This window comes from Amycolatopsis sp. NPDC051716 (assembly GCF_040681595.1).
Lineage (GTDB): Bacteria > Actinomycetota > Actinomycetes > Mycobacteriales > Pseudonocardiaceae > Amycolatopsis.
In genome coordinates this window covers 1-55,089 of the sequence record NZ_JBFAZA010000001.1, presented here as the reverse complement: position 1 = coordinate 55,089, position 55,089 = coordinate 1, and the positions used below count along the sequence as shown (strand labels likewise).

54 protein-coding genes, 3 tRNA genes and 1 pseudogene (1 of these 58 only partly in view) are annotated in these 55,089 nt (G+C 70.1%); 34 read left to right on the top strand and 24 right to left on the bottom strand.

The genetic code is table 11. The features are described from left to right. On the bottom strand, nt 1-544 hold the 5' portion of the coding sequence (locus AB0M30_RS00290) for a neutral zinc metallopeptidase (RefSeq protein WP_360166192.1). Its footprint begins 386 nt before the window's first position; 544 of the gene's 930 nt are visible here — the first part of the coding sequence; its start codon is at nt 542-544; the stop codon falls past the left edge of the window. 511 nt (nt 545-1,055) lie between these two features. Between AB0M30_RS00290 and AB0M30_RS00285 the strand changes: the two genes are divergently transcribed. Continuing rightward, nucleotides 1,056-1,529, top strand: coding sequence for a MarR family transcriptional regulator (locus AB0M30_RS00285; protein WP_364577991.1), 474 nt, complete (start codon nt 1,056-1,058; stop codon nt 1,527-1,529). Nucleotides 1,530-1,562: 33 nt separating this feature from the next. Here AB0M30_RS00285 and AB0M30_RS00280 read toward each other — a convergent pair. Next, nucleotides 1,563-1,649: transfer RNA gene (locus tag AB0M30_RS00280), tRNA-Ser, on the bottom strand. 64 nt (nt 1,650-1,713) lie between these two features. Between AB0M30_RS00280 and AB0M30_RS00275 the strand changes: the two genes are divergently transcribed. Beyond that, entirely contained in the window at nt 1,714-2,184 is a 471-nt protein-coding gene (locus AB0M30_RS00275; protein ID WP_364577989.1) for a hypothetical protein, read from the top strand. Here the strand turns inward: AB0M30_RS00275 and AB0M30_RS00270 are convergent. Further along, entirely contained in the window at nt 2,165-3,004 is an 840-nt protein-coding gene (locus AB0M30_RS00270; RefSeq protein WP_364577987.1) for a patatin-like phospholipase family protein, read from the bottom strand. The two genes, AB0M30_RS00275 and AB0M30_RS00270, sit on opposite strands and share 20 nt — an antisense overlap. Here AB0M30_RS00270 and AB0M30_RS00265 point away from each other — a divergent pair. Further along, nucleotides 2,918-3,283 (top strand): annotated as a pseudogene (locus tag AB0M30_RS00265) (VOC family protein); the annotation flags it as partial. The gene AB0M30_RS00270 and the pseudogene AB0M30_RS00265 sit on opposite strands and share 87 nt — an antisense overlap. 23 nt (nt 3,284-3,306) lie before the next feature. After that, the gene (locus AB0M30_RS00260) at nt 3,307-3,432 is read left to right on the top strand and encodes a hypothetical protein (RefSeq protein WP_364577984.1); all 126 of its coding nucleotides are present in this window, start codon (nt 3,307-3,309) and stop codon (nt 3,430-3,432) included. 1 nt (nt 3,433) lies between these two features. On the opposite strand, the gene AB0M30_RS00255 is transcribed toward AB0M30_RS00260, so the two are convergent. Then, the gene (locus tag AB0M30_RS00255; RefSeq protein ID WP_364577982.1) at nt 3,434-3,715 is read right to left on the bottom strand and encodes a DUF2277 domain-containing protein; all 282 of its coding nucleotides are present in this window, start codon (nt 3,713-3,715) and stop codon (nt 3,434-3,436) included. A 101-nt stretch (nt 3,716-3,816) separates the two neighbouring features. Here AB0M30_RS00255 and AB0M30_RS00250 point away from each other — a divergent pair, with 101 nt between their 5' ends. Continuing rightward, nucleotides 3,817-4,758, top strand: a complete 942-nt coding sequence (locus tag AB0M30_RS00250) for an Ldh family oxidoreductase (protein ID WP_364577980.1) — start codon at nt 3,817-3,819, stop codon at nt 4,756-4,758. Here AB0M30_RS00250 and AB0M30_RS00245 read toward each other — a convergent pair. After that, the gene (locus AB0M30_RS00245) at nt 4,755-4,979 is read right to left on the bottom strand and encodes an RNA-binding S4 domain-containing protein (RefSeq protein ID WP_308671636.1); all 225 of its coding nucleotides are present in this window, start codon (nt 4,977-4,979) and stop codon (nt 4,755-4,757) included. The two genes, AB0M30_RS00250 and AB0M30_RS00245, sit on opposite strands and share 4 nt — an antisense overlap. A gap of 18 nt (nt 4,980-4,997) precedes the next feature. Continuing rightward, on the bottom strand, nt 4,998-5,795 hold the full coding sequence (locus tag AB0M30_RS00240) for a serine protease (protein WP_364577978.1): 798 nt from the start codon (nt 5,793-5,795) through the stop codon (nt 4,998-5,000). 153 nt (nt 5,796-5,948) lie between these two features. Here AB0M30_RS00240 and AB0M30_RS00235 point away from each other — a divergent pair, with 153 nt between their 5' ends. Continuing rightward, on the top strand, nt 5,949-6,761 hold the full coding sequence (locus tag AB0M30_RS00235; RefSeq protein ID WP_364577977.1) for an SDR family NAD(P)-dependent oxidoreductase: 813 nt from the start codon (nt 5,949-5,951) through the stop codon (nt 6,759-6,761). 96 nt (nt 6,762-6,857) lie between these two features. Next, nucleotides 6,858-7,493 (top strand): hypothetical protein, encoded by a 636-nt coding sequence (locus tag AB0M30_RS00230; RefSeq protein WP_364577974.1) that lies wholly within the window; start codon nt 6,858-6,860, stop codon nt 7,491-7,493. 2 nt (nt 7,494-7,495) lie between these two features. Here AB0M30_RS00230 and AB0M30_RS00225 read toward each other — a convergent pair whose 3' ends face one another. Together AB0M30_RS00225 and AB0M30_RS00220 are read right to left on the bottom strand one after the other, a co-directional pair. Further along, nucleotides 7,496-8,155 (bottom strand): response regulator, encoded by a 660-nt coding sequence (locus AB0M30_RS00225; RefSeq protein ID WP_364577973.1) that lies wholly within the window; start codon nt 8,153-8,155, stop codon nt 7,496-7,498. Next, the gene (locus AB0M30_RS00220; protein WP_364578722.1) at nt 8,152-9,735 is read right to left on the bottom strand and encodes a sensor histidine kinase; all 1,584 of its coding nucleotides are present in this window, start codon (nt 9,733-9,735) and stop codon (nt 8,152-8,154) included. Before AB0M30_RS00220 ends, AB0M30_RS00225 begins: the two co-directional genes overlap by 4 nt. A 192-nt stretch (nt 9,736-9,927) precedes the next feature. Here AB0M30_RS00220 and AB0M30_RS00215 point away from each other — a divergent pair, with 192 nt between their 5' ends. The 5 genes from AB0M30_RS00215 to AB0M30_RS00195 all read left to right on the top strand — a co-directional run bounded on the left by AB0M30_RS00215 (nt 9,928) and on the right by AB0M30_RS00195 (nt 13,608). Further along, complete coding sequence (locus tag AB0M30_RS00215) at nt 9,928-10,734, top strand: ABC transporter ATP-binding protein (RefSeq protein ID WP_285987722.1); 807 nt, start codon at nt 9,928-9,930, stop codon at nt 10,732-10,734. Further along, complete coding sequence (locus AB0M30_RS00210) at nt 10,724-11,626, top strand: ABC transporter permease (protein WP_360166221.1); 903 nt, start codon at nt 10,724-10,726, stop codon at nt 11,624-11,626. Before AB0M30_RS00215 ends, AB0M30_RS00210 begins: the two co-directional genes overlap by 11 nt. A gap of 1 nt (nt 11,627) precedes the next feature. After that, on the top strand, nt 11,628-12,683 hold the full coding sequence (locus AB0M30_RS00205; RefSeq protein WP_364577969.1) for an ABC transporter substrate-binding protein: 1,056 nt from the start codon (nt 11,628-11,630) through the stop codon (nt 12,681-12,683). Between the two features lie 229 nt (nt 12,684-12,912). After that, nucleotides 12,913-13,113, top strand: coding sequence for a hypothetical protein (locus AB0M30_RS00200; RefSeq protein ID WP_364577966.1), 201 nt, complete (start codon nt 12,913-12,915; stop codon nt 13,111-13,113). Nucleotides 13,114-13,128: 15 nt separating this feature from the next. Further along, the gene (locus tag AB0M30_RS00195; RefSeq protein ID WP_364578721.1) at nt 13,129-13,608 is read left to right on the top strand and encodes a G1 family glutamic endopeptidase; all 480 of its coding nucleotides are present in this window, start codon (nt 13,129-13,131) and stop codon (nt 13,606-13,608) included. 16 nt (nt 13,609-13,624) lie between these two features. Here the strand turns inward: AB0M30_RS00195 and AB0M30_RS00190 are convergent, their stop codons facing one another. Together AB0M30_RS00190 and AB0M30_RS00185 are read right to left on the bottom strand one after the other, a co-directional pair. Continuing rightward, entirely contained in the window at nt 13,625-14,233 is a 609-nt protein-coding gene (locus tag AB0M30_RS00190) for a hypothetical protein (RefSeq protein ID WP_364578720.1), read from the bottom strand. A gap of 91 nt (nt 14,234-14,324) precedes the next feature. After that, a complete protein-coding gene (locus AB0M30_RS00185) occupies nt 14,325-17,234 on the bottom strand; it encodes an AAA family ATPase (RefSeq protein ID WP_364577964.1) in 2,910 nt (969 codons plus the stop codon). 508 nt (nt 17,235-17,742) lie between these two features. Between AB0M30_RS00185 and AB0M30_RS00180 the strand changes: the two genes are divergently transcribed. Further along, nucleotides 17,743-18,846, top strand: coding sequence for a S1 family peptidase (locus tag AB0M30_RS00180; protein ID WP_364577961.1), 1,104 nt, complete (start codon nt 17,743-17,745; stop codon nt 18,844-18,846). Between the two features lie 96 nt (nt 18,847-18,942). On the opposite strand, the gene AB0M30_RS00175 is transcribed toward AB0M30_RS00180, so the two are convergent. The 3 genes from AB0M30_RS00175 to AB0M30_RS00165 all read right to left on the bottom strand — a co-directional run bounded on the left by AB0M30_RS00175 (nt 18,943) and on the right by AB0M30_RS00165 (nt 21,273). Further along, nucleotides 18,943-19,347 (bottom strand): SsgA family sporulation/cell division regulator, encoded by a 405-nt coding sequence (locus AB0M30_RS00175; RefSeq protein WP_364577959.1) that lies wholly within the window; start codon nt 19,345-19,347, stop codon nt 18,943-18,945. Between the two features lie 154 nt (nt 19,348-19,501). Beyond that, nucleotides 19,502-20,779, bottom strand: a complete 1,278-nt coding sequence (locus AB0M30_RS00170) for an MFS transporter (protein WP_364577956.1) — start codon at nt 20,777-20,779, stop codon at nt 19,502-19,504. A 20-nt stretch (nt 20,780-20,799) separates the two neighbouring features. After that, nucleotides 20,800-21,273, bottom strand: coding sequence for an Lrp/AsnC family transcriptional regulator (locus AB0M30_RS00165; protein ID WP_103341683.1), 474 nt, complete (start codon nt 21,271-21,273; stop codon nt 20,800-20,802). 201 nt (nt 21,274-21,474) lie between these two features. Between AB0M30_RS00165 and AB0M30_RS00160 the strand changes: the two genes are divergently transcribed. After that, nucleotides 21,475-22,464, top strand: a complete 990-nt coding sequence (locus AB0M30_RS00160) for a beta-ketoacyl-ACP synthase III (RefSeq protein WP_364577953.1) — start codon at nt 21,475-21,477, stop codon at nt 22,462-22,464. On the opposite strand, the gene AB0M30_RS00155 is transcribed toward AB0M30_RS00160, so the two are convergent. Beyond that, nucleotides 22,452-23,945 (bottom strand): adenylate/guanylate cyclase domain-containing protein, encoded by a 1,494-nt coding sequence (locus AB0M30_RS00155; protein ID WP_364577951.1) that lies wholly within the window; start codon nt 23,943-23,945, stop codon nt 22,452-22,454. The two genes, AB0M30_RS00160 and AB0M30_RS00155, sit on opposite strands and share 13 nt — an antisense overlap. Before the next feature lie 64 nt (nt 23,946-24,009). On the opposite strand from AB0M30_RS00155, the gene AB0M30_RS00150 reads away from it, so the two are divergent. Then, entirely contained in the window at nt 24,010-24,507 is a 498-nt protein-coding gene (locus AB0M30_RS00150; protein WP_364577948.1) for an FBP domain-containing protein, read from the top strand. Here AB0M30_RS00150 and AB0M30_RS00145 read toward each other — a convergent pair. The 3 genes from AB0M30_RS00145 to AB0M30_RS00135 are packed head-to-tail and all read right to left on the bottom strand — an operon-like array spanning nt 24,504 to nt 26,042. Next, nucleotides 24,504-24,635, bottom strand: a complete 132-nt coding sequence (locus tag AB0M30_RS00145; RefSeq protein WP_364577945.1) for a hypothetical protein — start codon at nt 24,633-24,635, stop codon at nt 24,504-24,506. The two genes, AB0M30_RS00150 and AB0M30_RS00145, sit on opposite strands and share 4 nt — an antisense overlap. 54 nt (nt 24,636-24,689) lie before the next feature. Then, the gene (locus AB0M30_RS00140) at nt 24,690-25,316 is read right to left on the bottom strand and encodes a class I SAM-dependent methyltransferase (RefSeq protein WP_364577943.1); all 627 of its coding nucleotides are present in this window, start codon (nt 25,314-25,316) and stop codon (nt 24,690-24,692) included. A gap of 36 nt (nt 25,317-25,352) precedes the next feature. Next, entirely contained in the window at nt 25,353-26,042 is a 690-nt protein-coding gene (locus tag AB0M30_RS00135) for a FadR/GntR family transcriptional regulator (protein WP_364577940.1), read from the bottom strand. A 142-nt stretch (nt 26,043-26,184) separates the two neighbouring features. On the opposite strand from AB0M30_RS00135, the gene AB0M30_RS00130 reads away from it, so the two are divergent. The 4 genes from AB0M30_RS00130 to AB0M30_RS00115 all read left to right on the top strand — a co-directional run bounded on the left by AB0M30_RS00130 (nt 26,185) and on the right by AB0M30_RS00115 (nt 28,528). Beyond that, on the top strand, nt 26,185-26,655 hold the full coding sequence (locus AB0M30_RS00130) for a hypothetical protein (protein ID WP_364577938.1): 471 nt from the start codon (nt 26,185-26,187) through the stop codon (nt 26,653-26,655). 55 nt (nt 26,656-26,710) lie between these two features. Continuing rightward, a complete protein-coding gene (locus AB0M30_RS00125) occupies nt 26,711-27,334 on the top strand; it encodes a GNAT family N-acetyltransferase (protein ID WP_364578718.1) in 624 nt (207 codons plus the stop codon). Further along, nucleotides 27,331-27,693 (top strand): VOC family protein, encoded by a 363-nt coding sequence (locus AB0M30_RS00120; RefSeq protein WP_364577936.1) that lies wholly within the window; start codon nt 27,331-27,333, stop codon nt 27,691-27,693. The genes AB0M30_RS00125 and AB0M30_RS00120 overlap by 4 nt, the downstream gene beginning before the upstream one ends. 61 nt (nt 27,694-27,754) lie before the next feature. Beyond that, nucleotides 27,755-28,528, top strand: coding sequence for a sulfite exporter TauE/SafE family protein (locus AB0M30_RS00115; protein ID WP_364577934.1), 774 nt, complete (start codon nt 27,755-27,757; stop codon nt 28,526-28,528). Here the strand turns inward: AB0M30_RS00115 and hisC are convergent. Beyond that, nucleotides 28,509-29,573, bottom strand: a complete 1,065-nt coding sequence (gene hisC, locus AB0M30_RS00110; RefSeq protein ID WP_364577931.1) for a histidinol-phosphate transaminase — start codon at nt 29,571-29,573, stop codon at nt 28,509-28,511. The genes AB0M30_RS00115 and hisC overlap by 20 nt on opposite strands. 146 nt (nt 29,574-29,719) lie before the next feature. On the opposite strand from hisC, the gene AB0M30_RS00105 reads away from it, so the two are divergent. The 7 genes from AB0M30_RS00105 to AB0M30_RS00075 all read left to right on the top strand — a co-directional run bounded on the left by AB0M30_RS00105 (nt 29,720) and on the right by AB0M30_RS00075 (nt 35,483). Then, nucleotides 29,720-30,349 (top strand): dienelactone hydrolase family protein, encoded by a 630-nt coding sequence (locus AB0M30_RS00105; RefSeq protein ID WP_103341690.1) that lies wholly within the window; start codon nt 29,720-29,722, stop codon nt 30,347-30,349. Between the two features lie 85 nt (nt 30,350-30,434). Further along, the gene (locus AB0M30_RS00100) at nt 30,435-32,414 is read left to right on the top strand and encodes an acetoacetate--CoA ligase (RefSeq protein WP_364577928.1); all 1,980 of its coding nucleotides are present in this window, start codon (nt 30,435-30,437) and stop codon (nt 32,412-32,414) included. 37 nt (nt 32,415-32,451) lie between these two features. Continuing rightward, nucleotides 32,452-34,167 carry a phosphatidylglycerol lysyltransferase domain-containing protein gene (locus AB0M30_RS00095; RefSeq protein ID WP_364577926.1) on the top strand — a complete coding sequence of 572 codons (1,716 nt, stop codon included), beginning with the start codon at nt 32,452-32,454 and terminating at the stop codon, nt 34,165-34,167. A gap of 65 nt (nt 34,168-34,232) precedes the next feature. Then, nucleotides 34,233-34,322 (top strand) — tRNA-Ser (locus AB0M30_RS00090). A gap of 41 nt (nt 34,323-34,363) precedes the next feature. Next, nucleotides 34,364-34,437 (top strand) — tRNA-Arg (locus AB0M30_RS00085). A gap of 293 nt (nt 34,438-34,730) precedes the next feature. Beyond that, entirely contained in the window at nt 34,731-35,102 is a 372-nt protein-coding gene (locus AB0M30_RS00080) for a hypothetical protein (RefSeq protein ID WP_364577924.1), read from the top strand. Nucleotides 35,103-35,168: 66 nt separating this feature from the next. Continuing rightward, nucleotides 35,169-35,483, top strand: coding sequence for a CU044_2847 family protein (locus AB0M30_RS00075; RefSeq protein WP_364577921.1), 315 nt, complete (start codon nt 35,169-35,171; stop codon nt 35,481-35,483). Between the two features lie 12 nt (nt 35,484-35,495). Here AB0M30_RS00075 and AB0M30_RS00070 read toward each other — a convergent pair whose 3' ends face one another. Next, nucleotides 35,496-39,080, bottom strand: a complete 3,585-nt coding sequence (locus AB0M30_RS00070) for a trypsin-like peptidase domain-containing protein (RefSeq protein WP_364577920.1) — start codon at nt 39,078-39,080, stop codon at nt 35,496-35,498. 324 nt (nt 39,081-39,404) lie between these two features. Here AB0M30_RS00070 and AB0M30_RS00065 point away from each other — a divergent pair, with 324 nt between their 5' ends. Next, nucleotides 39,405-39,893, top strand: coding sequence for a hypothetical protein (locus AB0M30_RS00065; RefSeq protein WP_364577918.1), 489 nt, complete (start codon nt 39,405-39,407; stop codon nt 39,891-39,893). 221 nt (nt 39,894-40,114) lie between these two features. Continuing rightward, nucleotides 40,115-40,321 (top strand): hypothetical protein, encoded by a 207-nt coding sequence (locus tag AB0M30_RS00060; protein WP_364577915.1) that lies wholly within the window; start codon nt 40,115-40,117, stop codon nt 40,319-40,321. Between the two features lie 108 nt (nt 40,322-40,429). On the opposite strand, the gene AB0M30_RS00055 is transcribed toward AB0M30_RS00060, so the two are convergent. Together AB0M30_RS00055 and AB0M30_RS00050 are read right to left on the bottom strand one after the other, a co-directional pair. Next, entirely contained in the window at nt 40,430-41,107 is a 678-nt protein-coding gene (locus AB0M30_RS00055) for a hypothetical protein (RefSeq protein ID WP_364577913.1), read from the bottom strand. A gap of 6 nt (nt 41,108-41,113) precedes the next feature. Then, entirely contained in the window at nt 41,114-43,516 is a 2,403-nt protein-coding gene (locus tag AB0M30_RS00050) for an NB-ARC domain-containing protein (RefSeq protein ID WP_364577910.1), read from the bottom strand. A gap of 273 nt (nt 43,517-43,789) precedes the next feature. On the opposite strand from AB0M30_RS00050, the gene AB0M30_RS00045 reads away from it, so the two are divergent. Then, entirely contained in the window at nt 43,790-44,050 is a 261-nt protein-coding gene (locus AB0M30_RS00045) for a hypothetical protein (RefSeq protein WP_364577907.1), read from the top strand. Between the two features lie 142 nt (nt 44,051-44,192). On the opposite strand, the gene AB0M30_RS00040 is transcribed toward AB0M30_RS00045, so the two are convergent. Beyond that, nucleotides 44,193-46,832 (bottom strand): CHAT domain-containing tetratricopeptide repeat protein, encoded by a 2,640-nt coding sequence (locus AB0M30_RS00040; protein ID WP_364577905.1) that lies wholly within the window; start codon nt 46,830-46,832, stop codon nt 44,193-44,195. Nucleotides 46,833-46,926: 94 nt separating this feature from the next. Between AB0M30_RS00040 and AB0M30_RS00035 the strand changes: the two genes are divergently transcribed. From AB0M30_RS00035 to AB0M30_RS00020, 4 genes are all read left to right on the top strand, one after another. Continuing rightward, a complete protein-coding gene (locus tag AB0M30_RS00035) occupies nt 46,927-47,856 on the top strand; it encodes a S8/S53 family peptidase (RefSeq protein WP_364577902.1) in 930 nt (309 codons plus the stop codon). A gap of 90 nt (nt 47,857-47,946) precedes the next feature. Further along, nucleotides 47,947-48,237 carry a hypothetical protein gene (locus AB0M30_RS00030; RefSeq protein WP_364577900.1) on the top strand — a complete coding sequence of 97 codons (291 nt, stop codon included), beginning with the start codon at nt 47,947-47,949 and terminating at the stop codon, nt 48,235-48,237. 190 nt (nt 48,238-48,427) lie between these two features. Further along, complete coding sequence (locus AB0M30_RS00025) at nt 48,428-50,059, top strand: glycosyl hydrolase family 18 protein (protein ID WP_364577897.1); 1,632 nt, start codon at nt 48,428-48,430, stop codon at nt 50,057-50,059. After that, entirely contained in the window at nt 50,056-51,417 is a 1,362-nt protein-coding gene (locus AB0M30_RS00020; protein WP_364577895.1) for a cellulose binding domain-containing protein, read from the top strand. Before AB0M30_RS00025 ends, AB0M30_RS00020 begins: the two co-directional genes overlap by 4 nt. A 59-nt stretch (nt 51,418-51,476) precedes the next feature. Here AB0M30_RS00020 and AB0M30_RS00015 read toward each other — a convergent pair whose 3' ends face one another. Next, nucleotides 51,477-52,778 carry an aspartate aminotransferase family protein gene (locus AB0M30_RS00015; RefSeq protein ID WP_364577893.1) on the bottom strand — a complete coding sequence of 434 codons (1,302 nt, stop codon included), beginning with the start codon at nt 52,776-52,778 and terminating at the stop codon, nt 51,477-51,479. A gap of 86 nt (nt 52,779-52,864) precedes the next feature. Between AB0M30_RS00015 and AB0M30_RS00010 the strand changes: the two genes are divergently transcribed. After that, entirely contained in the window at nt 52,865-53,767 is a 903-nt protein-coding gene (locus AB0M30_RS00010; protein ID WP_364577891.1) for a LysR family transcriptional regulator, read from the top strand. 18 nt (nt 53,768-53,785) lie between these two features. Here the strand turns inward: AB0M30_RS00010 and AB0M30_RS00005 are convergent, their stop codons facing one another. Continuing rightward, nucleotides 53,786-54,793, bottom strand: a complete 1,008-nt coding sequence (locus AB0M30_RS00005) for a hypothetical protein (protein WP_364577888.1) — start codon at nt 54,791-54,793, stop codon at nt 53,786-53,788. Nucleotides 54,794-55,089: the final 296 nt, after the last annotated feature.

Genomic DNA, 55,089 nt, shown 5'->3' with positions numbered 1-55,089 from the left:
GCACGTACGACTCGGTGAAGAGCCCGCCCTGCGCGCCGAAGCGGGTCTTCAGCTCGTCGAAGAAGGAGAGGTCGATGTAGACGTCGGAGTCGGCCGGGCAGTAGAACGGGCCGGTGTCCGAGGTGGCGCTGCCGCAGCCGGTGCGCACGCCGCCGTTGAAGAACTTCGTCGGCGCCTTCTGGTAGGTCGAGCCGGAGCGCGCGAACTGCTGCGCCCAGTAGTCCTGGACGGAGTTGACGACCGCGACGATGGCGCAGTCGTGGTTCTTGTTGGCGTCCGCGCCCGTCTTGCACTCGCTGGACAGCTTGGAGTTGTCGACCTGCTGGCCGGACCCGACGCTGCCGAGCCCACCGCCCAGGCCGCTCCCGCTCGGCGCGCTGACCCCGCCGAGCTGGGACAACACGAAGTAGATGATCAGCCCGACGACGCCGAGTCCACCGCCGCCGAGCGCCACGCGGCCGCCGATCCCGCCGCCGCCTCCACCGCTTCCGCGCAGGTCCTGGACTTCGGACGTGTCCAGGCCGGCGTCGTCGTCGAATCTCACCCGGGAATCGTAACGAGCCTGGGCACGGCCGTCGCGCTGACTGCCGTGCCCAGGCTCTTTGTACCGAGGTATGTCTTTGGTCGAGCGGCTGGCCGCTTCCGGGGCCGGCGTTCAGGCGCTGTCGTCACGGGTTCCGAGACCGTGACCGGAGCCAGGCCCGACCGACGCCGTATGCGTGATGCGCATGGAAGCCCGCTCTCGGCTGTTCACAGTCGCGGCCGAACCGGTAGGTGTCCGTTCCGGTCGCGGGGACGCAGCGGGCGGTCAACCGCGAGGTTCACCCGTCACACAACCACCTGACCTCTCCTGGCGGGGGAGCCGGGCCGGCACGTCGCCGTCGCCGCGCCGCTTACCTGGCCGAACGTCCGCCGACAAGCAGAATGCGCCTTTCCCGGCCGAGTCTCAACCTTTTCGTAACCCCACCTTCGGGCGATGTTGCCACGGTATTTTCACCGGCAGACGAATCGGACTCGGACCGCGCGGTTCCTTGATCAGCGTTCTAGGCTGTCTTATGACCGAGGAGCGTGCTGTGCGGTGGTTGAACGAGGCCGAGATGGCGGCGTGGCGCTCCTACATCGTGGCGACCCTCCTGCTGCGGCAGCGGCTGCACCGCGAGCTGACCGAGTGTCACGAGGTGTCACTGGTCGATTACGAAGTGCTCGTCTGCCTGCAGATGCAGCGCGACCACCGGATGCGGATGTCGGAACTGGCTTTCCTGATGGGCTCGACGAAGAGCCGGCTTTCGCACCAGGTGGCCAAGCTGGAGGAAGCGAGCCTGGTCCGGCGGGCGCGTGACCCGGAGGACAAGCGCGGCGTGATCACGGAGCTGACCGACGAGGGCGAGGCGCTGCTGGAGAAAGCGGCGCCGACGCACGTCGAGGGCGTGCGCGAGCACCTCATCGACCTGCTGAGCCCCGAGGAGCAGGCGACGATCGCCGCCGCGTTCGAACGCGTGCAGGCGCACTTGCTGGAGCCGGAAAGCTGAACCCGGGCGCTCGGCGCGCCCGGGTGCTCAGTGCGGTAGCGGTGGGATTCGAACCCACGGAGAGGTTGCCCCCTCGCATGTTTTCAAGACATGTTCCTTCGGCCGCTCGGACACGCTACCCCTGCCCACGAGGGTAGCCGACGGTTCCGGGCAACCCCGGCCGCGCCTCCGGCGTCGTCACGCCGTGAAGACGCGATGGGATCCGGACGGCCCCGGCTGGCCGGCCGACGCCTCGGGTCCGCCGGTGACGGCGTTCTCGATGGCCTGCCTGGCGATCGTGCTGGTGTCCTTCGGCGGAGTGGTCTTCCTGGCGGCCACGCTCCGGGACCGGGCCGGTTCGGTGGTGGTTCCGGCGACCGTGGAACGGGTGGTGGCCCTGGACCGGGTCGTCGCCCGCGTCGACGGCCGGCTCATGGACGTGCGGACGCCCACGCACTACGACCGCCACACCCACCTCCGGACCGGCCCCGGCTACGTCCGGGGCACCCGCTTCGAGGTGCGCTACCGGCCCGGCAAGGCCGAGCCGGCGACCGACACCGCGCGGGAGGTCCGGCTGCCGGGCCCCTGGATCTTCGCCCTCGCGGGCGGCGGGCTGCTGCTCGGCATCGCCGGCCTGCTGGTGCCGGCTCGGCCGCTCAGGTCCAGGTCAAAGTGAGGGCCGCGCCCTGCGCGCGGCCCGCTTCGGCGGCCGGGGTGCGGGTGGCCGGGTCCAGCGGGTTCGCGCCTACCGCTGCCTTCGAGGCCTCGTCCGGCGTGATCAGGGTGACCTCGGCGCCCGCCGCGCGCAGGTCGTCCAGGACCTCCAGCAGCGGCTTCTCCATCGGCAGCGGGGCGTCCGCGCCCAGCGGCGAAACCACGGTCACGCGCTTGAAGCCGGCTGCGTAGTCGGCGTTCTCGGCCGAGCGGACGCCGCCGTCGACGTAGCGGCGGCCGTCGATGGTCACCGCCGGCCAGATGCCCGGGACCGCGCAGCTCGCCGCCACCGCGTCGACCAGCGAGACGCCGGACTCGCGGTCGAAGCGGCGGGGCTCGCCGGTCTCCGCGTCCACCCCCACGATCACGAGGCGCCGCGCCGGCCAGTCGTGCACCGGCAGCCGCGCCTCGATCACCGCGCGACGCTCCGCCTCGGACACCGTTTCGGCCGCCAGGGCCAGCCGCCCGACCGCGCGCCGCACCTCGGCCGGGTCGGTCGCGCCGGTGACCGCGCCGCCGAAGTCGGCGGCGAACTTCTCGAAGTCGATTTCGGCCGGGATCTCCGGCGTCTGCTGCGCCGGATCGGCTTGCCGCGCATACAGCTCCGCCAGCGGCCGCCCACTCGCCACCTGCGCCGCCACGACCGACCCCGCCGACGTCCCGACGAGCAGGTCCGCGCCCGTCAGGTCCTGGCCGTGTTCGGCCAAGCCCGCCAGCAACCCCGTCGTCCACGCGATTCCGGCGACCCCGCCGCCACCCAAAACCAAAGCTTGTCGGCCCATGCGGGCAGCCTAGCGACGGGGTCCGACAATTCCCGGCCGCCGGGATGCCCCTCCAGGATCGAAGGCATCCGCCACGTCAAGTTCCCCGTGAGCGACCTGGCGCGCAGCCGCGCGTGGTACGAGCGCGTGCTGGGGCTGGACGTCACCCACGAGTTCCCGGACGCCGACGGTGTCGTGCGCGGGGTCGCCGGGGCGATCGACGGCGTGCCGGTGGCGTTGCGCGTGCAGGAGGCGGCCGCCGCGGGGCTCGCCGGGTTCGACCCGGTCTGCTTCTCGATCGCCGGCCGCGCGGCCGGCGACGCGTGGATCGCTCGGCTGGACGAGCTCGGCGTCGAGCACTCGGCACCGAAATCCGGCTCTACAGCCTGGCGAAGGACGACGGCGTCGACCACACCGGCGAGCGCGGCTACGCGCAGCGCGTGCGCTGACTCAGGGCTGGCGCATGGCCTTCGCGGCGATCCGCGCCTGGACCTCGGGGCGGCGCAGCGGCGGCACGGTCGCCGGCGGCTGGCGGCGCTCGGGCAGCTGCTCCAGCAGCCGGGTGGTGATTTCGGTGATTTCGGCGACCGCCGCCTCGAACGGCTCGCGCGTGGCGTCCGACAGCGACTGCACGCCGGTGACCTTGCGGACGTACTGGCGGGCCGCGGCCTCGATCTCCTCGCCCGTCGCGGCCGGCTGGAGCCCCCGCAGGGTGGTGATGTTTCGGCACATGCCGCTCAGGGTACGGCTTTTCGCGGGCATCGATCACACGGTCGGGTAGGCCGGGCCCGGCTTCGTTGACGCCCGAACCGCCGCTGGGCAAGGTCGGGGAAGTGCCCCTCAGACCACGCCCGTTCCGCTCCGCCCGCCCCGAACCCGGCATCCTCGAAGAAGAGGCTCCGGAAACCCCGATCCCGGAACAGGCCTGGCCCCGCGTGCGGGCCGACGAACTGGTCACCCTCGTGGCGCACGTCTTCGCCGCGCACGGTCTCCCCGAAGCGCGCGCCCGCATCGCCGCCGAAGCGCTTTGCCACGGCGATCTCACCGGCTCGCCGGAGACCGGGGTCGCCGACCTGACCCGCGTGCACCTGCCGCTGCTGAAGAACGGGCTCGTCGTGCCGCACGCCGAGCCGCTGATGATCGCCGACCGCGGGGCCGCCGCTCTGATCGACTACCGCCGCGCGCTCGGCCTCTGGGCCGTCGGCGACGCGATGGACCGGGCGGTGACGCGGGCCGGCCGCTTCGGCGTCGGGCTCGTCTCGCTGCGCGGCATCGGGCCGTTCGGCCGGGCCGGGCACCACGCCGCGCGGGCGCTGCCGCACGCCATGATCGGGCTGGTGCTGGCCGCGAGCGGGGAGCCCGGCCAGCCGATGAACCCGCTGGGCATGGCGGCGCCGGGCGGCGCGTACCCCGAGTTCGTCTTCGACATGGACCGCCCCGGCTCGGAAGCGGCCGGGCTGACGCTGCTGGTCGAGGTCCTCGCCGGGGTGCTCTCCGGCGTCGCCGACCACGAGCACGACACCGGCCTGCTGGTGCTGGCCATCGCGCCGACGACCCTGCGCAGCGCCGACGGCTTCTACCGCGCGGCGAGCGCGCTGTTCGGCAGCATGCTCGGCTGGGACGGCGGCGCGCCGATCCGCTACCCCGGCTGGCGGGAGGCCCAGCACCTCGAGCAGTGCCGCGCGCTGGGCGTGCCACTGGCCGGGCCGGTGCGCCGCGAACTCGACGCGCTCGCCCGGTCGCTCGGCCTGCCGCCGCTGACCAGCGTCGGTTAGCGGACCAGGATCACCTTGCCGCGGGCGGGGCCCACCGCCACGACGTCGCCGTCGGTCAGCTGGCGGCCGCGGCGGGTCTCGACCTCGCCGTTGACCGTGACCTCTTCGGCGTCGATCAGGTCCTTGGCGTGGGAGCCGTCCTCGGCGAGGCCGGCCAGCTTGAGGAACTGGCCGAGCCGGATCGGCTCTCCGGTGATGGGTACGTCGACGGGCTCGCTCATGCCCCGCATCATGCCGCCTCAGGTGCGGGCGGTCGTCTGCCGGTAGAGCGCGAGGACGTCGGTGTCGAAGTAGCTCGAGTACGACGTGTCGGCGTCGTCGCCGCCGAACTCGAAGCCGCCGATGACGCCGATGACCGTGCCGAGCCGGGTTTCCGGGTTCTGCCCGGCGACCCACGGGCCGCCGCTGGTGCCAGTCGGGAAGCCCGCGCAGTCCACCCGCAGCTGGTAGGTGTCCTGTTTGGCGGTGGTGTTCCGGCAGACCGCGGGGACCTCGGAGTCGTCCGGGTAGCCGGTGAGCGTGATGGCCTGCTCGAACGCGGTGCCGGTGGCCAGCAGGTTCGCGCCGACCAGGCTCTCCAGGGACTTCGCGGCGCCCGCCTGGTGCGCGGTGGCGAAGCCGACGTCGAGGTCCGGGTCCGAGGACGCGGCCCAGCCGGGCGCGACGAGCTCGTCCGACACCGCCCAGTAGCCGAACGGCGCGACCCCGTCGTGGTAGCCGGGCGCGAAGGTGACGCCGGTGACGTAACCGCCGCCCTCGCCGTTGTGGATGCAGTGGGCCGCGGTCAGCAGCACGTCACCGCGCTCGCTGTGCACGACGCTGGCGGTGCAGTAGTGCTCGCCCTCGGCGAACAGCGCTCCGACCGCGGGGCTCGACACCGCGGGCAGGTCGGCCGGAGCCGCCTCGGCCGTGGCGAGCTCCGGTGTCGTCGCGCTCGCCAGCTGGGCCGGCCGGGCGGCGACGACCACGGCGAAGGTCACGCCGAGCAGCACGATCGCGGCGAGGGTGAGCAGGACGGCCGGCCGCCGCACGGTCATCGCCTCCTCGTCTCACCTGTCGTCGGTGCTGCCGAAGAGACCACCATAGGACGACGCACCGGCACAATCAGCACACCCACAGCAAGCTCACAGCCGCTACGATTCCCTACTCGGGAGTAACACCGGGGAACTCACGGACGGTCGGGAGAGCCGATGAAGCAGTTCGCGGACAAGGTCGTGGCGATCACCGGAGCCGGCTCGGGCATCGGCCGCGCGCTCGCGTGCGAGTTCGCCCGGCGCGGGGCCCGCGTCGCGCTGTCCGACGTCGTCACCGCGAACGCCGAGGAGACGGCCGGGCTCGCCGGCGGCAACGCCCGCGCGTACACATTGGACGTCGCCGACCGCGGCGCCGTGCTCGCGCACGCCGAAGAGGTCGCCGACGAATTCGGCGCGGTCAACGTCGTCGTGAACAACGCGGGCGTGGCGCTCGGCGCGACCGTCGAGGAAATGACGTTCGAGGACTACGACTGGCTGATGGGCATCAACCTCGGTGGCGTCGTGAACGGCACCAAGGCGTTCCTGCCGCACCTGATCGCGTCCGGCGACGGGCACGTCGTCAACATTTCCAGCGTGTTCGGCTTCGTCGGCGTGCCGACGCAGAGCGCCTACAACGCGGCGAAGTTCGCGGTGCGCGGATTCACCGAAGCGCTGCGCGAGGAAATGCTGATCGCCCGGCACCCGGTCGCGGTGAGCTGCGTGCACCCGGGCGGGATCAAGACCAACATCGTGCGCAACTCCCGCGGTGGCGCCGACGACCAGGAAAAGGCCGCGCAGGGCTTCGAGCGGATCGCCCGCACCACCCCGGAGAAGGCGGCGCAGACGATCCTGCGCGGGATCGAGCGGAAGTCGGCGCGGATCCTCATCGGACCGGACGCCTACGTGATCGACGCCATTCCGCGCGTGCTCGGCTCGGCTTACCAGCGGCCGTTGGCGGCGCTCGCCCGGCTCGGGCTGAAGCAGAGCTGAGCCGCGCTGTCACTCAATGGAGTTGCGTTTCTGACAGAACCGTCCGAAACGGTCCAGAATGCTGGGGGTCCGCCAGCCCCGTCCCGGAGGTCCCCGATGCTTCGCACCGCACCGCGCAGTGCGACCCGTCCGTCCAGCGACCGCACCGCGGTGGAATTGCTGGATCGCACCGGCATCGTCGCGGCGAGCCTGCCCCGGCGCCGCCGCACCGACGGCGAGGTGGCTCAGCTCGAGGAGCCGATCTACACCCGGCCGCCGGTGTGCGACCAGGACCTGCGCCCGAAGTCGGTGGTGATCCGGCGCCGCGCCCGCACGTGGCTCGGTGGCGGGGCCGCGGTGCTGCTCGTCGCGGCCGGCTGGCTGGGCGGCGGGCTCTTCACCGGCGGCCTGTTCGCGCCGGAACGTGACGTCGCTCAGCTCGACGCGCGCCCGGCGGTGGCCGCGGCACCCGCGCCGGAATCGCCGGTCGCCCAGGCTCCGCCGGCGCCGCCCGCCGTCACGCCCGCCCCGAAGACCGTCTACGTGGCGGTGCCCGCGAAGCCGGCGCCGAAGCAGGGGCAAACGCAGGCGCAGGCGCTGCCGAAACCGCAGCCGAAGAAGCCGGTGCCGGACGAGGACGCCGAGGCGCGGGTCGACCTGCCGTCGTCAGCCACCCCGCCGCCGGTGAGCAACCCGATCCAGGCGTGGGTCGAGGTCGCCGAGAGCATGGCGCGGCGCTACGGCGGCCGCTGAGTTCAGGCGTCCGACCAGAGGTATTCGTGCTCGGGGCGGCCGGTGGCGCCGTAGCGCAGCCGCATCTGGACGGTCCCGGACTCCGCCAGCGCGGTGAGGTACCGCTGCGCCGTCGCCCTCGCCATGCCCAGCTCGCCCGCGACCTCCGCGGCCGACAGCGGCCGCCCGGCGCGCCGCAGCTGCTCCGAGACCAGCCGGGACGTCGCCGTCGACTGGCCCTTCGGCGCGGTCGTGCGGTCCTGGTCGTGCAGCACGCGGTACGCGCGGTCGACGTCGTCCTGGGCCAGCGCCCGGTCTTCGGCGAGCAGGCCGCGGAAGCGCGCGTACGACGTCAGCCGCTCCGCGAGCTGGCGGGTGGTGAACGGCTTGATCAGGTAGTTCAGCGCGCCGGCCCGGATCGCCGCGGCCACCGAGGCGCTGTCGGTCGCCGCGGACAGCACGATCGTGTCCGTCTGCAGCTCCGGGAGCACCGCGAGGCCGGACTCGTCGGGCAGGTAGACGTCGAGCAGGATCAGGTCCGGCGCGAGTTCCCGGACGCGGGCGCGCGCCTCGGCGGCGGTGTGCGCGGTGCCGACCACCGCGAAGCCCTCGACCTCTTCGACGAAGCCGGCGTGCACCCCGGCGACCCGGAAGTCGTCGTCGACGATCAGCGTGCGGATCATCCGTCCTCCGTCAGCGTTCCGGGCAGTTTGGCGACGAACAGGGCGCCGGTCTCGCCTTCGCCGGGGTCGGCCAGCCAGACGTCGCCGCCGCGGGCGCGGGCGGCCTGCCGGGCGAGCGCCAGGCCGAGGCCGTGCCCAGGGGCGATCTTCGTCGAGACGCCTTCGTCGAACAACCGCCGCCGCAGGTCCGCCGGCACGCCGGGGCCACTGTCCACAACGGACACGTGCAGGGTGCCGCCCTCGGCGAGCAGCCCGATCTCCACGGTCGCCGGCCGCCGCGGGCCCATCCGCGCGGCGTGCAGGGCGTTGTCGACGAGGTTGCCGATCACGGTGTTCGCGGCGATCGGGTCGGTCACCGTCGTGGGCACCCAGGTGTCTTCGGCGAGCTTGAGGACGAGCCCCTTTTCCTGCGCCTGCTCGGTTTTCGCGACGAGCAGCGCCTGCAGGTACGGGTCGGCGACGGCGTCGCCCAGCTCGCTCGGCCGCGCCGACGACGAGTCCGTCAGCGTCTGCAGGTACTCGACGGCTTCGGTGTGGTGGCCGAGCTGGAGCAGCCCGTAGAGCGTGTGCAGCCGGTTGGCGAACTCGTGCCGCTGGGCGCGCAGGCCGTCGGACAGCGCGCGGATACCGTCGAGCTCCCGGGTGAGCGTGTCGAGGTCGGTGCGGTCGCGGAAGGTGAGCACGGTGCCGATCGGCCGGTCGTCCAGGCGCACGGCCCGCGAATTGATCACCAGCACCCGGTTCCCGGCCACCGCGAGGAGGTTGTCGACCGGGCGGCCCTCGCCGACGGCCTTGTGCAGGCGGGGGCTGAGCTCGAGCTCGGCCAGCGCCGCGCCGATCGGGAGTTCGGTGCCGAGGAGGCGCTCGGCTTCGTCGTTGCGCACCGAGATGCGGTTGTTCTCGTCCACGGCGAGCACACCTTCGCCGATCCCGTGCAGCACCGCTTCGCGTTCGTAGAGCAGCTCGGTGAGCTCGTGCGGTTCGAGGCCGTGGGTGACGCGCCGCAGCCGCCGGTTCAGCAGCGCCGACGCCCCCGCGCCGAGCAGCAGCGCGCCCCCGGCGAACAGCAGCGTGATCGCGAGCTTCTGGTTGAACTCGCTGATCGGCTGGGCCACCTCGAAGCCGACACTGACTTCGCCGACCACCCGGCTGTGGTCCGGGGTCCAGATCGGCGTCTTGCTCCGGACGGACAGGCCGAGGGTGCCGCTCGCCACGGTGTTGATGTCGTCGAACCCGGCGAGCGCCCGCTCCGCCGAGGTGCTGACCTTCTTGCCGATCTCGGTGGGGGTCGGGTGCGCGAGCCGGATACCCCGGTCGTCGGTGATCACGACGAACAGCGCGTTGGTGCGATCGCCCACGGCCAGCGCGCGTTCCTCCAGCGCACCGCCGGGGATCTTCGCGGCGGTGTCGGCCACCACGACGGGGTCGGCGGCGACGGACTTCGCGATGGCCAGGGCCCGTTCCCCGTACTGGTCGTTGAGCGTGCGCGAGAGCAGCACGCTGACCAGGGCCACGCCGATCCCGACGACGAGGAGGACCACGCCGATCTGCAGCAGCAGCACCTGCCTGCTGAACCGCATCCGCGGGAAGAGCGCCCACTTTGGCATGGCTGGGAACATACCCCCAGGTCAAGCCCGTGCGCTAAATGAGCAAAACATTCAGAACGCACAGCCGGCGCGGAGAACGTCGACAAGCTTCACGCGGGCGCCACGCGTCCTTAACGTCCCTTCCCAACGTGAGCCCCACCACGTGACGAAGGAGTCACCTCCACCATGGTTCCCCCACTGATCGAACTCACCGGAGCCACCAAGCGGTTCCCGAGCGGGTCCGGGTCCGTGCACACGGCCGTCCGCGATCTGACCATGACCGTCCAGCCCGGCGAGTTCGTCGCCGTCGTCGGCCCCACCGGCTGTGGCAAGTCGACGACGCTCTCGCTGGTCTCCGGCCTGCAGCCGCCGTCCGCCGGCCGGGTGCGGGTGAACGGCGAGGACGTGAAGTCCATTCCGGACGGGGTCGGCTACATGTTCCAGACCGACGCGGTGATGCCGTGGCGTTCGGTGCTGGAGAACGTCGCTTCCGGCCCTCGGTTCCGCGGCGTGCCGAAGGCCGAGGCCCGCGCGCAGGCCGTCGACTGGATCGCCCGGGTGGGGCTCGCCGGGTTCGAGAAGTACTACCCGCACCAGCTCTCCGGCGGCATGCGCAAGCGCGTCGCGCTGGCCCAGACGCTCGTCACCAAGCCGAAGATCCTGCTGATGGACGAGCCGTTCTCCGCGCTCGACGTCCAGACGCGGGCGCTGATGCAGGACGAGCTGCTGCGGCTGTGGTCCGGTTCGGGTGCCGCGGTGATCTTCGTGACGCACGACCTCGACGAGGCCATCGCGCTGGCGGACAAGGTCGTCGTCCTGACGTCGTCGCCCGCCACCGTGAAGGACGTCTTCGAGATCCCGCTGGAGCGGCCGCGCAAGGTCGAGGACCTGCGGCTCACCGAGGAGTTCCGCAAGCTCTACGCCGACATCTGGGAATCACTGCGCAGCGAGGTCGACAAGGCCCGTGAGAAGGGAGCGAGCAATGTCGCTTGAGACCTCGACCGGGGCGCCGTCGGGTGGGCGGGAGACGGTACTGCCGGTCCTCGAGACCGAGCAGGACATCCTGGCCCGCGCGAAGCAGGCCACGGCCAAGCGCAGGCGCAACATCTGGCTGCTGCGCCTGGCGATCGTCGTCGTCTGGCTGGGCAGCTGGGAGCTGACCGCCACGTACTGGATCGACCCGTTCTTCTACTCGAAGCCGTCGAAGATCTGGGAACGGCTCGTCGAGTGGTTCAGCGCCGGGACCGACTTCGGCTCGATCTGGTACCAGATCCTGGTGACCGTCGAGGAGGCCGCGATCGGCTTCGTCATCGGCGCCATCTTCGGCGTCGTGTTCGGCGTGGTCCTCGGCCGCAGCGCGTACCTGGCGCAGGTGCTGGCGCCGTTCATCAAGGCCGCCAACGCGTTGCCGCGCATCGTGCTCGCCGCGCTGTTCGTCATCTGGTTCGGGCTCGGGCTGTCGTCGAAGGTCGCGACCGTCGTCGTGCTGGTGTTCTTCGCGGTGTTCTTCAACGCCTTCACCGGTGCCCGCGAGGTCGACCGCAACCTGATCGACAACGCCCGCATCCTCGGTGCGACCCGCGGCCAGGTGCTGAAGTCGATCGTGCTGCCGAGTGCGACGTCGTGGATCCTGTCGTCGCTGCACGTGGCGTTCGGTTTCGCGCTGATCGGCGCGGTGGTCGGCGAGTACACCGGCGCGAAGGCCGGCATGGGCTTCCTGATCGCCAACGCGCAGGGCACGTTCGACACCGCGGGCGTGTACGCCGGGATGCTGATCATCACCGTCGTCGCGCTGCTGGCCGAGTGGGGGATCAGCACGCTGGAGGGCAGGCTGCTGCGGTGGCGCCCGCCGTCCGCCTCCGAAGCCGCGATCAAGGCGGTCTGACATGCGTCTCAAAAGGACAGTCGGCGTGGTGGCCGCGGTCGCCGTCGCCGCGGCCGGGCTCACCGCCTGCCGCGACTCGCGGGAGATCTCGCTCGGCACCGGCGGGCAGCCGCACGTCAAGATCATGGTCGGCGGCCTGTCGAAGGTGATCTACCTGCCCGGGCAGCTGGCCCAGCAGATCGGCGCCTACAAGAAGCAGGGCCTGGACGTCGAGCTCTTCGACCAGCCGTCCGGGGCGAACGCCGAGACGTCGCTGCTGGCCGGCGAGGTGCAGGCGGTCGTCGGGTTCTACGACCACACGATCGACCTGCAGGCCAAGGAACAGTGCATCGAAAGCGTCGTGCAGTTCGCGAACGTGCCGGGCGAGGCCGAGATGGTCGCGACCAAGAAGGCGGGCGACATCAAGTCGGGCGCGGACTTCAAGGGCCGCAACCTCGGTGTCACGTCGCTGGGTTCGTCGACGGACTTCCTGACCAAGGCGCTGGCCGCGCGCGGCGGCGTCAGCTCGAAGGAGTACACGCCGGTGAAGGTCGGCGCCGGGCAGACGTTCATCTCGGCGATGAACCAGGGCTCGATCGACGCCGGGATGACGACCGACCCGACGATCGCGCAGCTGACGAACACCGGCCAGGCGAAGGTGCTCTACGACATGCGCACGCCGGAAGGCACCAAGGCGGCGCTGGGCGGTCTGTACCCGGCGAGCTCGCTGTACATGGGCTGCGAAATCGTGAAGCGCTATCCGGACATCGTGCAGAAACTGGCCAATGCGTACGTCGAGACCCTGAAGTGGATTTCGTCGCACACGCCGGACCAGGTCGCCGCGATGATGCCGCCGTCGTTCGCCGGCGGGGACAAGGCGCTGTACGTGAAGTCGCTCGAGGACAGCCTGCCGATGTTCACCAAGGACGGCCGGATGGACCCGGCCGGGGCGCAGAACGTGCTCAAGGTGCTCGGTGCGTCGTCGAGCAACGTCAAGCCGAAGAAGGACAAGATCGACCTGTCGAAGACGTACACGACCCGGTTCGTGGACGCCGCGCACGCGCAGGCGCAGCAATAGCCCCGCTCACCTGACCGGGCGGTAGGTGAGCGACATGGACCCGTGAAGGCCTCTTCCCCCGCGGAGGCCTTCACGGGTCTTTTCGTTCATTCCCGCGTAAATACGGCAAATGGTGAGTATTTCCCGGAATGTGAAGACCCTTCGAAAGTAGCTACCTTCTCGCGGGCGCGAATCCAACACTGGGCACACACGGCTTTCCCCGGTCCCCCTCGGTGAACGGAGTCCCCGCATGTCCAAAACCCTTCGCGTCCTCACGGCGATCGCCGCCGCAGCCGCCGGTCTCGCCGTCTCCGGCACGGCCCACGCCGCCGTCGAGTACGGCGCCCACTTCCACGGGAACCAGTTCTCCGGCGGCAACTGGGGCGGTTACGTCAGCTTCGGCAGCTTCACGACGGCGACGGCGAGCTGGACGGAACCGTCCGTGAGCTGAACGTCCACCAACGACCTGTTCGCGCCGTGGGTCGGCATCGACGGCGACGGATCGTCCACTGTGGAGCAGACCGGCGTCGAGACCGACTGCTCCAGCGGGCGTCCGGTGTATTCGGCCTGGTACGAGATGTACCCGGCCGCGCCCGTGTACTACAGCGTTTCGGTCAGCGCGGGCGACCACATCACCGCGACGGTGACGCGCACCGCCACCAACACCTACCGGCTGGACCTGGCCGACACGACCAAGGGCTGGTCGAAGAGCACCACCAAGTCCCTGACGTCGAAGCACGCGTCGGCGGAGGCGATCATCGAGTCGCCGACCGACTCGTACCCGTCGATCTCCGGCGGCATCAAGTTCACCGGCGTCAAGTTCAACGGGACGAACCTGGCCTCGACGAGCCCGTCCGGCCTGAACGCCGACGACCGGGGCCGCTACACCTGGAGCCCGAGCGCCGTCGGCTCCGACGGCCAGAGCTTCACGATGACCCGCCACTGAGTCGGATCGAGCCGGGTCACTTGAGGTTGTTGATCGCCCACGCGACGACCATGACCGCCAGCACCAGTGAGATGACGGCCTGCAGCATCATCGTCATCTTCGCCCAGATCCGCAGGGGCATCACGTCGGTGGGGCTGAAGGCCGCCGCGTTGGTGAACGAGAAGTAGAGGTAGTCCAGGTAGGACGGTTCCCAGTCCCGGTGCGCCAGGTCCGGGTCGGCCATCTGCGGGAACTGCAGGTCGGGGAATTCGGCCCGGCCTGCGGCCCGCCGGCCCGGGCCGCCCCGGTCGAACTCCCAGTACCAGAGCGAGAAGGCGACGATGTTCGTCCAGTAGACGATCCCGCCGGTGACCAGCACGGCCCCGGCGCGGTCGCCGATCGTCGCCGTGGCGATGGCGTAGACGAGGCTCGCCGCCGACCAGGCGTTCACCACGGTGACGATGGCGACGATGAGCAGCGAGATGGTCCGCTCGATGGCGCTGAACTGCGACATCCGGCCCGGGTTGACCAGCAGCAGGGCGACGACGAGCAGCACGGAGACGCCGGGCAGCAGCCACCACGGGTGCAGCGCCATGTCATCGGGCAGGACGACCTGCAGGACGAGCGTCGCGACGACGACGCCCATCGCGGGCCAGCGGGTCTCGCCGGACGTCCGCCGCCGCCACGCGGGAAGTGCCTCTTCTGTCACGCGCTCAAGGTAGGACGGCGACGCCGCGCTAGCCAGCCGGTGCGGTCGCCACCTCGCCCGGCAGTTTCCTCGCCACGTCCGTCCGCGAACGCGCGCCGAGCTTGCGGAGCACCTTCGCCACGTGCTGTTCGACCGTCCGCGGCGAGAGGAACAGCCCGTCGGCGATCTCGCGGTTCGTCCGGCCCTCCGCGAGCATTCGCGCCACTTCCCGCTCGCGCGGCGACAGTTCACTCCCGTATCCGCGCCGTCCGCGCTGGGATGGCGCCCAGGCGCCGTGCTCGCGCAGCTGGTGACGGCAGCGTCCGGCGTCGCGGGTCGCCCCGAGCTGCTCGTACGCCTCGGCCGCCGCGGTCAGCTCGTCGACGGCCGAACGGTTGCCCGCCGCGAGGCGGCACATCGACGCGCGTTCGCGCATGGCCGTCGCGGGGTACGGCATCGGCAGGGCCGCGTAACCCGACACGGCTTCGTCGTACAGCGTCGCCGCGGCCAAGTGCTTGCCGCGTGCTTCGAGCAAGACCGCACGACCCGCCACGAGCGCGGCCGCGGCCACCGGCGCGTCCCGGCCTTCGATGCCGCGCGCGAACGCCTCGACGACGTTGTCGGCCTCGGGCCAGCGCCCGGCCCGCGCGTACGCCTGCGCCGCCACCGGGACCAGCGCGGCCGCCCAGATCCAGACGCCCTTGCGCCCGGCGGCGGCCATCGCGGTGTCGGCCGCCGCGCAGGCGCCGTCGACGTCGTCGGTCGCCAGCAGCACCGAGATCAGCACCCCCGCGGCCGACAGCACCACGGGGATCGGGCCGCGATCCGGCGCGTGCACGCTCGCCGAGGTCAGGTGCCGCTGCGCCGCGGCGAACTCCCCGCGCACCGCCGCGAGCCCGCCGAGCACCAGCGACGACTCCATGACGATCGGGCCGAGCTCCGGGTAGCTGTCCCGCAGCTGCTCGGCGGCCTCGGCCAGGCCGGTCCAGCGCCCGCGCACCCAGTCCAGCCGGACGCGGGTGCCCTGGATCAGGCCGATCGCGTACAACGCGCCGGCGTCGGTCGCCCGCCGGACGCCTTCGGTCACCAGCCGTTCGGCGCGGTCGAGGTGCCCGGCCCAGGACTGGCCGTCGGCCAGGTTGCACCACAACCGGGCCAGCTGGACGCGCTCAGCGACGGTGCCGACCGTGTCCGACAGCGCTTCGAACTCCGCCCACGCCGAGCCGTCGCCGACGTGCGAAGCGGCGGCGATGCGGTCGGCGGTCAGCGCGAGCCGCAGCTCGGGGTCGTCGAGCCGCTCGTACACCTCGCCCGCGCGAGCGCGCCAGGATTCGTGCCACGACACCGGTGTCAGCCCGTCGATCGGCTGGGCGAGCAGGGTGATCCCGCGAGCGGCGAGGTCCGGCCGGTCGGTCAGCTCGCCGACCGCGCGCTCGACCTCCAGCCGGCCGCGGCCGAGCCCGCCGATGGTCCGGACCAGCAGCATGCCGAGGCTCAGCCGGATCGAGCCGCGGACCGACGGCGGCAACGTCACCTCTTCGAGGACGCGCTGCAGCGTGCCGAGCACTTCGGGGCGAAACCCCCGCAGCGCGACCTGGCTCAGCTTGCCCGCCACGCGCCCGACGTCGGCCTGGGCCGGGCCGGGTTCGGCGAGCACCGACTGCAGGAGGTCGATCGCGCGGGACGTCTCGCCGCGCGTGATCGCCTCGTCGGCGGCGGCCTCCGCGTAGTGCCGCCACTGGTCGACGCGGCCGGCGGCGCGGGAGTGCCGGGCCAGCAGCGTGAGCGGCGGGGACGGCTGCGCGGCGAGCACGCGGATCGCCTGCGCGTGCAGCAAAGCGCGTTCGGGTCCGCTCACGGTGTCGTAGACCGCCTTGCGGGCCAGCGGGTGCCGGAAGCCGTACTTGCCGTCGCCGACCTCGCCGAGCACCCCACCGGAAAGGGCGTCGAGCAGCGCGGTGCGGAGGGTGTCGCCGGAGAGGCCGGCCAGTTCGCCGAGCACGTCGGCCTCGGCGCCGACGCCGAGCACCGCGGCCGCGCCGGCCAGCCGCACCGCCGGCCCCGGCAGCGCGGAAAGCCGGTCGGTGACGGCTTCCCGCAGCAGGACCGGGACTTCGAGGTTTTCGAGCAGGCGGTCGGAGAGGACCTCGCCGACCGGGAGCCGGTCGGCCGCTTCCTTCAGCGCCCGCAGCGTTTCCTCGACGACGAACGGGATCCCGGCCGTGCACTCGTGCAGCTTGGCCGCGAAGTCGTCGGTCACCCGGGGCAGTTCGAGGAGGCCGGCGGCCAGCTCGCGCACCGCCGCGACGTCGAGCGCGCCGAGCGCCACGCGGGCGGAATGAACCGCCGGATCGGTGCGGAAGGCCGCCCCCCGGGTCGCCGCCCCCGCCTCGGGCGCGGACCGGTGGGCGGTGACCACCGCCAGCTCGGGCGGCATCGTGCCGGCGAGGAACCGCAGGAAGTCGCGGGTGTCCTCGTCGGCCCACTGGAGATCGTCGATCAGCAGAAGCGCCGGTCCGCAGGCGGCCAGCAGCTCCCGCAGGGCGCGGAACACGCGGTGGCGCTCGGCGACCGGGTCGGCGAGGGGTTCGGGTCGCGGGGGAAGCGCTTCCGCGAGTTCCGGCAGCAACGGCCGCAGCACACCGGCGACCGGGCTGAGCGGCCCCAGCGGCCCGGCACCGACCGCGCGAAGCGCTTCCAGGACGGGCCCGTAGGGAAACGGTTCACGCAGCGGCTGGCAGGCGCCGGTGAGCACCCGGCCGCCGTCGAACTCCTTGCGGCGCCCGATCTCCGCGAGCAGCCGGGTCCGGCCCATGCCCGGCTCGCCCTCGATGAGAATGGCGGCCGGGCGCCTCCGCAGGACGGCGACGATGGCGTCGAGCTCGGTGTCGCGGCCGGTCAGCCGGGCGGGTCCGGACCGGACGGACACCGAGGTGGGGCGGGGGGTGGTCAGCCACATATGACCCTCCTCGACGCGCACACTGTTGCTCCTGGGGGTCCAGGGGGCTTGCCCCCGGCTGGGTCTGGGGCTCGGCCCCGGAGGACGCAGTGCGCGGGAGCCTAAGCAGCGCTGATCCGTCCGTAAACCTTTCACCGAATACGTGGCCGGTGCTGTCCTCACACGTCCGCCTACCGATCGTCACCGGTTTGCTGCGGGATCCGGGGGGATCGGGTCACCGTGCGTGCGAAACGCGGGCCGATCGCACGTTCGAACGTCACTTCACGCGTTCGAGTGCAGCTGGCGGCTACGGAAAGTAGTTCACGGAAACCCTACTTACGGACCTGTCCGACCGGGTGACGCCCGGCGCTTGAGTCCGGCCGGAGCAGGGGATTCGTCCTCGGTGAATGCGTATACCCATTCGCCGGGCGCCCGGATTGCACCGTAACGCCCACTGCGGGGACGCTCACTCGGGGGAGTACCACTGCGTGGCCGATGCAGAGCCGCGCGTAACCATCTAGGGAGAAGCATGAAGATCGCGAGACTTCTCGGTGCGGCTGCCACCGCGGTGATGGCGACGGGCGCGCTGGCCGCGACCGCCGTCCCCGCGTCGGGCCAGGACCTGCTGAACCCGGACATGGTGCCCGCCATGCAGCGGGACCTCGGCCTGACCCACGACCAGGCGCTCGCGCGGCTGAAGAGCGAGGACGTGGCGAACAAGGTCACCGAGTCGCTCACCGCGGCGCTCGGCGACGCGTTCGGCGGCGCCACCTACAACGCCGCCACGGGCAAGGCGCACGTCACCACGACGAACGCCGCGCTGGCCGGCAAGATCCGCGAAGCCGGTGCGGAAGCCGAAGTGGTGCGGTTCAGCGCCCGCCAGCTCAACTCCACTGTGGACAGGCTGAACGCCGCCGACAAGGCCGCGCCCGCCGCGATCACCGGCTGGGGCGTCGACGACGCCACCAACCGCGTCACCCTGGACGTGCTGCAGGGCCAGCGCGCCGCCGCGACCGCGTTCCTCGTCAAGTCCGGTGTGGACTCCGCCGCGGTGGCGATCCGCGAAACGGCGTCGGTGCCGACCACCTACGCCAACATCCGCGGTGGGGACGCCTACTACATCGGCGGGTCGTCGCGCTGCTCCGTCGGGTTCTCGACGACCACCGGTTTCCTCACCGCCGGCCACTGCGGCGCGCTCACCGGCGGCGGGTCGCTGACCGGGTCCAACGGCGCGGCGCTCGGCAGCTGGATCACCTACCGCTTCCCGGGCAGCGACTACGCGGCGGTCCGCACCAACAGCAACTGGACCCCCGTCGCGCAGATGAACAACGGGACCGCGGTGCGGGGTTCGTCGAACGCCGCGACCGGCTCGTCGGTCTGCAAGGCCGGCTCGACCACCGGCTGGACCTGCGGCACCATCGGCGCCAAGAACCAGAGCGTCCGCTACTCCGAGGGCACGGTCAACGGTATGACCGCGACCAACGTCCGCTCGGCGGCCGGTGACTCGGGCGGCGGCTTCATCGCCGGCAACTACGCGCAGGGCCTGCTGTCCGGCGGCAACACGTCCGTGACGTACTTCTTCCCGATCGCCCCGGCGCTGTCGGGCACCGGCACGACGCTGAAGACCAGCTGAGTCGTTCTCAAGACAGCGAAAGGGCGGGTTCCGGGCGCCTCCAGCGCGTCCGAAACCCGCCCTTTTTCCTCGCCGCGGGAATGGGAGGTTCAGGGGTCAGACGTTGCTGATCTCCTCGATCAGCCCGTCGACGTCGAAGTGCGCGCTCTCTTCGCCGAGCGGCACCAGTTCGGTGGACGCGTCCAGGAAGGTCCGGACGTCCTCGACTTCGAGCTCGAACGACGCATAGCCGTCCGGTGACTCGATTTCCAGGGTGAGGAAGTCTTCGTCATCGGAGAGATCCGGGCGGATCCGGACGTCGCCGAGGCCGGCCGGCTCGTCGAGCCCGGCCACGAGCAGGTCACGCGCGAAGGTCCACTCGATCCACCGGTCGCGTTCGGTCCGGAAGGCCACGGTCACCGCGAAGGGTTCGTGGGCGTGGTAGGACAGGCGCGACAGGACGGGCGTGGTGCTCTCGTTCAGCAGCACGAACTGGCTCTGGTGTACGGCGTCGGTGTGCACGGCCCCTCCTGGAGTCTCGCGGTGGTTCGCGCGGCGCGAACTGTTCGGCAAGGAGATGACCAGGGCCAACGGTCATGACGGAGAAACTCTCACGTTCACTTGATCGGTTGCATCCGTCCATTGTGGTGTAACACCGGGCACATACCCCTTGCGCTCAGGCGGACACGGCTGGTGACGGTTCGCGCAGGGCGGTGGGCAGCTTCTTCCGCAGCACGACCAGCGCGGGGACCGCGGAGGCGCAGGTCAGGGCGAGGATCGACCAGGTCAGCGCGTTGCTCGCGCTGAGCAGGGTGGCCAGCAGGCCCGGCGCCAGCGCGATGGGCAGGCCCCAGGAGAGCTGGAAGATCGAGCTGGCCCGCCCTTCGGCCCCCGGCGGAGCGGCCGCGGCGGCCGCCGCGGTGGCGGTCGGGCCGAAGAGTGCCTCGGCGATCGAGAAGCCGAGGCTGGTGAGCAGGATCAGCGCGGTCGCCACCGGCAGCGAGACGGCTTGCAGCGGGATCAGCAGCGCGAAGCAGAGGGCGAAGAGAACGGCGGCCCCGATGAGCCCGGCGGTCCGGCTCCGCCCGGCGAGCAGCCCGACGATCGGCCGCTGCCCGGCGACGACGACCACGGTCCCCACGGTGATGGCGGTCCCGGCGATCCACTGTGGACCATGCAGCAGATCGCGCACGACGATCGGCAGCACGGAGAACTTGCTCGCGCTGGCGAGGGTGAAGGCCATGTGGGTGACGCAGAACCCGGTGAAGGCCCGATCGCCCAGCACCGCCCGCCAGCTCCCAGGCCGTACTTCCGCCGCGAGCTCACCGCCGCCGGCTCCCGCGCCGGCAGAGCGGCCTGCCGCGGCTGGTCGTGAGTGGTAAGGCGGGTTAGCACCCGCGTTACCACTCACGACCCGCGGGAGCAGGCGGATCAGCACTGCCGCCACTCCGAAGCTCGCCGCGTTCACGTACGCGAGCAGGTGGAACGCCCACGGGCTCGTGATCGTCGGCAGCACCGCCATCGCCGCCGCGCCGATGCCCGCCCCCGCGAACCGGCCGACGGTCTGCGTGGCCAGCACGCGGTCGGTTTCACCGCCGGTGGTGAGCCGGGTCACCATCGGCGCGTTGCACGTCCAGAACAACCGGTCGCCGAAGCCCGCCACCGCCGACACCACGACCACCTGCCAGCTCGTGTGCGCCAGCGGGTAGGCCGCGAACGCGGCGAGCCGCACCAGGTTGCCCGCGATGAGCAGCGCCCGCGGGCCGAAGCGGTCCATCGCCGCCCCGGTGGCCGGCCCGGTCACCAGGGCCAGCAGGGCACCGGTGGTCAGCGACGCGCCCGCGTCGACCAGGCCCATGCCCTGCCCGTGCACGAGGAACAACAGGGCGAACGGGACCCACAGCCCGCTGCCGAGCGCGTCGATCAGCGTCGCGGCCAGAAAGATCCGAAGCATGCCTCCCCCAGCGGGACAGCTTACGGGTCGAGCGGGAGGCTGAGGCCCACCTTCACGCGATCCATCGTCACGCTCGTCGTGAAGTGCCGGACGTTCGGGTTGTCGAAGAACATCCGCCGGGTGAACGCCTCGAAGCCCGCCATGTCCGGGCACGTCACGATCAGCACGAAGTCCGCCGTGCCGGTGACGTAGTAGCACTGCTGGATCGCGTCCTCGGCCAGGACCTGGCGGCGGAACCCGTCGAAGACCGCGAGGTTCTCCCGCTCCATCTCGACCGTCACCACGAACGTCATGCCCAGCCCGAGCGCCTCCGGCGACAGCACCGCCACCTCGCGCTCGATGACGCCCGCCTCGCGCAGCCGCTTGATCCGCCGCTGCACCGCCGCGGCCGAGAGCCCGACCTTCGCGCCGATCGTTTCGGCGATCGTGCGGGCGTCCGCCTGGAGGCAGGCGAGGATGGCGATGTCCAGCTGGTCGAGGTCGGGTGTCCGCACCCCAGCAGGCTAACCGGCACCCCCGACAATTCGCCGCCGTTCACCCCTCCGTGACGTCGCTCACTACTCCCTCCGCGGGGAAGATGAAACAACTTTTAACGTGAGCTGGAACACAACTGACGGGTCTACCAGGGGGTAGCCCATAGAAGTGGTAGACCAGCCGGTCGCTCTGCCAACCCGCCGGCGTGGGGAGGCTCTCCCGTGCCCGCACCTGCCGCCGTGTTGACCGGTCTCGGTTCCTGGTTGCCGACGAAAGTCCTGGACAACCACGAAATCGCCGCCCGGCTCGACACCTCGGACGAGTGGATCCGGACCCGTACCGGGATCCGCGAACGCCGCGTCGCCGGGCCCGGTGAGTCCACTGTGGATCTCGCGGTCGGGGCGGGCCGCGAAGCGCTCGGGGGCACGTCCGCCGACGCCGTCGTCCTCGCCACCTCCACGCCCGACCAGCCCTGCCCGGCCAGCGCACCGCAGGTCGCCGCCCGGCTCGGGCTCGGCACGGCCGCGGCGTTCGACGTCAACGCCGTCTGCAGCGGCTTCGTCTACGCTCTCGCCACGGCCGCCGGCTTCATCGCGGGCGGGCTGGCCGAACGCGTGCTCGTGATCGGCGCCGACACCTTCACCACGCTCATCGACCCCAACGACCGGACCACCGTGCCGATCTTCGGCGACGGCGCGGGCGCGGTCCTGCTGCGCGCCGGCGAGGCCGGCGAGCCGGGCGCGTTCGGCCCGTTCGACCTGCACAGCGAGGGCGAACACGCCGACCTGCTGTGGGTCGAGGCCGGCGGCGCCCGGAAGCGGCTTTCCGATACCCCGGCCGACCGGTTCCTCGCCATGCAGGGCACGGCCGTGTTCCGCCACGCCTGCGCGCGGATGGCCGAGTCGTCGCGCACGGTCCTGGACCGCGCGGGCTGGATGGTCGGCGACGTCGACCGCTTCGTCGGCCACCAGGCGAACATCCGGATCCTCCAGGCGACGGCGAAGCAGCTCGGCATGCCCGCCGACGCCGTGGTCGCCAACATCGACCGGGTCGGCAACACCAGCGCCGCGTCCATCCCGCTCGCCCTGGCCGACGCCCGCGCCGACGGCACGCTCGTGCCCGGTCACCGCGTCCTGCTCAGCGCGTTCGGCGCCGGCCTGACCTGGGGTTCGACCGTGCTGCGCTGGCCGGACCTGGGTCAGCCGTCCTGAGGGCCGGTCGTCCAGGTCGGCGTCGCCTCCGCGCGGCCGCGCAGCTCCAGCTCACCGTGCTTCTCCCAGTGGGCGGCTTCGCCCGGCAGCGCCCCGGAGACGACGGCGTCACTGGCGAGCACCCGTGACGGGACCGCCTTGGCGAGTTCGGTGAGCCGCGCGGCCTCGTTGACCGCGTCGCCGATCACGGTGTACTCGAGCCGGCTGCTGGTGCCGAGCTGCCCGGCGAACACCGGGCCGCTGGAGACGCCGATGCCGAGGTCGAGCTCGCCGGCCTCGCGCACCGCGTCCCGGATCGCCCGCGCCGCGGCCAGCGCGGCCGTCGGGGCGTCCGCGAGCCGCGTCGGCGCGCCGAAGACGCACAGCGCGGCGTCACCCTGGAACTTGTTGACCAGGCCGCCGCGCGCGTTGACCGCGGAGACGACCGCGGCGAACAGCCGGTTCAGCTTCCCGACCAGCTCCTCCGGCGGGGTGCGGTAGGCCAGCGCGGTCGAGTCGACGACGTCGACGAACAACGCCGTGACCTCGCGGACGTCGCCGGAGAGGGACGCACCGTACTCCAGGGCGTGCCGGGCGACGTCGGCGCCGACGTGCCGGCCGAACAGGTCCCGCATCCGCGCCTGTTCACGCAGGCCGGCGGCGAGCTGGTTCACCGAGGTCTGGAGCAGGCCGATCTCGCTGGAGTCGTCGACGTCCACGGCGACGTCGTTGTTGCCGCGCGCGATCTCGTCGAGCGCCACGCGCAGCTGGTGCAGCGGCGCCGCGACCGCCCTGGCCAGCAGCGCCGTGCCGATCGCGCCGACGCCGAGGCCGATCACCGACAGCATGATCAGGCTCGCGGTGTGGTCGCCCGAGCCCAGCTCCGGCGGGGTGGCGATGAGCAGCACACCCACCAGCGGGACCCCGCTGGCCAGCGCCCAGGTGACGACCAGCCGGGTCAGCACGGTGACCGGCAGCGAGCCGCGCGGCGGCAGGACCTCCAGGGCGATCGTCATCACCGGCCGCGCCACCCACTCGGCGGCGAGGTAGGTGAGCCCGACGGTGGTCAGGCCGCCCAGGCCGATCACCGTGGCCATGCCGACGGCGTCGTCGCTCGAACCGAGCGTCCCGGCGAGCGTGGTGAGGACGACGGTGCCGATGAGCCAGAGCGTGCCGCTGACCACCGCCATGTCGACCGGCAGCCGCAGCGCGCGCCGAGCCTCGCTTTCCGACGGCGGGCGGCCGAGCACGAACCAGATCACGGTGCGGCGCTGCAGCCACGCCGTCCACAGCGTCCCGGCGAGCAGCGCCGCGGCGACGATGCCGGCCGCGGTCAGGCCGAGCACCCAGCCACGGTCGCCGACGTCGTTCGGCAGGCCCTGCACCACCAGCAGCAGCGCGACCACGCCGGAGCCGGCGACGCTCGAGCCGAGCCCCAGGCCGGCGAAGCCCAGGCTGGTGCGCAACACCACCCGGAAGTTCTTCACGGCGATCTTGCGCACGGCGTTGATCGTACGGCCGAAAATGCGTGGCCACCGCTCTTCCCCGATGGCTACGGTGCGGATCATGGAGTCACTCGGCCAGGAGGAGATCCGGGCCTCGTTCGTCAACTGCACCCGCGGCGAGGCCAAAGGCGTGACGCTGCCCGCCCGGCCCGAAGAAATTCCGTGGGAGCAGCGGGAGTTCCTCGGATGGCGCGACCCGAAGGCACCCGCGCGCGCCTACCTCGTGCTGCCTCACGGCGGTGAGGTCGTCGGGCTCGCCCTGCGCGCGGCGCCGCCCCCGAAGTCACGCCTGCGCAGCAACATCTGCGGCTTCTGCACCACGATCCACGGGCTCGCCGACATCACGCTGTTCTCGGCCAAGCGCGCCGGGAAGCCCGGCCGCGAGGGCAACACGCTGGGCATCTACGCCTGCGGCAACCTGGCGTGCTGCCGGTACGTCCGCGGCGACCTGAAGTCCGACGTCCCGCAGCCGTTCGAGACGCTCACGCTCGAGGAGCGCATCGCGCGGCTGGAGGAGAAGCTGCACAAGTTCGTGGCGCGGGTGCTGGAGTCGCGTTAGAAGCGGTACCGCACGATGTGCGCGGTCCGGGCCAGCGGCGGGAAGACCTTCAGCATCCGCAGTTGGAACCGGGTGATCGGGCCCAGCTTGGCCAGCACCTCCGGCGTCGCCCAGTGTCCGGCGTCCAAAGAGGACTCACACGTGAGGCCGCAGTGCTCCAGCTCGCGCGGGTCGTTGACGCCCTAGTACAGCGTCGCGCCCGCCTTGCGCACCGGCGCGTTGAGCTTCTGGGTCTTGATGGCCGACCGGCTGAAGAGGTCGCAGATCAGCTCGCCCGACGGGAACTTCCCGGCCAGCCGGCGGAACAGTTCCGTGCCGGTCTCGGGCTTCAGGTACATCGTGAGGCCCTCGGCGACGATCAGCGCGGGCCGGTCCGCCGGCACCTGGTCGAGCCACTCGAAGTCGGTCACCGACGAGCCGATGTGCGTGTGGTTCGGCGCCTGGGGATACAGCTTTTCGCGCAGCTCGATGACCTCGGGGTAGTCGACGTCGTACCAGTGGACGGTCTCCGGCGGCGCGAGGCGCTGGAACCGCGTGTCCATGCCGCAGCCCAGGTGCAGCACGATCGCGTCCGGGTGGGCGCGCAGGTATTCGGCGGCCCAGTCGTCGATCGGCTTCGCCCGCAGGACGACCGACACCGCGCGGTCGGGGGAGATGCCGATCTTGGTGAAGTCGTAGTCGATCCGGCGGACGGCGTCGTCGGCCGCCTTGTCGCCGAGGATCGGGCGGGAGCTGCGGTAGTCGAGCGCGCGGCCGTACAGCGTCGCCAGGTTGGTGGCCTTTTCTTCGGTGAAGTGGACCTTATCCATCACAACCCCCAGAAGTTTCACAACGTTGTGAAAAGTCTAGCGCGTTTCGGGGTGGGCGGCGTAGTCGTGCGCGTAGGTCTTGGCGTCCACCAGGTGCTTGAGGGTCAGCTCGCGCGCGGCGTCGGGATCGGCCCGGCGGATGGCGTCGAGGATGGCGCGGTGGTCGGCGACGGCCTTGCGGATCTGCCCGGGCAGCCGCAGCGCCGCCCGCCGCTCCTCGCCGACCAGGGCGAGCACGGACCGCAGCAGCCCGGCGACGTCGTCGTTCCCGGCGTTCTGCGCGATCACCCGGTGGAACTCGGCATCGGCGGCGATGACGTGCAGCATGTCCCCGGCCTCGGCGGCCTGCGCCATCTCCGCGACGTTGTCCTCGAGCCGGCTCAGCACTTTCGCCGTCGCCTGCCCCGCCAGCCGGCCGGCCAGCGTCGGCTCGACCGTCGCGCGCAGGTCGAACAGCTTCTCGACGAGCTGGTCGTGCTCGGTGAACCAGGTCCGCAGCGGCTGTTCCTGCTGCTCGCGGACGTAGGTCCCGGAGCCCGCGCGGATTTGCACGTACCCGATGGAGGCGAGCACGCGCAGGGCCTGCCGCAGCGACCCACGGCTGATCCCGAGTTCCTCGCACAGCGTGCGTTCGGCCGGCAGCCTGCTCCCCGGCGCCAGCTCGCCGGAGTCGATCAGCGACCGCAGGCGGTCGACGGTCGCGCTCCAGACCTGCTCACTGTCCACGCGCTCATCTTCTCAGCTCGCGGAACTCCCGGGGGTGGCTGTCACGATCACGGCAGGACCGCGCGGTTCACGGGCCATGTCCGGCGGGACCGGTCCCCGCGGCCCGGACGTACCGTCGTGGCTCGACGACCGGGGGAGCGACATGACCAAGCTGCGCCTGGCCGGGATCGGGGCACTCGGTCTCCTGCTCACCGCCTGCGGCGGTGCGGTGCCGCCGTCCCAGCCGACGCCCACGACCGCGCCGCGGACCACGGCCACGACCGCGAGATCCTTGGCGACCGTCCTCGGGGAAGCGGAGGTCGCCAAGCTGGATGCGATCGGCAGCGTGCTGGCTTCCTGCGTGCCGGATCTGTCCCGCTGTTATTCCTCCGCGGCCGTCCTGCGCTCGGGCGTCGCCGAGGCGCAGGCCAAGAGCAAGGCCGACCCGGACGCCTCCCGCTACGCGGACGCGGTCCAGAAGCTCGGCGAAGCCGGCCGGCGGGCGGAAATCCTGCAGGGGTGCGAAGCGTGGTTCACCAGCAATGGTGCCGCTCGCAGCGGGAAGAACGCCGGCTGCTCCGGCGCTTTCGACGATGCCGGGGCGCTCCTCGGGCAGGTCCGGGTCATGAGCTAGCCCGGTCCGGACCGGGCTGATCCGCTCGGCCCGGAAACTGTCGGGGGTGGCTGCCATGATCACCGGCATGGACATCCTGGGGGCCTGGGTCCGCGGCTGGGCGGTGTCGCGGGCGACACCGGCACCGGTCGCCGAGCTCGACGGGTACCGCGTCGAGGTCGGCCTGCCGGGGCACCGGGTGCGCTACTTGCTGCGCGCTCCGGCGACCGTTTCCGCTCGGGCCCGCACGGTGGCCGCGCCGGGCACGTGGCTGAAGACGTGCGGCTCGCGGTCCGCGGTTCTGCCGGCCCTGACCCCGGCGTGGACGGCGGGCGAGACGGAGTACCTGATGGCGTTCGAGGGGCCGATGCCGCCGGTCGCCGTGCCGCCGGGCTATGCGGTGACGGTGCTCGGCGACGGCCCGGCGTGGGACGTGGTCGTGTCCGCCGGCGGGGAACCGGCGGCCCGGGGCCGGATCGCGGTGGCCGGCGGTGTCGCGGTGTTCGACAAGATCGAGACGGAGCCGGCGCACCGGCGCCGCGGCCTCGGCCGGGTGGTGATGCACCGGCTGGCCGAGGCGGCGGGAGCCCGGTCGAGCGCGCTGCTGGCCTCCGAGGCCGGCCGCGGGCTGTACCGCGCACTCGGCTGGCGCGTGGTGTCCGACGTCGTCCCCGCGCACGTCCCGGAAGGAGCGGCATGACAGCACGGTTCAAGGACCTCGCCCTGGACGCGAACGACCACCAGGCACTGGCGGACTGGTGGTGCCGCGCGCTCGGCTACGTCCGCCGCGACGCGTTGACCGGCGACACCCGCCCGGACGACTGGCCGGTCCCGATCGTCGACCCGGCCGGCCGCGGGCCGCTGATCTGGCTCAACCCGGTGCCGGAACCCAAGACGGTCAAGAACCGGATGCACCTGGACGTCTTCGGCGACCCGGCCGAGCTGGTGGCGATGGGCGCGACGCTGGTCCGCGAACGCGGCGGCGACACCGGCTGGGACCAGCTGGCGGACCCGGAGGGCAACGAGTTCTGCGTCTTCACGCCGGAGGTGACTGTCTGACCTGACACATCTGCGTCGCGGGAGTGGCCCACGGTGCTTAGGCTCCGCACGTGATTGCTTCATGACGTGGTGGCACGCCCTGATCATCGTGGTCGCCGGGATCTGGGCGGGGACCATCAACGCCGTCGTGGGGTCGGGGACGCTCGTCACCTTCCCCGTGCTCGTCGCGCTCGGGTATCCGCCCGTGACCGCCACCACCTCGAACGCCATCGGCCTGGCGCCCGGCACACTCAGCGGTGCCTGGGGTTACCGGCACGAGCTCACCGGCTATTGGCGGCAGACCGCCAAGTTCGCCGTCGCGTCCTTCCTCGGGGCCATCGGCGGCACCATCCTGCTGCTCTCACTGCCGAAGGACGCGTTCGAAGCCGTCGTTCCCGTGCTCGTCGGCCTGGCCGTGATCCTCGTGATCATCCAGCCGAAGGTCTCGAAGTGGGTCGCGCAGCGGCGCGAGGAAAACGGGACCGAGCACAAACCCGGGCCGCTGCTGATGTTCTTCATCTTCCTCATCGGCATCTACGGCGGGTACTTCACCGCCGCGCAGGGCGTGATGCTGATGGCCGTGATGGGGATGCTGCTGTCGGAGCCGCTGCAGAAGCTCAACGGCGTCAAGAACGTGCTCGCCGCCGTCGTCAACCTGGTCGCCGGGCTCATCTACGCGTTCGTCGCGCCGGTCAGCTGGGCCGTCGTGCTGTGGCTGGCCGTCGGCTCGACCGCCGGCGGCTTCCTCGGCGCGAAGATCGGCCGGAAGCTGCCGCCGGCGGTGCTGCGCGGCGTGATCGTGGTGATCGGCGTCGCCGCCGTCATCCAGCTGGTGGTCAAGCAGTTCGCGAAATGAACTCGCGCGCCGCGGCGAGGAACAGGTCGTTCTCCTCACGGGTCCCGATGGTCACGCGGACGCCGTCGCCGGCGAACGGGCGCACCACCAGCTTGCGGTCCAGCGCGTGCTCGGCGAACGGGACGGCCTGGTCACCGAGCGGCAGCCAGACGAAGTTCGCCTGCGTGTCCGGCACCCGGTAACCCGCTGCCAGCAGCGCTTCCCGCACCCGCCCCCGCTCGACGACGATTTCCTGGCAGCGGGCCAGCAGCTCGTCGGCCGCGTCGAGCGAGGCCAGCGCGGCCACCTGGGCCAGCATGTTCACCGAGAAGGCCACGTACACCTGGCGAAGCGCGTCCGCGATCGGCTCGGGGGCGACCGCATAACCGACGCGGAGGCCCGCAAGGCCGTACGCCTTCGAGAACGTCCGGAGCACCATGACGTTCGACCGGCTGTGCGTGTACTCGACGCCGTCGGGCACCTCGGGATCGGTGACGAACTCCTTGTAGGCCTCGTCCAGCACGACCAGCACGTGCTCGGGCACGGCGGCCAGGAACCGCTCCAGCTCGGCGCGGCGCACCGCCGTCCCGGTCGGGTTGTTCGGGTTGCAGATGAAGACCACGCGCGTCCGGTCGGTGATCGCCGCGAGCATCGCGTCGAGGTCGAGCTCCTGGCCTTCGGTGATCGGGACCTTCACCGAGACGGCGTTCGCGACCTGCGTGACGATCGGGTACGCCTCGAAGGAGCGCCAGCCGAAGATGACCTCGTCACCGGGCGCGCACACCGCCTGGATCGTCTGCTGGCACAGCGACACCGAGCCGCAGCCGATCGCGACGTGCTCCACCGGCACGTCCAGCTCGCGCGCCAGCCGCTCGCGCAGCACCTGCGAGCCGGTGTCAGGGTAGCGGTTGATGCCCGCGGCGGCCTCGGCGATCGCCTGCGCGACGCTCGGCAGCGCACCGCCGGGCACCTCGTTGCTCGCCAGTTTGATCGCGCCTTCGATCGTCCGGCCGGGGACGTATTTCGGCAACGATTCGAGATCGGGACGCGGGGACACGGACGGCATCTTCGGCGCTCCTGGAGATCGGCGGGACGACCCGCTCACCGTATCTTTTCCGGCCGCCACCCCGCGACCGCCTTCAGGCGGGCCGGCCTCGGCGACCTGCGTCACCGGGCTTCCTCCCGTTCACCTCCAGGTGGTTGGGTGAGGCAATGACGTCGACCTCCACCGTGGACTACCAGCGCACCGGCGGCCGCACCCTGCGCCTGACCTTTTCGGAACCCGAGGGCGCGCTGCGCGGCGGCTTGGTGGTGCTCCACGAGGCCGACGGCGTCACCGACGGGGTCCGGCTGCTGCTCGCCAGCCTCGCCACCGAGGGCTGGCTGACCGTCACCCCGCACCTGGAGAACGACCGCCTCACCCAGCAGGACCTGCTCGACGCGACCGACCTCACCCTCGCCTGGCTGGTCGAGCGGGGCGTCCAGGCCGACCTGCTCGGCGTGATGGGCTTCGACCTCGGCGGCAGCGCGGCCCTCGTCGTCGCGTCGCACCGCAAGCTCGGTGCCGCGGTCAGCGTCGGCGGGCAGCAGTCCGTCGAACTCCCCGCGCTGGTCGAGATCGCCGGGCGGCTCACCAGCCCGTGGCTCGGCATGTACGGCGACGCCGGTGACGAGGCGGGCGGCGCCGAAGTCGAGCGCCTGCGCGACGCCGCCGCGTCGGCGAAGGTCGCCACGAACGTCGTCCACTACCCGGGCGCGAACCACCGCTTCGACGCCGACCCGGGCGCGGCGGCGGAAGCCTGGCAGCGCACGCTGAACTGGTTCGACGCGCACCTGCGGTAAGTGTGGGCGGGCGCCACTGTTCGCTGGGTTGCCATGGCGGTTCCGACCACGGTGACTTCCGGATCCGAGGGATTAGGCTCGGGGCGTGACGCACACCGCCGACGCCCCCGAAGTGCTCTGGCGCCCCGAGCCGGGCCATGTTGCCGACACCAAGATCGAAGCCTTCCGCCGGTGGCTGCGCGCCGAGCGCGGTGTGGAGGTGGACGACTACCGCTCGCTGTGGGAGTTCTCGGTCGAGCGCGGCCCGGACTTCTGGGCGGCGATCGCGGACTTCCTCGGCGTCCGCTGGCACGACCAGCCGGGTGAGGTGCTTTCGGGCGGGATGCCGGACGCCGTCTGGTTCGAGGGCGGCACGCTGAACTACGCCGAGCACGCGCTCACCCCCGGCGTCGCGGGCGCCGCGAAGGCCGACGACGAGACGGCGGTCATCTTCCACCGCGAAGACGGCTTCGCGAGCCACCTGACGTACGGCAAGCTTCGCGCGCAGGTCGCCGCGGCCCGGGCCGCGTTCCTCGAACTGGGCGTCGGCAAGGGCGACCGGGTCGTCGCCTTGGCGCCGAACTGCCCGCAGACGCTGGTCGCCTTCCTCGCCGCGGCGAGCATCGGGGCCATCTGGTCGTCCTGCTCGCCGGACTTCGGCGTCCGCGCGGTCGCGGACCGGTTCGTGCAGATCGAGCCGAAGGTGCTCTTCGCGGTCAACGCCTACGCGTACAACGGCCGCCAGTTCGACATCCGGACGACGATCGCCGACCTCCAGGCGCAGCTGCCGTCGCTCGCCGCGACCGTGCTCGTCGAGTACGTCGGCGAGGGCCGGATGGACGGCGCGCTCGACTGGGACGAGCTGCTCGCGCAGCACGCCGGCGCGCCGCTGCTGTTCGAGCCGGTCGAGTTCGCGCACCCGCTGTGGGTGCTGTACTCGTCGGGGACGACCGGCCTGCCGAAGGGCATCGTGCACGGGCACGGCGGCATCACGCTGGAGCACCTCAAGGCCCTCGCGCTGCAGACCGACCTCGGGCCCGGCGACCGGTTCTTCTGGTTCAGCACCACCGGCTGGATGATGTGGAACTTCCTCGTCTCCGGCCTGCTGGTCGGCACCACGATCGTGCTCTACGACGGCAGCCCGGGGTTCCCGGACCTGAACGCGCTCTGGCACCTGGCCGAGCAGCACCGCGTCACCTACTTCGGCACGTCGGCGCCGTTCATCCAGAGCTGCCTCAAGGCCGGCCTCGAGCCCGCCGAGCGCTACGACCTGACCGGCCTGCGCGCGCTGGGCTCCACGGGCGCGCCGCTGAGCGTCGAAGGCTTCCGGTGGATCGTCGACGAGGTCGGGAAGAACGTCCAGATCTGCTCGGTCTCCGGCGGCACCGACCTGTGCGCGGCGTTCGTCGCGTCGGCGCCCGACGTCCCGGTGTGGCTGGGTGAGCTGTCCTGCCCGGCCCTCGGTGCCGCCGTGAACGCCTTCGACGAGGCGGGCAACGCCGTGGTCGAGCAGGTCGGCGAGCTGGTCATCACGAAGCCGATGCCGTCGATGCCGGTGTTCTTCTGGAACGACCCCGACGGCTCGCGGCTGCGTGAGGCGTACTTCGAGATGTACCCCGGGCTGTGGCGCCACGGGGACTGGATCCGGATCACCGACCGAGGCTCGGCGGTGATCTACGGCCGCAGCGATTCGACGCTCAACCGCGGCGGCGTCCGGATGGGCACGGCGGAGTTCTACCGGGTCGTCGAGGGCTACGACGAGATCGCGGATTCCCTGGTCGTGGACACCTCGGCGGCGGGGAACGAGGATGGTCAGCTGATCTGTTTCGTGGTGCTCGCCGGCGGCGTCGCGCTCGAAGACGTCGAGCCGCGGCTGCACAAGGAGCTTCGTAGCGCGCTGTCACCGCGCCATGTACCCGATCGGTTTGTCGTGGTTTCCGAGATTCCTCGTACCTTGAACGGTAAGAAGTGTGAGGTACCGGTGAAGAAGATCCTCGCCGGTGTGGCTCCCGACCGGGCCGTCAGCCGTGACGCGCTGGCCAACCCGGCGGCGCTGGCGCCGTTCGTGGAGCTCGCCGGGGGGTAGATGGGGGAAGCATGATCATCCACGGCGGGTTGTACGGGTGGTGACGGGGACACGCGCGCAGATCACCTGGAAGGCGGCCGGGGCCACCACGGTCGGGGTGATCACCTGGGTGACCCGGCTGGCGGGGCTGATGACCCTGGGCTCGATCCTGATCCCGGCCGGGCGGCGCAGCCTGCGCGGGCACCTGGCCGAGTGGCTGGAGCTGCCGCAGGAGGCCACGGTCGCCGCGGCGACCGTGGCGCTGGTCATGGGCGTGCTGCTGGTGATGCTGGCCGCGGGGCTCCGGCGTCGCAAGCGCCGGGCCTGGCAGCTGGCGGTCGGTGCGACGGTGCTGCTCACGATGTCGCACCTCGGGCTGAAGCACGTCTTCGGCGCCGGCCTGGTGTCGGTGGTGCTGCTGGTGGGCCTGATCGCGAACCGGCGCTACTTCGTGGCGAAGCCGGACCCGGTGGTCGGGCGCTGGCGGGCGGTGCGGGTCTTCGTCCAGCTGGCGATGGCCGGGTTCGTGATCAACGTCATCCTGCTGTCCGTGGCGCCGCACACGGCCCTGGAGCCGATGGGCTTCGGCGACCGGCTCGCGGAGTCGGCGCTCGCGCTGGTCGCCGCCAGCGGGCCCGCGGTGTTCCACCAGATGTGGCTGGAGGACCTCACCGCCGCCGTCGGCCTGCTGTTCGGCCTCGCCGCCCTCCTGGTTTCGGCGTACTTCCTGCTGCGCTCGGCCGAGCCGGCGCCGCGGCTGAGCGACGAGGAGGTCGCGCGGCTGCGCCGGCTGCTGGACGAGCACGGCGAGCGGGACTCGCTCGGGTACTTCGCGCTGCGGCGGGACAAGTTCGCGGTGTTCTCGAAGACGGGCAAGGCCGCGGTCACCTACCGCGTGATCGCCGGGGTCGCGCTCTGCTCGGCCGACCCGCTGGGCGACCACGAGGCCTGGCCGGGCGCGATCGAGGAGTACCTGGAGGTCTGCCGCCGCGGCGGCTGGGTCCCGGCGGCGATGGGTGTGTCGGAGCTCGGCGCGACGGTCTGGGCCCGGTTCGGCCTGGAGGTCCTGGAGATCGGCGACGAAGCCGTCGTCGACGCGGCCGGCTTCACCCTGGACGGCCGCACCATGCGCGGCGTCCGCCAGGCGGCGGCCCGCACCAAGCGCGCGGGCTACAAGGTGCTGGTGCGCCGGGCCGAGGACCTGCGTCCCGGCGAACTGGCCGAACTGGAGGTCCTGGCGGCCACCTGGCGCGGAACGGACACCGAGCGCGGCTTCTCGATGGCGCTGGGCCGCATGGGCGACCCCCGTTCGGTCCTGGTGACAGCCGAGCAGGGCGGCCGCGTCCGCGGCGTGCTCCAGTTCGTGCCGTGGGGACCGACCGGGCTCTCCCTGGACGTCATGCGCCGCGACCGCACGGCCGACAACGGCGTCAACGAGCTGATGATCTCGGAGCTCCTGCTGGCGGCAAGCCGCCACGGCGTCTCCCAGGTCTCCCTGAACTTCGCGGCGTTCCGCGCGCTGATGGAGCAGGGCCAGCGCATCGGCGCGGGCCCGGTCGCCAAGTCGGCGGCGAAGGTGCTGCACTTCTTCTCGCGCTGGATCCAGATCGAGACGCTGTACCGCTTCAACGCGAAGTTCCAGCCGCGCTGGGTGCCCCGCTACTTGGTGTATCCGGGGGTGCGCGAACTCCCGCGCGTCGGCATCGCGACGTTCGAGGCCGAAGGCCTGGGCGGCCGCTCTCCGCGCCTGCTCAGGCTGCTGCGCCGAGCGTGAGGGGGGTGCTGTCGAAGGGGGTTCGGGGGGTGTGTAACCTATCTGAGCAGTGGTCGTTGGGCCCAGGAGGCTTCGCCTAGTCTGGTCTATGGCGCCGCACTGCTAATGCGGTTGGGGGTAACCCCCCCTCCCGGGTTCAAATCCCGGAGCCTCCGCTGGTGCCCGGTTCGCCGGGTGCTAGGTTACAACTGAACACGCGCCCGTAGCTCAGCTGGATAGAGCATCTGACTACGGATCAGAAGGTCAGGGGTTCGAATCCCTTCGGGCGCACGTCTGGTTGAGACAGCAATACGCAGGCCTAGTGCCTCCTTCGGGAGGCGCTGGGCCTGTTTTGCATTGAGCGATCTCGAGTGGTGCAGGGATGACCAAGTCGAACGGGGATGCCGGATAGCAGCGAACGCGCCGCGGTTCAGGTACGCGGTGTGAACGTTCGCCGGGTGTGTGGGAGATCCATGTCGTCGGCACACACCCGCTGACCGGCCGGAGCAAGCAGCGGTCATTCACCGTGCACGGGGACGAGGAGTCGCCGCGCAGCAGCAGGCCGAGCAGGGTTGCCCGATGCCATGCTGCACCGGCTCCGGCACACCGTGGGCACCCATCTGGTGTCCCAGGGCAAGATCCTGAAAGCCGCGGCCAGGTTCCGCCACCGCGGCTCGTCCACAACGCTGCGGAACTACGTTGACGCGTTGCCCTTGGACGATGAGGACGCCGACGAGCTCGACGCTCTCTTCAACGACCTCACAAGTATCAGCATGGTGAACACCTGCTCGGCCCTTCTTCGGCGGTACCAAGGTTCCGCCTTCAGCCACGAGATGGGCCCGCTTGGCATCTTGAGGCTTCGCAGAAGACGACCGGCTCTGACCTGCAGCAGCAAACGAAAGCCGGGCATTCGGGTGAGCGCCGTGGCGACCGCGGTCATGGAGTCAGCAAGATGATCCAGCCGCAAGCCCGACATTTGAGAGGTTCTGGTGACTGAGGAGTACTCGCAGCCGACGCGCCCCGTGCACGTCCCGGTCGAGATCGACGGCCGCACGCTGTTCGTAGAGGTCGTTCCGGTCGGGGATCAGGAGGACCAGGAGGTTGCGGCGAAGCTCCTGGGCTTCGCCGATTTCACGGACTCGCTCGGGGCGCTGACCGGCTCCGTCACCGATGCCGTCCTCAGCGGCATGCGGAAGATCAAGCCCGCGAAGGTGGCGGTCGAATTCGGCTGCGAGGTGGGCGTGGAGAGCGGGCAGTTGACGGCAATCCTGGTCAAAGGCACCGCGAAGGCGAACTTGAAGGTCACCCTGGAGTGGAAGCCTGGCGAGCAGAGCTGATGCCGTCCGGCTCTACGTGTCGCGGCCCTCGATTTGCTTGAGGTACTCCTTGATCGGCCATTCCGTGGTCAGCCTGGCCCGTAGCTGAATGCCTTGGGCCACGTCGAGGTTTTCGACTCCGGCGGCGGCCTGGAGCCGGACTCCCGGGCTCTCGAGGGTGTCGGATGCCACGTGGCGCAGGATCTCGATGCCCAGCGTCTTGTCGGTTTCGCCGATCCGGCGGCCGAGCCTCATGCGATCGCCGGAACCCGCGGCGGAGGTCAGGGCTATCCGGCGGATGACCGCCCGGCCCGACTCGATGTCCAGCAGCAAGATCTGCTCGGCGGCGCCGAACCGGACCTCATCCCGAATTCTGAAGTCCTCCGCCAGTCTTCGGGCGGTCTCGAGCCCGATGTCGGGCGCCACCTCACTCAGTGCGGTCAGCGCGTCCAGCCGCAGTGTCGTGGAGAACTGTCCCCCTTCGACCATGCCCTGCAGAGCGGTGACACCGACTTCGGAATCGAGCTGGGCGGCCTCCCGGGCGGCCTGGACCCAGAACTCCTGGTCGGTATCGAAGGACCACGAGTACCGGTAGCGGTAGGGACCGTAGACGCCGACTATGTCGGCCAGCGCACGTGCGGCGGCATGGGGATTTATGCGGCCCGCGGCGACGCCGGCCGGGAGCCGCGCCTCGCCGAGGGCCGGATCCGCCACGAGCTGAAGCAGCAGCGACAGGCCGGCTTCGGAGTCGATGGCCGCGACTCGCTCGGCAGCGTCGATCCGGACGTCTTTGGCGACCGCCACGCTGTCCACGATTGATTTGTAGGCCTGCACGGCGTGCTCGTCGCCGTGGTCGCTGAGTTCCTGTGCGGCTTCGAGACGGATGTCGACGCTCACTCGACGGTCCTGGGCGAGGGCGAGCAGCAAGGAGGTACCGGCCCCGGCCACCCGGCTTTCGATCGTCAGGGCGGCGTCCAGGTGGATCCGGTCGGACACCTCGTGGCGGCTGCTGAGGAAGGCCAAGGCGTCCGAACCGGAGCCCGGGCCGAGAGCGAGTCCCGCGCTGAGCCTGGCCTCGTCCGAGGCGCCGGGGTCGTAGGTGACGGCGCGGAGCAGTTCCTCACCGCGTTGCCGGTCGCGTTCGGCGACGACACGCGCTGCCTCCACCCGGAGGTAGTCGGGCCGGATGTCGCGGGCGAGCTTCGCCAACGCCACCATCCCGCGCCGGGGATGCTGCGCGAGCAGGTATTTGGCGGCCTTCAGCCGGTCCGGACCGTCGATCGTTCCGTCGGTGGTGAGGTCTTCGAGGGCTTGGATGCCGATCGGGGCGTTGTGCTCCAGCAGCATCAGGCTGGAGTCGAGACGCCGCTGCCAGCCTGCTCCGTGCCGGGCCGTCAGCTGGAGGACCGTGGCGGCCCGTTGGCCGTCGATCTGGTTCAGCGCTTCGGCGGCCGCGCGCCATTCGCCGTGGCCCCGGCCGTCCTCGGCCACCCAGCCGGCCAGCGTTTCCACCAGTTTGGCGTGCACCTTCGGCGGCAGCTCCACGCCTTGGCGGTGCAGTTCGACGAGGAAGCGGTAGTTGACGTCGCGGTGGCGTCGCTGCAGCAACCGGCGGAGGACGGGCGCCAGGTCGCGGCCCTGCCTGGCCCACAGTGCGGCGAGGAAGCTCTTGACTTCGAGGTCCGGCCAAGGCCACGGCTGGGGGAGGAACAGGCTCCGCGCGGCGCGTCGGCGCGGGTCCGGGTGCAGGCCGGCCATGTGCGCGGCCGCAAGGTATTCCTGAACCGTCTGGTGGATGAACCCGAAGACACCGCGACGTTCGACGAGCAGTCCGCAGCTGCGCAACACTTCCCGGATGACGCTGTCCCACTCGGCCGACGACAGGGTGGCCGGCCTGGGGAAGTGCCGCGCGACGATGACCGCCGAGTCGGTCCGGACGGTCGTCTCGAACGGATCGGTCCCCGCCCGTTGCCCTTCGTGGGCCAGCAGCCTGAGCAGCTCGGGGGTAAGCTGGACCAGGTCCTCGCCCGCCGCCTCGGCTTCGGGACCGCTACGGCTGGTCCACTCGGCGAGCAGGTCGCGCACGTTGGTGATCTTCCTCTTGGCCAGCAGCAGGTCGACGAAGTCGGCGTAGAGCTCCGCCCGGTTCTCCGGCAGGCGCTGCCCGGGCGAATTCGCGTAGAGGATGCACAACATGGTCGCGATCAACGGGACACCGGCCAGCCGGTCGAGCCTTGCCTCGTCGACCCGCTGGACGAACCCCACCGCGGCGGACCGAGGCTCGGCGAGCTTGAGCTGCGTGAACCAGTTCTGGGCGAAGCCGGCCAGCTCGTGGCGCCCGAACGGCTCGATCGTGAACGTGGGGTAGTCGCCGTTCCCGGCGATCTTCTCCATCAGGAAGTCCGAAAGCGGCCGCGAAGTCAGCAGGAACCGGTAACGGCCCTCGTTGCGGTGCCGCGAGACCTTCGAAAGCACGATGGACCGCAACTGGGGGTTCAGGATTTCGTCGACGCCGTCGACCAGTACCAGCCATTCCGCGCCGGGGAACGGAGGTTCGCCGAACAGGGCGGTCAGCGTGACGCGGTCGAGGTCGGTGTCGAGGCTCCGGACGACTCCGTCGGCCAGCATTTCGCTCAGGCCGTAGCGAAGGGTCAGGGCCTCGGCCGCGACCAGGATCGGCACCACATCGCCAGTGCCTTCCCGCAGCCATTGCCGGGCCGACAAGGCCGTGAGATGACGGGCGAGGCTGGACTTCCCCGCGCCCGGCCCGCCGAGCACCTGGACACCGCGGAACGCGCGCAGGAGGCTGTCCGCCTCCACGAGTTCTCCGGTCTCGGCGGCTGTCTCGTCCTCAGGGGCCCGGCCGGCCTTCTGCCGAAGGTAGACCTTGGACAGCGGGGAAGGGACATTCAGCATGGCCGCGTAGGGATGACTGTCGTCGGCGGCGCTTGCGGCCTCGAGGTACCGGCGCAGCCGTGGTCCCGGATACCGTGCGCCGGACTCGGCGAGCTGGTTGTCGTCCAGCAGGTCGAGCCAGGCGCGGGCCGCGGGCATGGCCGTGTTCGCCTCGGCGAGACCGGGGTAGACGGCGAACGCCGTCCTGATCGGGACGAAGCGAGCGGTGTCGTCGTGCGAGCCGTCGCGGTAGCGGACGACCCCGCAAACCGCGCCGGTTCGCCAGTTAAGCACCGGGGCGCCGCTCATACCCGGCTTGATCCGCCCTTGGGTGCCTTTGAGCAGGATCGGACCCTCGATGTGTTCGGACGCCCCGTCCAGGCGCAGCGACACGACGTCTCCGGCGCGGTACTTGCCCTCCGGGTGGCCGAATACCCACAGTTCGTCGCCCGGCGCCACCGAAGCGGCCAAGTGGACGTGCGCGGCCCGCTCCCCGCTCACCGGGCGGAGAAGTGCCAGATCCAGGCCGTCGGGCCCACCCGCCAGGTAGTAGTCGGTGAGGACTTCGTAGTCGCCGGCGTCCCGCGTCGCGGTGGCCGAGCCGTGCACCACCTCGACCGCCCCACCGGCCGAGGTGACGACGTGGGCGCAGGTCAGGACGAGCTCAGGGGTGATGAAGAAGCCGGTGCCCTTGACCGTCGTCGACGGGATGGTCAGTGGCACTGTCGCTGCACGTACGGCCGCTGCGAGCGCTTCGCGTTGTCCGTGCATACCCTCCATCGCTCCCTCGATCGGAGGTAGAGCCTCCGACGCCGGTCAGCCCGTGTCAAGGTTTGGTGGCCGACATCAGACCGGTTATCGGACAAGGTGCCGTCTGAGGCGGTGTTGTAGCTGCCGTGCTGGTGATCCGTGGCTGCCCACGTCGGGTGTTGCGCTGAGTCAGATTTCCTCGTGCCCCATTCGGATGCATTCACGTCGGGTGGGTAACAGGTCTTCTCAAGTCATCGACTTCATAGAGGGTGCGGTTATGAGGTAAGAGGTAGACGCATGACAGAAATCGATACTTTACTTGATCAGCTCGCGCACAGAATACAAAGCGACTGCAATCGAATGAAGCGTTGGCGCATAATTCATCGTAGCAACGCGGTATTTTTTAATCTCACGACGATAGTGGCTCCAGCGGTATTGGCAGTCGGGCTTACATCGTCGGAGACTTTGCTTGGGAAGTGCTTGCTTCTGGCGGTTGCCGTCGTCGGTGGACTGAATATCACGTTCAAACCGTACTTGCACAGCAAGCGTCGGCGATCAGATATGAATGCAATGCGGCGACTGGGCGATGAATTTCTTGCCGAGAGGGCGGCAAGCGGCGAAGATCAGTCGGATCAGCTTGCTGTCTTCACGAAGTACTCCGCGGAATATCATGTTCTATATGAACGGCGTGCAGATGGGCTGATAGAGAGCGTCGTTGCCGTCGAGGGCGATACGGAAGACAGGGTTGGCGAAAATAAGGTGTCGGGTAGCAAGGTGGATATATAGTAGTGTGTCATGCGTAATGACGCTTATGCAGGGTGGTTGTGCCAGCTCAGAATGAAACAGTGTCCGGAGCCTTGATAGAGGCTGAGCGTGGGAGTCCGGCCAGCGCCGACGGCACTTCAGCAACGATATCGGCTGGCGATTTCTCTACCGCCGCGGCGAGGAGAGCACGCCGCGGGGTCGGGCAAGGTGCGCTCGACGATTTCCATGGGCCCGTCGAGTGCTTGGACGACATGAACGCATTCGCGCAGCTCGCCGGGACGAGCCGCTGCGAGGACCCTGATGAGCCGGTCAAGGGCGCGGTCAACGGCGTGACTGTCGAACGAGCGACCGTGTTGGTCCCGCAGGGCAAGATCAACCACTTCCTGGACCGGATCACCCAATACGTCGAAACCGCAGGCGCGCGAAGCTCCGCAACCGGGAGCTGGTGAACCGCCGCGCCTGGGTTGCGAGCTCGGCTATCGCATCAGCCAAGAGTCGATCATCGCCGTCAAACGGCATCACGCGCACAGTCTGCCGTGAATGCTGCTCAGGCCGGGCTATCTCCGCCAGGCAGACTCCGCGTCAGGGGTGGTTGTGATGTCGACGATTTCCATGAGCTTCTGCTCCGTCAGGCGGTTCACCTGCTCGCTCGGCGCTGTCGGCACGTCGCCCCGCAAGAGGACTGTCGTGACAGGGCGCTGCGGCGCACTCTGCACAACCACGGACGCTGTCGCACCCAGTCGACCACCCCAGGCTCTGTGCAACACCGAATTGTCCAGGTGGTAGTCCTTTCCTGCGGACAGCTGGAAGTACGCACCACGACCGACGGACATGCGCCCCTGTCGCTCGAAGCGATACCGCCCATCGCCACCGACAGGCGAATAGCTGTAGTGATCGAGTGTGATATCGGCGCGATCCGAAGTGAAGATCTCCATTTCAAGGGTGCCGATGATAATTGCCGAGGCGAAGTCCCAGCGATGATTGTGGATGTTGTCCTCGGTGTCAACGACTGCTGCCGTAGGCCAAACATGGAGCACTAGCTTTCTTCCGGTTTTCTTGCCTGTCGCCAGAACCACTTTCGCGAAGCCGTTATCGTGCCAGTAAGCATCGAGGCGACCAGGTCTCAATGCCGTATCCAATAACTGTCGAAGTCCGACCTCGTGCCTGAGCTTCGTCAAAACATCCGACAAGCTTTCTTCATCGTCGTCTAATAGCGAGTGTGCGGTATCCAGCACGACTGGTTATCCCTTCGTCAAGGTAGTTATTCTGGCTCGGATTTCCACAATGAGAGGCTCATTCCCGACCTGTTCGACAACGGCCAGTGCGGCACGGAACGAGTCCAGCGCCTCGTTCTTCTTGGCTGCGAGTGCATAGGCTCGGCCCATCTCGAACCGTGCCATTCCCTGCCACCAATCGTCCGATATGCGCTCCAGTGGGGGAAGTGCTTCTCCGGCGGCCCGCAAGGCCGATTTGCTGTCGCCCGCATCCACATACGTCCGGGCGAGATGGATCAGCGCGACCGACGCCCGGCGTTCGTCTCCGATCGCTCGCATGGATTGCAAGCTCTCTCGGAGCTTCGCCGTCGCCAGGTCGTACTCGCCTTCGCCGCGATGGGTATCTCCCGCCCAGATGCCCACATTGGCTACCCACCATTCGTCGCCGTACTCCTGAAAGACAGAAGTGCAACGTTCGAACTCCGTCTTCGCGGCAGCCCAATTTTGGTCGAGGTGATAGATATCCCCCATGTTCGCCGTCGCGTAGGCACTCGCGTACCGATCGCCGACCTGATCGTAGAGTTCGCGTGCGCGTCCGAACAAGGCCAGGGCGTCCGCGTTTCGCCGCTGGATCTGTCGGATCTTTCCCTTGATGCTGAAGGCCGCGGCTCGAATATCGTCGCGCTTTATAGTTCCGGCCAACGCGGCCGCCTGATCAAGTTCCAACGACGCGAGAGATAGGTCGCCGAGATGGCGATGTACCTGTCCGAGCTCGCATAGACAATAGCAGGTAGCGACGTCGTCGGATAAACTCTTGGCGTTATCGAGGGCTGAGCTTTGCAGGGTCTCCCATTCGCGCCAGTAAAACCGCTCCTCGCAGAATGCCGACAAGCTGGTGGCAAGTTCGAGCACCTGACGACGGAAACCGAGCGTGTGCAACTGAGCTACCAGCAACAGCAGGTTCTGCAGCTCGCTTTCCATCCACCTTCGAGCATCGTCACCGTTGGCGATATTGACGAGTTCTGTCATCGCGCCAGAGGATACGATGCGATGGTAAATGGTGTGCCGGGGTGACTGATCTCGTATCATGCGATCGGCGGCCAACGCGATTTCCAGGTATGCGGCCGCCGCACTGGTGAGAGCGCTGTTCTTGATGGCTTCAGCCGAGCCGGCATCGAGCTTGTCCCGGGAATAGTCTCGCAAGATGTCGTGAAAGGCGTAGCGACTGACGCCGAAGGAGTCGGGCCCGGTAAAGCCGATCATCTCGGTCCGAACGAGTTCGTCGAGGCCATCTCTGGAATCGGCGGCGTTGGTGTTCGGCCGCAGCCGTTCGAACAGCCAGCCAGGAAAGGATCTAGTGGTCAGGACGCCGAGTGCGCGGAAGAGGGTCTGCGCCCCGTAGCTGAGGTCGACGTAACTGATGTCGAAAGTTGCCCGCACGGCGCGCTCGGTGTCGTGCAGTTCGTCGATGATATTCGATTGTCTGTTGAGGCGGTCGGCGAAGTACGAGACAGTCCAATGACGATTAGCGGCGAGGCGGGTTCCGGCAATTCGTATCGCCAACGGGAGCCTGGAGCATAGCTCGATGAGCTCCAGTGCCTTGTCCGGCTCTGCATCGATGCGGCTTTGACCGACGATGTCTTTCAAAAGGGTCAATGCTTCTTCTTGCGGCATCGAATCGAGTCGCAGCGCTGCCACGCCTTCGAGGCCGACAAGTCGTGAACGGCTCGTGATGAGTACTACGCTGGGCGATCTCCCTGGGAGAAGCGGGCGCACCTGCGCTTCGTTGGAAGCATTGTCCAGCACGATGATCAACCGCATCCGGGCGAGAATCGTCCGGAACAGTCGTGACCGTTCTTCGAGAGTGGCAGGGATCGTTTCCGCATCCACGCCTAGTTCTCTGAGCAGCCCGCCTAAGACGTCGTACGGATCGAGCGCCTGGGCCTCGGGACCGCGAAGGTTCACATACATATGTCCATGCGGAAACCGATCGGCCACGAGATGCGCAACGTGAATCGCCAGCGCGGTTTTGCCAACACCACCTTGTCCGGCAATTGCTGAGATGACGACGGCGCTGGTGCTCGTCGACCGGTTTTCGATCGAGCGGACCAGCCAGTCGATCTCGAAGGATCGGCCGGTGAAGTCATAAAGGTCGCGAGGCAATTGAGCGATAATCCTTTGTCCTGGCGCATCGAGTTCCCTGGTAATGCGCGAGTGTTGCCCGAGGTTCGGAATGATCTGCAAGGCGGTCAGGATGCCGACGACGGCAGCCGAGCCGATACCCAAGTAGAGTCGAGTTGTGGCTGTGAATGTATTCGAACTGGCGGCCAGGGCCGCGTAGGCGGCCATGCCGGCCAACAGTGACAGCAGGACAAATCGGATGATTCGGACTATTTTCCGACGTAGTTCTCCGGGCTGTTTGCCGTTCACCAATACACCTGTGCTGAATGATCCATTCACTCCATCCTCAGTGTCGACCCTAGATCAGGGGCTGCGAACACGGTCGCATCATTGTGCCAGGGTCCAGTGCCATAGCAAGCAACGTTGGGTAGGTAATCCGGGTGGCGGATCTTGAAGTTGACGGCGAAGCGGCGGTTGGGATGGCATTGGAGGTTGCTCCAGCAGACGTAGCCAGCGATAGCGGCTTCCTGAGCAGCGTGGCTGGGTAGCCGCTGCCGCCGAGGGCGAAGTAGCGAAATCGCAGTGAACTCGCACTCGGTTCGTTTCAGCCACGACGCGTGGGTGGGCGTAGACACCTCGATCCCGTTGGCCGTGCCCCAGGTCCTGACCTCGGGCTTGCCGTTGGCTGTAGTTGTCGCAGACGACTTAGCGCTTCCACGTCGGGAAGCGGTGGCGGATTTGCGTGCAGAAGTCGAAGGAACGCCGCCAGTGCCGGCGATCGCGGAACCGGTGGAATACCGGCCCGGTGTCGAGATCGAGCGCGGCGATCTGGACGGTGGCTGACCAGCCTTCGCCACTTGGGCCTGCGATGCGAATCCTGATCGACCTTGCTCGGAATAGTCGCCTTGATTCCACGGCCGCGCAGGTGAGCCCGTTGGCCTTCGACGTGTAGGGGCCTTCGCGGCCGGAAACGGGTGGGCCGTGGCTAACCGGCGCCGTAGCAGAGGAAGCCCGAGGCTGCGGCCTTCGTGGCCGGGTCGGTGTTCCGGAAGTCCCGGCGCGCCATGGCCAGCGCCGTCGCCGGGGTTGCGCCGCCGCGGAGGTGGTTGTGCAGGCGCAGCATCAGGGCGTGGCTCGCCTTGTCCGGTACCGGGACCACGCTCGCGATCAGGCTCGTCGCGCCCATGGCGAGCAGGGCCGCGGCCAAGCCGAGCAGCTCGTCGCCGGGGCGGACCACGGACAGGCCGGACTCGCACGCGGACAGGATGACGTGCTTCGGGGGCCGGGGCAGCCGTTCCAGGTCGTAGACCGTCAACGGGCCGTCGACCAGCTGGAGGGCCGAAAAGAGCGGGTTGTCCGCGCGGAACCGGCCGTGGGCCGCGATGTGGGCCAGCTCGGCGCCGTCGAGGGCCGCCGTCACCGCTGCCACCGTTGCGTTGCGGCCGGTGAACCTCTGGGCGCCTCGGTAGCGGCTCGCCAGCGTCACGACTTCGGCGACCGAGTGCGGCAAGCCCGGGCCCGCGGCGAACACCCGGCCTCCGGTCGAGCCGGCCGCCGCGGTGCCGGCGCGCAGCCACAGCGCCGCCGACGGCGTCACCGACACCGGGCGACCGGCGCAGGAGGGCAGCACCGCCCACGGCATCGCGTGCAAGGCGCCCGTCGGCACGATGATCAGCGGGCCGTCGCCGAGGTCCGGCCGCAGCGGCTCGACGAGCCACCGGTCCAGGACCGCCGCCTGGTGCTCGACCAGACCCGGGCCGGCCGGGAGCGCGGTCGTCGTGCCGTAGGCGAGCCGGCGCAGGCCGAAGCGCAGCGCCGTCAGGGCTTGCTCGATCTCGGCGACCGCGCCCAGCCGGTGCAGGCGGACCGAATCCGCCCGGACGACGACGGCGTGCAGCTCGCCGTCCGCGGCCACGTACTCCACCAGCGCCCCCGGGCCGAGCGCGGCCCGCAACCCGGCGGCGGAGTCCAGCGCCCCGATCCGCGCGCCGAGATCCCCGTTCACGCGGTGGGAGCGCCGCCGGATCGCCGACTCGAGGGCCTTTTGCCGGCGCAGCAGGACCGCCGGGTCGCCGCCGCCCTCCGCGGCCGCGCCCAGCCCGGCCACGACCTGGCGCAGCTCGGCGAGCTGCCGGCCCAGTTCGGCGTCGGCCACCGGCCGGGCGGGCCGCAGCATCAGGGCCCCCGCCCGCCAGCGCTCCAGCCAGGTCAACACCGCCTCCGGGTCCCCGGACTCCATCGCGAGCCGCAGGCCGAGGCGGGCGAGCTCGCCGGCGTGGCCCGCCGCGTGCACCCGCAGTTCGGTGGCCCCGAGGCCCGCGCGGAACCGCTCGAGCACCCGGATCCCCGCCAGGATCGCGGTTTCCGCGCCGGCCCGGTCCCCTTCGGACAGCCGGAGCAGGGCGCGCGCGTGCCACGCCCGTGCCTGCTGCTCCGCCGGCCGGCCGCGGTGCGCGAACGCCGGGTGGGCGAGTTCGCGCCGCGCGACGGCGACGCGGCCGGCCTCGAGCGCGGTCCGGGCCACGATCAGCCGCGCGTCCAGTGCCTCCACCACCCAGCCCGCCCGCAGCAGGGCCGCGGCCGACCGGCGGCCCGCGCGGATCACGGCTTCGCCCCGGTGGCCGCCTTCCCAGCGCGCCCGCAGCGCGAGATAGCCGGCGAGGGCCGCCCAGCCGGGCCGGCGTTGCCCGATCGCGGACCGCCGCGCCCGTTCGGCCTGCTCGCCCGCCACCTCGATGTCCCCGTCGAGCAGTGCCGCGCGCGCGAGGAGCAGCCGGGCCTGGACGAGGTCCACGGCGTTGCGCTGGCCGGCGAACCGCTCCACCGCCAGCTCGGCCGCCTGCCGCGCGTCCTGCACCAGGAGCGCCGAGAGCAGTGCTTCGGCCCGTTCGATCGGCAGCAGTCCCGGGTCCCGGCCCGAATCCCGGTACTGCTCGGCGGCTTCGTCGAACGCGGCCAGCGCGGCCGGCAGGTCCCCACGGGCGACGGCGGCGAGCCCGCGGTTGTGGTGGACGGTCGCGTTCTTGCCCAGGTACCCGCTCGCCGTGTACGCGGCTTCGGCGCGGCCGAGGTCTTCCTCGGCGGCCCGCCAGTCCCGCCGGTGCACGTGGACGAGGCTGCGGTTGTTGCGGATGTCGGCCTCCAGCACCGCGTCCCCGCCGGATCGCCGCAGCACGGCCAGCGCGTCGCCGTACCCGGCCGCGGCCTCGTCGAACCGGCCGGCCTCGGTCAGCACCAGCGCCCGCAGCATCCGCAGCCGCGCGCGGGACGAGCCGTGCAGGGCGGGCGCGGCCCGGTCGAGCTGTGTGAGCGCGTCGTCGAACCGGCCGGTCAGCGACCGCAGGTAGGCCAGCGACCCCCGCGCTTCGGCCGCCCGGACGGCCAGTCCCGCCGCTTCCGCGGTCCCGACCGCGGCGAGCAGGTACCGCTCGCCCGTGGCCAGGTCGCCCAGCGCGGTGTGCGCCATCCCGAGGGCCCGCTCGGCGACGGCCACCGGTTCGGGGTCGTCACCCGCGGCGGCCAGGGCGAGCTTCGCGAGCCGGCACGCCCGGGGCGGCGCGGTGTAGGCGAGGTCGACGGCGTCCAGGGCGCGGCGCAGGTTCGCTCCGCCCTCTTCGCTGGTCATTTCCGCCACGTCTTTCCGGCTACGCTGTATCAAACGGGTTCGTCACATTATCTGTATCGCGCGAAACCACTTCGGCGCATCAGGAGGGCAACCGATGGGCGGACGACAGGGCGGCGCTGCGACACTGCAGCTCCACAGCCTGAAGCAGCTGATCGAACGGGACGTCGAGGTTTCCGCCGACGTCGTCGTCGGGGTGGTCGACACCGGCGTGGTCGTGCTCGGGGGAAAGCCCCACCCGTACCTCGCAAAGAATCTGGTCGACGGCTGGCAAGACAACGAGGACGTCCTGCCGGAGGACCTCCTGGAACTGGGCCGGTTCGACGGCCACGGCACGTTCGTCGCGGGGCTGATCAAGCACGAGGCCCCGGGGGTGCGCATCGACGTGCGCCGCGCGCTGGACCTCTCGGACACCCGGAAGCCCGATCAGGTCGTCGCGGACTGCATCAGGGCGCTCGCCAGGGTGGACCACCTGCGGGTCGTCAACCTGTCGTTCTTCGGCGAGTCGGCGGAGGAAAACCAGGAGCCGGCCGAACTGAAGAGCGCGCTCGAGGAATTGTTCGACGAAAAGCCCGGCGTCGTGGTCGTGACGGCGGTGGCGAACCGGTGGACCGCCGACCGGCACTGGCCCGCCGCGTTCACCGAATATTTTCCGCGGCTGATCGCGGTGGGGGCGACCGATGAATCCGTGACACCGGTTCCCGGTCTGCGGCCGCCGAGGGCGAGCTTCTGCAGCTGGTGGGACGGCGTCGACGTGTTCGCCGGCGGCTGCGGGGTCCTCGGCCCCAGCGTGCTGCGCACGATTCCGGGGCTCGTCGAGCAGGACACGTTCAGCTTCAGCACGTGGAGCGGCGCGTCCTTCGCCGCGGCGAAGGTGTCGGGTCTGCTCGCCAAGGCGTTCGCCGGCGGCGCGCACTCCGCCGAGGACGCGATCAAGAAGGTGATCCCTCCGTCGCTGCCGCGCATCCCGCTCCCGGGGCAGTCCGGCGACAAGCCCGTCATCCTCGGGAACTGGCCTTCGGAGTAGCCCCTCCCGGCCCGGTATCAGCGGGTCGGCAGGCCCCTCTGCTTTACGCACCCGCCGGACAGCTGGGTGCCTGAAGCGAGGAGGGGTCTCATGGCACAGGCAACCGTTTTCCGGAAGCGTCCCTGCCACAACTGTGGCGGACGCTATTTCGTCGCGACGATCTCGGCGTTCTGGGCGGTGCTCGCCATCGCCATCGCGCTCGGAGGCATCGCGAAGGCCGTCGCCGGCAGCGGCGTGCTGGCCGCGGCGCACGGCGGCATCCCGCACCCCACCAACATCGTGGGAGCCGGGTTCTGGGCCGTCGGCGGAATCGTCGTCGCCGGGTTGGTGGCGCTGATCGGCCGCGGCTACCGCTGCATCGGCTGCGACAGCCCGCGGTGATCACTGCGCTGCGTAACCGGACTGGACCAGTGTGACGGCGGTACCGAGCACTGGTCTTGACCACCGGCCACGCTGCGTGGTGACGCTTCCCTAATTGGTCTGGACCACGTAACGTTTGGGCAAACGGCGCAAAACACCGCCCTGGTCCCCGCCGGCGGTGTCGATCCTGCACCTGGCTCAAAGGAGAGCGATGTCCAGAAAGAGATGGCACCTCCTCGGTCTCTTCACCGCGGTCGGCGCGATCGCGGTCGGCCTCGTCACCGTGCCGGCGAGCGCCGCCGGTGGCGTCGGCGCCGCCTTCAGCAAGGGCTCCGACTGGGGCACCGGGTACGAAGGCAAGTACACGATCAGCAACGGCTCGGGCTCGACGCTGCCCAGCTGGACGGTCGAGTTCGACCTGCCTTCCGGCGCGAAGATCGGCTCGCTGTGGGACGGCAGCTACACCGCGTCCGGCCAGCACGTCACGGTCAAGAACACCTGGAACGGCAACGTCGGCAACGGCGCCACCGCCAGCTTCGGCTTCAACGTCAGCTATTCCGGCACCTACTCCGCCCCCGCGAACTGCAAGCTGAACGGCGGTTCCTGTGACGCCGGCGGCGGCACCCCGACCACCACGCCGACGACGCCGACGACGCCGACCACCACCCCGACGACGCCGACCACGCCCACCACTCCGCCGACGACGACCACGCCGCCCCCGCCGGGCGGCCTGAAGAACGTCGGCTACTTCGTGCAGTGGGGCGTCTACGGGCGCAACTACCACGTCAAGAACATCGAGACCTCGGGCTCGGCGAGCAAGCTGACGCACGTCAACTACGCGTTCGGCAACGTCAAGAACGGCCAGTGCACGGCGAACGACGACCCGTACGCCGACTACCAGAAGACCTACGACGCCGCGGGCAGCGTCGACGGTGTCGCCGACACCTGGGACCAGCCGGTGGCCGGCAACTTCAACCAGCTGCGCAAGCTGAAGAAGCTGCACCCGGGCCTCAAGGTGATCTGGTCGTTCGGCGGCTGGACCTACTCCGGCGGCTTCGGCCAGGCTTCGCAGAACGCGGCCGCGTTCGCGCAGTCCTGCTACAACCTGCTCAAGGACCCGCGCTGGGCGGACATCTGGGACGGCATCGACATCGACTGGGAGTACCCCAACGCGTGCGGGCTTTCCTGTGACACCAGCGGTGCCGCGGCCTACAAGAACCTGATGGGCGCGCTGCGCTCGAAGTTCGGTTCGTCGTTCCTGATCACCTCGGCGATCACCGCCGACGGCAGCAACGGCGGCAAGCTCGACGTCGCCGACTACGGCGGCGCCGCGCAGTACATCGACTGGTACAACGTGATGACCTACGACTACTTCGGCGCCTGGGCCGCGCAGGGCCCGACCGCTCCGCACTCGCCGCTGACCAACTTCAACGGCATCCCGACGCCGGGCTTCTACTCCGACGCGGCCATCCAGAAGCTGAAGAGCAAGGGTGTCCCGTCGAGCAAGCTGTTGCTGGGCATCGGGTTCTACGGCCGCGGCTGGACCGGCGTCACGCAGGACGCCCCGGGTGGTACCGCGACCGGCCCCGCGCCGGGCACGTACGAGCAGGGCATCGAGGACTACAAGGTCCTCAAGAACACCTGCCCGTCGACCGGCACCTTCGCCGGCACCGCGTACGCGAAGTGCGGCAGCAACTGGTGGAGCTACGACACCCCGTCGACCATCGGCGGCAAGATGTCCTACGCCAAGCAGCAGGGGCTCGGCGGCGCCTTCTTCTGGGAGCTGACCGGCGACACCACCGGCGGCGAGCTCATCACCGCGATGAAGAACGGCCTGTCATGAGGCGCCGGTGGTTGCCCGCACTCGGGCTGGCGGCCGCGGCCGCCACGATCGGCGCGATGTTCGTGATCGCCCCGGCGAACGCGGCGGGCGGCGTGTCCGCGACCTTCTCGAAGGGCTCCGACTGGGGCACCGGGTACGAGGGCAAGTACACGATTGCCAACGGCTCGGGCTCGACGCTCGCCACCTGGACCGTCGAGTTCGACCTGCCCTCCGGTGCGAAGATCTCGTCGCTGTGGGACGGCAGCTACACGGCGTCCGGTCAGCACGTCACGGTGAAGAACACGTGGAACGGCAACGTCGCCAACGGCGGTAGCGCGAGCTTCGGCTTCAACGTGGCGTACTCGGGTTCGTACGCCGCCCCGTCGAACTGCAAGCTCAACGGTGGGTCGTGTGCGGCCGGGGGCACACCCCCGACAACAACACCGCCCACTACGACGCCGCCTGTGACGACGACCCCGCCGACCACCACGACCCCGCCCCCGCCGGGTGGCCGGGGCGCGCCGTACCTGTACATGGGCTGGGGCAGCCCGCCCAACCCGCAGACGGTGATGAACGCGACCGGGGTCAAGTGGTTCACCATGGCGTTCATCAACGCCAGCGGTGGCTGCACCCCGGCGTGGGACAGCAGCCGGCCGCTGCAGGGCAGCGCCGACGCCACCGCGATCTCGCAGATCAAGGCGGCGGGCGGCCAGGTCGTCCCGTCGTTCGGCGGCTGGAGCGGCAACAAGCTCGGCCCGAACTGCTCGACGTCCGCCGCGCTGGCGGGCGCCTACCAGCAGGTGATCAGCGCCTACGGGCTGAAGGCGATCGACATCGACATCGAGAACTCCGACGAGTTCGAGAACGAGGCCGTGCAGGACCGGATCCTGGGCGCGCTGAAGATCGTCAAGCAGAACAACCCGGGGATCCAGACGATCCTGACGTTCGGCACGTCGACGACCGGCCCGAACTACTACGGCAACCGGCTCATCGACCAGTCGAAGGCCCTGGGCGCGAACGTGGACGTGTTCACGATCATGCCGTTCGACTTCGGCGGCGGCGCGAACATGTACAACAGCACGGTGAGCGCGGCGAACGGCTTGCGCGACAAGCTGAAGTCGACGTTCGGCTGGTCCGACGCCACCGCGTACGCCCACCTGGGCATCTCGGGGATGAACGGCCTGTCCGACCAGCAGGAGTTGACGGACCTGTCGACGTGGACCCAGATCACGAACTGGGCCAAGTCGAACAAGCTCGCCCGCCTGGCGTTCTGGTCGGTCAACCGCGACCGCGGCTGCCCCGGCGGCGGCGTCCAGTCGGCGTGCAGCGGCATCGCCCAGAACGACTGGGACTTCACGAAGGTGACAGCGGGCTTCTGACGCTGTCGTGAAACGGCCTCCTTGCCGGCTCCCCGGGCCGGCAAGGAGGCCTTCCGCTTTTAGAGCAGCTTGACCGCGTCCCCGATGGCCTGGTCCAAAATCGACAGACCCAGCGCGATCTCCTCTTCGGACGCCGTCAGCGGCGGAGCGATCCGGAACACCCCGCCCATCCCCGGCAACTGCACGATGTTCATGTGCAGCCCCAGCTCGAGGCAGCGTTGCGTGACGCGCGCCCCCAGCTCGTCCGAACTCTGCTTGGTTTCGCGGTCCACCACCAGTTCCAGCCCGGCCAGCAGGCCGCGGCCGCGGATGTCGCCGACCACCTCGTGGCGCCCCGCGATCTCCTCCAGGCCCTGGCGCAGCGACGCGCCCAGCGAGAGCGCCCGCGCGTCGAGGCGGTCGCGGGTCAGCACGTCCAGCACCGTGTTGCCGACCGCCGCCGGGAGCGGGTCCGATACGTGCGTCGTGAAGAACAAGAACCCGCGGTCGTGGGCCTCCTGCTCGATGGCGGCGCTCGTCAGCACCGCGGCCAGCGGCAGGCCGGCGCCGAGCGTCTTCGACAGCGTGAGGATGTCGGGGACGATGCCGTCGCGCTCGAACGCGTACCAGTTCCCCGTGCGGCACAACCCCGTCTGGGCTTCGTCGAGGATCAGCAGCATCCCGCGCTCTCGGCACTTCCCGGCCAGCGCGGCGAAGTAGCCCGGCGGCGGCTCGATGATGCCGCCCGAACTCAAGATCGGCTCCACCAGGCACGCCGCGAGACTGCCGACCGACTGCGCGTCGATCATCTCGAACGCGAAGTCCAGCTGACGACGCCAATCCAGCGAACCGGAGGCGTCGGTGAAGTCCGGCCGGTACGCGTTGGGCGCCGGGATGGCGAACTGGCCCGGCGCGGCCGGGCCGTAGCCGCGGCGGCCCGCGCTGTAGGTCGCGCTCGCCGCGCCCTGGGTCATCCCGTGCCACGACCGCGCGAACGAGACGATCTCGTGCTTGCCCGTGACCAGCTTGGCCATCCGGAGCGCGGCCTCGTTCGACTCGGCGCCCGTGGTCAGCAGCAGGGCCTTCTCCAGCGGCGCCGGCAGCGTCTCGGCGAGCCGCCGGGCCAGGTCGACGACCGGGCGGCTCAGCATGCCGCTGAACAGGTGGTCGAGCTTCCCGACCTGCCGCCGGACGGTCTCGACGATCTCCGGGTGCGCGTGCCCGAGGATCGCGCTCATCTGACCGGACGTGAAGTCGAGGATCCGGCGGCCGTCTTCGGTGAAGACGAAACTGCCTTCGGCGTGGTCGATGATCTCGTGGGTGAAGGCGCCGCCGTAACGGACGAGGTGCCGGTCGACGTCGGACCAGAAGGATTCAGCCATGGCTCGACGGTAAGTCCGCGACGAGCGACACGTCCATCTCACAATTCCGGCTTTCTTGTTCGGTTTTACCGAACAAGAATGGCGGGATGCTGAACCCGTGGCGCTTGCGGCTGCTGAGCCGCCTCGACACCCTGGGCACGGTCCGCGCGGTGGCGCAGGACGCCAACCTGAGCGCGTCCAGCGTTTCGCAGCAGCTGGCCGTGCTCGAAGCCGAAACCCGCACCCAGCTGCTGGAACGCACCGGCCGCCGGGTCCGGCTCACGCCGGCCGGGCTGATGCTGGCCCGGCGGGCGCGGGTGATCCTCGACCACATGGACACGGTCGAGGCGGAGCTGCGCAGCCTCGGCGAGGAGCCGGCCGGCCTGGTCCGGCTCGGGGCGTTCCAGAGCGCGATCCACACCCTGGCCGTCCCGGCGGTGACCCGGCTGGCGCACCCGCACCTCGAGGTTCAGCTGCTGGAGCTGGAACCGCACGAAAGCATCCCGGCCCTGCGCGGCGGCGACGCCGACGTCATCATCACCACGACCGACTTCGTCGAGCTCCCGCTGGGCCCCGACCTCGACATCGTCCCGCTGGCGACGGACCCGATCGTGCTGGTGACGCCACCGGAGGCACCTCGCGGCCCGGCGGTCCTGTCGGCCTACGCGGACGCGGCCTGGGCGCTGGACATGCCGCAGTCGTACATGGCGAACCTGACGCTGCGGCTGTGCCGCGAGTCGGGCTTCGAGCCGCGGGTGGTGTGCCGGTTCAGCAACTACCTGATGACGCTGCAGCACGTCGAGGCCGGCCTGTCGATCGCGCTGCTGCCCGGGCTGGCGGTCGACCCCCGCTACCGCGTGGCGACCCGCGAGCTGGCGACCCCGGTGACCCGCTCGATCGTGGCGGCGGTCCGCCGGGGGACGCCGCTGCGCGCGGGCGTGAACGTGGTGCTGGACGCGCTGCGGCAGCCGCCGGACCTGCCGGAGGGGGCGGAGTGGGTCAGAGCTTGAGCTGCTTGACCGTACCCACTAGCCGGTAGCGTGGCGGCCGCGCTGAACCCAGGGGCTCCAGATCGGATGGATGCCCTCGGGTGGGTCCGGGCTGATGACCACTTGGAGCTCCTCCGGCTGATCTGCGACGATCCACCAGGGAAAACGGGCCTCGTAGAGGCCGCTGGCGATGCCGATGAAGTAGATCAGAGGCCGTTTCTGTTCGTAGGCGCGGCGCAGGGCGACGTTCGTGAAGAAGTTCGGATCATCGCCGGCGTACTTGTAACGATGCAGTCCATCGCGGATCATGCCGTCTTCGTAGGGCCGCGACTGGTGGTTTGGTGTGTACGTGGTCTTGATCGATAACGCGGCATCCAGCTCTTTGGGCTTTCGGATGCCGCGCTGCCTATCTGCCAGGGCAATCCTTTTGCCTTCGAACTCGAAGAGGCTCAGCTGGCTCGACGGGATGCGGTTGTCGTTGGTTGCGCGGACCTGGACCAGCCACATGAGAGCCTGCCACCGCAGCCGGGTGTCGTAGTCCAGGTTTTCGTAGTTCGCGGGCAGATGGAATTGCCCACGAAAAACGGTCTCCTCTTCAGGGAGATCGACTCGCTTGCTGACGGAGTGGCTGGGCCGGCGCAGTGATGAGGCAGGTGCGCTGAACACGAGGTCAAGGCCGAGTTCTGCGCGGATACCCTCGGCGACCTCCGGTGTGAAGTACTCCTCCAGGAGCGCCTCGATCGCGGCTACGAGGTTCCTCGGGTCGTTCAGGAGCTGAGCGACCTCGGCGCGCAGCCGGCCACGTGCGCCGCGAGTCTTGAGCCATGAGCCGCTTCGTGAGGGGTTACTGGCAATCGCACTGCCAGTCGATTCCGACAGTTCCCAGATCGAGCGCTCCAGACGGACGAACGGGTTGGCGGCCAAGTCTGTGGCGTCGGCTGCGCCGGGAGCGTACTTGCCGATGAGGCGGCCGACGGGTGCTTCCGCTTCGTCGTACGTGGCATCCCACCTGCGCCGCTTGACGAATATGTGGAGGAGCCAGAGCAACAGGAGAGGTTTGTGCGGAGCACGCCGCCCTCCGACTTGAGCTACGCGGAGCGTCTTCAGCTCGGTTATGAGCTGTCTTTCGTCCAACTCACCCCTCCGTGTCTTCAGCGACGGAGTGTAGCCGTGCGAGGCACGCGTACACGCGCTTCGCTCGGCTTCTGGAGAGCGTGTCGTTCCCTGTCTGGGCGTGAGAACAGTGACCTAGTGTCCTGCGCCTGAAGTTCGCTATCTAATTGTAGGATGCGGTGATGGCGGGTCGTGGACGGTCCAAGGTCGAGCTGATCCTCAGTGATGAC

Excerpts from the sequence above, each read along its gene's own strand:
- AB0M30_RS00255 (WP_364577982.1), bottom strand. The coding sequence starts at position 3,715 with ATGTGCCGAAACATCACCACCCTGCGGGGGCTCCAGCCGGCCGCGACG.
- AB0M30_RS00040 (WP_364577905.1), bottom strand. The coding sequence starts at position 46,832 with ATGACCAGCGAAGAGGGCGGAGCGAACCTGCGCCGCGCCCTGGACGCC.
- AB0M30_RS00240 (WP_364577978.1), bottom strand. The coding sequence starts at position 5,795 with ATGACCGTGCGGCGGCCGGCCGTCCTGCTCACCCTCGCCGCGATCGTG.
- AB0M30_RS00150 (WP_364577948.1), top strand. The coding sequence starts at position 24,010 with ATGGAGTCACTCGGCCAGGAGGAGATCCGGGCCTCGTTCGTCAACTGC.
- AB0M30_RS00080 (WP_364577924.1), top strand. The coding sequence starts at position 34,731 with ATGCTGCACCGGCTCCGGCACACCGTGGGCACCCATCTGGTGTCCCAG.
- AB0M30_RS00180 (WP_364577961.1), top strand. The coding sequence starts at position 17,743 with ATGAAGATCGCGAGACTTCTCGGTGCGGCTGCCACCGCGGTGATGGCG.
- AB0M30_RS00025 (WP_364577897.1), top strand. The coding sequence starts at position 48,428 with ATGTCCAGAAAGAGATGGCACCTCCTCGGTCTCTTCACCGCGGTCGGC.
- AB0M30_RS00030 (WP_364577900.1), top strand. The coding sequence starts at position 47,947 with ATGGCACAGGCAACCGTTTTCCGGAAGCGTCCCTGCCACAACTGTGGC.
- AB0M30_RS00185 (WP_364577964.1), bottom strand. The coding sequence starts at position 17,234 with ATGTGGCTGACCACCCCCCGCCCCACCTCGGTGTCCGTCCGGTCCGGA.
- AB0M30_RS00105 (WP_103341690.1), top strand. The coding sequence starts at position 29,720 with ATGACGTCGACCTCCACCGTGGACTACCAGCGCACCGGCGGCCGCACC.
- hisC (WP_364577931.1), bottom strand. The coding sequence starts at position 29,573 with ATGCCGTCCGTGTCCCCGCGTCCCGATCTCGAATCGTTGCCGAAATAC.
- AB0M30_RS00170 (WP_364577956.1), bottom strand. The coding sequence starts at position 20,779 with ATGCTTCGGATCTTTCTGGCCGCGACGCTGATCGACGCGCTCGGCAGC.
- AB0M30_RS00120 (WP_364577936.1), top strand. The coding sequence starts at position 27,331 with ATGACAGCACGGTTCAAGGACCTCGCCCTGGACGCGAACGACCACCAG.
- AB0M30_RS00190 (WP_364578720.1), bottom strand. The coding sequence starts at position 14,233 with ATGGGCGTCGTCGTCGCGACGCTCGTCCTGCAGGTCGTCCTGCCCGAT.
- AB0M30_RS00140 (WP_364577943.1), bottom strand. The coding sequence starts at position 25,316 with ATGGATAAGGTCCACTTCACCGAAGAAAAGGCCACCAACCTGGCGACG.
- AB0M30_RS00065 (WP_364577918.1), top strand. The coding sequence starts at position 39,405 with ATGACAGAAATCGATACTTTACTTGATCAGCTCGCGCACAGAATACAA.
- AB0M30_RS00225 (WP_364577973.1), bottom strand. The coding sequence starts at position 8,155 with ATGATCCGCACGCTGATCGTCGACGACGACTTCCGGGTCGCCGGGGTG.
- AB0M30_RS00285 (WP_364577991.1), top strand. The coding sequence starts at position 1,056 with ATGACCGAGGAGCGTGCTGTGCGGTGGTTGAACGAGGCCGAGATGGCG.
- AB0M30_RS00125 (WP_364578718.1), top strand. The coding sequence starts at position 26,711 with ATGATCACCGGCATGGACATCCTGGGGGCCTGGGTCCGCGGCTGGGCG.
- AB0M30_RS00220 (WP_364578722.1), bottom strand. The coding sequence starts at position 9,735 with ATGCGGTTCAGCAGGCAGGTGCTGCTGCTGCAGATCGGCGTGGTCCTC.
- AB0M30_RS00230 (WP_364577974.1), top strand. The coding sequence starts at position 6,858 with ATGCTTCGCACCGCACCGCGCAGTGCGACCCGTCCGTCCAGCGACCGC.
- AB0M30_RS00270 (WP_364577987.1), bottom strand. The coding sequence starts at position 3,004 with ATGGGCCGACAAGCTTTGGTTTTGGGTGGCGGCGGGGTCGCCGGAATC.
- AB0M30_RS00015 (WP_364577893.1), bottom strand. The coding sequence starts at position 52,778 with ATGGCTGAATCCTTCTGGTCCGACGTCGACCGGCACCTCGTCCGTTAC.
- AB0M30_RS00115 (WP_364577934.1), top strand. The coding sequence starts at position 27,755 with ATGACGTGGTGGCACGCCCTGATCATCGTGGTCGCCGGGATCTGGGCG.
- AB0M30_RS00235 (WP_364577977.1), top strand. The coding sequence starts at position 5,949 with ATGAAGCAGTTCGCGGACAAGGTCGTGGCGATCACCGGAGCCGGCTCG.
- AB0M30_RS00215 (WP_285987722.1), top strand. The coding sequence starts at position 9,928 with ATGGTTCCCCCACTGATCGAACTCACCGGAGCCACCAAGCGGTTCCCG.
- AB0M30_RS00210 (WP_360166221.1), top strand. The coding sequence starts at position 10,724 with ATGTCGCTTGAGACCTCGACCGGGGCGCCGTCGGGTGGGCGGGAGACG.
- AB0M30_RS00200 (WP_364577966.1), top strand. The coding sequence starts at position 12,913 with ATGTCCAAAACCCTTCGCGTCCTCACGGCGATCGCCGCCGCAGCCGCC.
- AB0M30_RS00205 (WP_364577969.1), top strand. The coding sequence starts at position 11,628 with ATGCGTCTCAAAAGGACAGTCGGCGTGGTGGCCGCGGTCGCCGTCGCC.
- AB0M30_RS00020 (WP_364577895.1), top strand. The coding sequence starts at position 50,056 with ATGAGGCGCCGGTGGTTGCCCGCACTCGGGCTGGCGGCCGCGGCCGCC.
- AB0M30_RS00010 (WP_364577891.1), top strand. The coding sequence starts at position 52,865 with ATGCTGAACCCGTGGCGCTTGCGGCTGCTGAGCCGCCTCGACACCCTG.
- AB0M30_RS00245 (WP_308671636.1), bottom strand. The coding sequence starts at position 4,979 with ATGAGCGAGCCCGTCGACGTACCCATCACCGGAGAGCCGATCCGGCTC.
- AB0M30_RS00035 (WP_364577902.1), top strand. The coding sequence starts at position 46,927 with ATGGGCGGACGACAGGGCGGCGCTGCGACACTGCAGCTCCACAGCCTG.
- AB0M30_RS00130 (WP_364577938.1), top strand. The coding sequence starts at position 26,185 with ATGACCAAGCTGCGCCTGGCCGGGATCGGGGCACTCGGTCTCCTGCTC.